This is a genomic window from Pseudanabaena sp. lw0831 (assembly GCF_016584665.1).
GTDB lineage: Bacteria > Cyanobacteriota > Cyanobacteriia > Pseudanabaenales > Pseudanabaenaceae > Pseudanabaena.
Genome location: NZ_BBJB01000090.1, coordinates 1 through 56,041 on the forward strand (window position 1 = coordinate 1; position 56,041 = coordinate 56,041).

The window sequence follows — 56,041 nt, forward strand, 5'->3', positions numbered from 1 at the left end:
CCGCAACTCCCTGTTGGTTTTTGGTTTTGCCCTAACTTTTCTAGCTACCAAATCGCCTTAACCTATTTTTTAACAAATAATCTCGCTAAGGGAGGCTATTTATTTAATCTGGAGAATAGGCAAGTAATGTGCCATTTTGTCCAATTACAAAACCGCGATCGCTCGAAAAGAAATAAATCTGATAGAGATTAGCGCCGACGTTCGCCGCAGACATATCACGTTTCCAAGTTTTGCCACCATCTTCACTATGGAGCAATCTTGAACTACCACCTGAGATCCAGATGTTATTTTCATCTTGATAAACAAGATCCAGCAGCCCAAATCCACCCCCTTCTCTAGGAGTTTGCTTTTTCTCCCATGTATCAAATTCACCAACTTCACTAAACTGGACTTGTCCGCCACGATTCAGCATCCAGAGGCGATTATCAGGGGTATACCCCATATTCTGCACGCGGCGAGAGCTATTACGATTGTGTTGAATCCAAGTCATATCACCTGGTTGCCATGTGGAATAAAAGTTGCCATTTGCCGAGATCGCCACATAACGACCATCTTCACTACGGTTGAGGTTGCGAGCATTGCCAACGGCTTGGGTAACTAAGGCTTTCCAATTTTGTCCAGCATCTTCGGTTGCATAGATCGCACCCAAGTCTGTGACCATTTCCGCAGAGTTTCGACCCGAAGCTACGATCGCAAAGGGATCGCCAGGGAGTTTAGAGCTAAGCCCAATCCGTGACCAAGATTTGCCGCTATCAGTGGTATGCAGCAATAGTGCAGGTTGCCCTGTAATCCAGCCTTCAGACCCTGAGAAGCTAACCGATGAAAAGCGATAAATGCTATCACCAAGATCGAGTTTGCGCTCTTCCCAAGTGTTGCCGCCATCGGTGGATTCGAGCAAAGTTGCATCAGTACCAACAAGCCAGCCATGATTAGGCTCAGACTTGTCAAACCATACATCAAGGGGGGTAATTGCAACTGGCAGATCGACTTTGTGCCAACTACCGCTACTTGCAAAGGCAGTAGGCATATTGCCAAATAATGTTAAGCAAATAAGCAATAAACAAATCGAAAAGGAGCTAAGAAAGCGGTTTATGCTTTTTTTCATAAAAATTGGTAAAAATAATGATGGTTGTAATGCTAATTAAAATTGCTAATGAATAGACTAGAAGAACCAATTTTTTTGTGGCGCGGCTTTGCCGCGCCACAAAAAAATTAGTTTTTTATTTTAATGCTAGTCCCTAATCCAAGGCATATAAACTGATAAAGAATGCTACTGCTAAGGCTAAAGAGCCGAATATAAGTATATTTTTTTGACCTGGCGTGAGAACGTTAACACCAAATCCATAGCCGAGGTTTTCGGTAAAGCCTGAGGGCTTGGAGGCAATACCAATATCTGCGAAGGCTTTTTTCTTGGTGTTGCAGACGGGGCAACGCCAATCTTCACTTATGGCTTCAAAGGCTGTGCCAGCAGAGATATTGCGTTTAGGATCGCCGATGGATGGTTCATATATATAGCCACATACCCCACATTCATGGCGGTGTAATTCTTCCTCTATGACTGGGGCAATTACTTCCGCGTTGATTGTTTCTATGTTTTCGGTTTCCGTAGTTATTTCGGGTTCCATAAATTTGAGCGAGTTGATTGGTATATATGCGATCGCTTGTTAATTCTGTTACAAATTATTACATCTTTTTGACAGGCTTGCCTAGTTGCGAAAATCACACAGGTTGCCATAGCGATCGCCCAAAGCTAGCCCAAAGCTATTAGGGGATGTGGCATAATCGCTCTGGCGGGAATTTACAGGTTTCATGGATTTAAGCGCACAAAAAGAGAAATTTAGCGAGGCTTATGTCCTAGCCGTAGCCGCAACCGCAGGTTATGGCACTTATAAACCCAGTCCCGATGACGATAGTGTTGATTTTGGGATCGCGGCGCGGACTCGTCCTCAGCCTAATGGTGTTGTAACAATGCGATCGCCCAGATTGGAACTGCAACTAAAATGCACCGCAGCCCCAACGCCGCTTGGTGATAGCCTCTCATTTCCGCTAAAACTTAAAAATTACGAAGAGCTGCGAGCCGATAATTTTGTCATTCCGCGCATTCTCGTCGTCGTTCTCGTCCCCGATCTTGCTGATGACTGGCTGAAGCATTCTGAAACCGAGCTTTGTATGCGGCGTTGCGGCTATTGGGTATCATTGCGGGGCAAACCCGCGACAAGCAATACAAAAAGCGTTAAAATATCCATACCTCGTCAAAACCAGTTTACCGTTCAAGCTCTACAAGCAATAATGCAGAGACTCGCGAAGGGAGAATTGCCGTGATCCTACAAACTCCAAAAGCGAATACGTTAGAATCCATCCGTCCTGAAACCCTCAGTCAATATCTCAGGGCTAGGGGTTGGCAAGAGTCTGGAGATTTTTTGGGGAATGCTTCTGTGTGGCATCGCGGCGAAGAATTAGAAGTACTGTTGCCCAAAAGCGATCGCCTTCGCGATTATAAAACTAGGGTTCGCGAAATAATCGATGTTTTAGAAATTTCCGAACATCGCGATCGCCAACAAATTTTGAACGATCTCCTCTTACAACCAACTGACCTAATTAAAATCCGTATCGACAGTCCAGATATTATTGGCGGCACGATTCCGATTGATGAAGCCGTACGGCTATATGAAGCAACTTCTAAAATCATGAAGTTTGTCGCTTCTGCAACTATCGAGCCGCGTTCCGTTTATCGCGGCGGCATGTTTGCCGAAGTAAGAGAATATCTGCACGAACTCCGCGTGGGCGAAACACAACAGGGTAGTTATATTATCAACGTTCTATCGCCAATCATGCGAGAGCATGAGAACTTCGGGCGCAAGGTTAATCTCTCTCTAAATAGAGCTTTAACTGCAATTAACTCGACTACCAAAGATGTCTTGGCGGGAAGTAATATCGATATTTTTGAGCAGTCTGTCGAATCTGGGGTTAGTTCCAATTTGTGCGATGCTCTTTTGGAGGTTGGCAATTATACCGATCTACAAGATCTCAGCTTTCGCTGGCAATGGTCGCCGATGTGGGATGCGCCTGCGATCGCTAAGGAAAAGTTGGCTCTCTCTAAGCAAACTTTTCCTGTTCTCAAGGAGGCTAGCAAGCTTCTCAAAAGCAAAGATATCATTCGCAAACGTTCCGAAACTAAAATTCAATCACAGAGTAGCGATCGCCTTACTCCGATCTCAGGTAAGGTGATTGGTTTGACGCGCCGTGATGATGCGACGGTGGCTAGCGTGACGATTTTGGCAAAAATAGAAGGAAGCGATCGCGAGTTGCAATTGGAACTGAGTGAAAGTTTTTACGCAAAAGCTGTTCACGCCCATTTAGCCCGACGCAAAATCTCTTTCTATGGTGAAGTTGTAATAAACGGCGAGGCGATCGCAGTTCGTAACGTTCGAGATTTGCGTGTAGTGTAGCTATAGATTTTTTGCTATTTAAAATCTATACAGATCTAGCGGGGTGATACAAAAGATCGCTTAAAGTAAGGCATGTCAAATTTATCCGCCTATCATGCCAACTGTAGATCAAGCGATCGCCTGTGTTAGAGTTTGCCAAATGCTCTCAAACGGCTATCAACCGATACATATATTTCGCTATAATACTAATACTAGTACAATTTTCATTTTGGCTGGCGTAACCGAAAGTCTAGAAGTTTTAATTTTTTCTGATGGTCAATGGAGGTTTAATGATGATGAAGCCTGACTTTAGTAAGATGACTCGTCAAGAATTACGAGCTTATATTTTGGCTAATCGCGAAGATGATGAGGCGATCGCGGCTTTAATTCAACGCGGAAATCCCAATAGTCCCAAATTCCCTTTCCCAAAAAACGACGTAGATTTAAAAGAAATGCAAGAAATTCTTAGAGATAAATTGAGTCACAGATAAGTGTTTTGGAGGATAACAAAATAGCGGTCGTTTTGCACTAAAATCCTGTTGATATTTCTCAGTACGTCTTCTTTAACTAATTGATTAAGCTCTCGCCTCAAGCGTGTAAAATCAAAATCTAGCGCTTTAGTAATTGAGAGCAGTAAATTATGGCAAATGATGACGATCTGACTCAGACTATTCCTGTACAACTGGAAGATGGAACGACAATTCTGGTTGAGGTAACGCATACTGGACGGCAAGATGTGGCAAATGAAGCCAGTAAGTTTAAAGCGGTAACTGATGCGCTCGGCGGAATTGTCCAAGCGATCGCTGAGCCGATTAACCGCGCAAAACCGTCTAAGGCGACGGTGAAGTTTGGCATGGAGTTAGCGGTTGAGGTTGGTCAATTAACAGCCGTACTGGTCAAAGGCAGTGGTAAGGCAAATCTAGAAATTTCGCTGGAATGGACAAAGGAAGCAGGGACGGTGAAAACCATTGGCTAGTCTCAATCCAGATAATCTCAAGACTTGTACTGTAAAGCTAAGTATTGATAATACTCACGGTACAGGTTTCTTTGTGGCGGCGGGGCTAATTTTGACCTGTCATCATGTGGTTAAAAATGCTGGCGATCGCCCGATTAAGGTGAGATGGCAAAACCAAGAGGATTTTGCAGTGGCGAAGGTTTTGCAGTCCTTTCCCGATCCTGTCGATCTGGCTTTGTTGCAATTTGAGACGGTGGAAGCTTTAGCTTGTGTGGAGTTGGATGGGGCGATCGCAGCTTTTGACGATCTTTTTGCCTATGGCTATCCTGATGTTGATCCAAATGGTGCGGGTGTGGTGTTGCGGTGCGATGGGCTGAATGGTGATCAGCCGCCGAAGATCAAGTTTAGTGATGGCAGAGTGCGCTCGGGGTTAAGTGGTGCGCCGTTGCTCAATCCTGCTACGGGTATGGTTTGCGGTGTTGTTAAGTATACAGAAGATCGCAGTTTGCCTTTGGGTGGTGGTGGGATTCCGATCGCGACAGTTTTTGAATATTTTCCCTATCTTGCTAATCTCAATCGTCAGTTTCACCAGCCGCAATGGGGAGATGTTAATCCTTATAAGGGGCTTGCCTATTTTGAAGATGACGATGCGCGGTTCTTTTTTGGGCGGACAGCACTAACGGATTCATTACTGGATCACCTTGAGCAAAATAATTTTCTAGCCTTGTTGGGAGCTTCGGGTAGTGGCAAATCTTCGGTATTACGAGCAGGATTGCTGAACCAATTACGACAGGGGCAAATATCGGGCAGCGATCGCTGGGAATTGCAGGTGATGTTACCGACCGAGCGTCCACTCAACAGTTTGGCTAATACATTTGTCAGTCCAGAGTTAGAGCGTGAAGATCGTGCCATTAGCTTAAACAAGATAGAAGAACTAATTGCAAAACAAGGTGATAAAAAAGATGGGTTGCGGCAATTGGTACAAACATCAGCAGCGCCCCGTGTGATCTTGGTTATCGATCAATTTGAGGAGTGCTTTACTCTGTGTCAAGATTTACAGGAGAGAGAACATTTCTTTGGTCTGCTATGGAAAGCTCTAGAACTTCCAAAGGATAAATTTTGTCTAGCGATCGCTATGCGTGCAGATTTCTTTGGGAAATGTGTGGAACGGGAATATGGAGGACTATCGAAACGGATTGCGGAGCATTTAGTACCAGTGACTCCGATGAATGATGATGAGTTGCGAGAGGCGATCGATGAACCTGCGAAGACTGTCGGTTGCGAAGTGGAGCCAATTTTGAGAGAGGAGATCGTGCGTGATGTGGCGGGTGCGCCTGCGAATTTGCCTTTGATGCAGTTTGCGCTTTCGGAGCTGTGGCAGTCACGAGATGTCAATCGCTTGACTTTGCAAGCCTATAAGCAGAAGTTAGGAGGGATTGCAGGGGCATTAGAGAAGAGGGCAAATGCGGTTTATGCTCAGTTTACGGATGAGTTAGACCAGAGGGCAGTGAAACATATCTTTTTGTCGCTGACGCAGTTGGGTGAGGGTACGGAAGATACGCGCCGCCGTGCGGTTTTAAGAAATTTACCAACGGAAATGCTTCCTTTAGAGGTAATTGAGAAGGCTGTCAAAAAACTTGCCGATGAGAAACTGGTGGTAACGACTACGCTGACTGAGAAAGATGGAAAACCACAAAAAGATGCGATCGTGGATGTAGCGCATGAGACGCTAATCCGTCGATGGACGCAGTTGCGAATGTGGCTAGATGAAAATCGGCAATCTTTGCGACAACAGAGGAAGCTTGAGGAGCGGGCTGAAGAATGGCAGCAACTAGGTAAACCCAAAGACTATTTGATTCAGGGCTTGCCTTTGCGAAATGCTATTCAATTTAGTCGAGAAACCACGTTGTCAAGCTTGTTACAAGAATTTATTAATCAAGGTCAACGGAAACAGATAATATCTCGTATCCTAACGATTGGTCTGTTAGGAGTTCCATCTATTATGCTTTTTATACTTTTACCCTTCTGGGTTGTCATTCAATCATCTTCTTTCATTACATCAAAAAGCTGTATTTCTAATCCTAATGCAAGAATTTACCTTCAGATTTTGATGTTAACTGGTTTTAAAAAACAACTAAAAGGGGCAAACATTTGTAATCAAACATTATTTGGTATCAATCTAAGTGGCGCTAGATTAGAAGGAGCAAATCTTGATGAATCAAACTTTTCTGGTGCTAATTTTAGAGGAGTTAGCTTGGAGGATGCTAGGCTTAGAAGAGCATATATTACAAAAGCTAATTTGGAAGGATCTTTTCTAGTAAGAGTAAATTTTGAAGGTACAGATCTCGAAGGTTCTTCTTTAGCAGGATCACACTTAGGGAAATCAAGTTTTAAAAATACCAATCTTAACAATGTCAATCTTAAAGGTGCAATTCTTATGCAGACTGATCTCAAAAATGCTCTTAACCTAACTACAGAGCAAGTTAATCAAGCTGTACTTTGTCAAACTCAAATTCCAAGTTACATTAAGATAACTGACACAGACAGGGATTGTAATACTAAGGATTTTAAGAATTTTCGCTTGTTAGAGTGAGTCAAGTTAATCTCTTGAAAATCACTTAATAATTGCTTTTTCCCAATCAGGTAAGATGTTGTTTGTCTTAATCCCACATTCCGCTTTTGAAAATATGACAAAAAAATAATTGAAATTTAAAACGCAGATATAGTAATAATTTCATTATTTTATCTTCTCAAAATATAAATTATTTATTATACTTTGCACGGGCTTAACTTATACTTTTGCTGTCTATGTATAATTGTATGTAATCACCTAAAAAAGCTCAGGCTTTACCCGTGCGAAGTATAGCGATAAGAACAGACTATTGCTAATAATATGATCTAAGGTCGCTGAAATCCTTATTATTTCGTTGTACTTTGAGATTCCATTACTAGCGGAATGCAGGTTAATTAAAACTCAAATGTACAGTTGCCATATTCGTCACATCCGAACAAATTAAAATTCTTACCTTCTACTTTTCTACTAAATTCGCCCAGTGCTTCGATCGCTTGTTCTGCAATATCTTCATCAGTGCTACTCATTGCAATAATCAAGACTTTTGTAGCTAGTTCTTGCTGCTTTTGAATCTTGAGTAGACTTTTTGCTGCAAAAATATGTTTCTTAGTGATTTCTGAAATTTCTTCTTCTGCTACTTTGGCAGTAACCTTTGCAGTTTTCCTTTTAACAGCTTTTAAGCTCTTTAGAGAATTGGCAAGGGCTAAAATGGCATCTGTCTGTGGCGATCGTTCTACAAAGTTAGCCGTAGTAATTCTCAATTCAACAGCTTCTACTAGATCATTATCAATAAACTCCGATTTAAGAACTGCATCAAATCTTGCTTGAATCTCATCAAGTTTAGCTTGAAGTTTTGGGAATTGATTAGACATGGGTTTACTCTTTTTTATTTTTGAAGTTGTATTGGAAAAACTTGGATTTTGGGATGCACAGCGATCGCAGCATTGACCAGTATCCAAAACTTTTGCTGCCCTCACTGCTGCCTCTGCATCCGCCAAACCGTAACCTGTCGCTAGATCCACTCCCACACGGGCAGATAAACCACCACTAGCAGGATTACTCGTACCATCAACAACATCATTAGCAGTTTGTTGCAAAACTTGCTTTACTTGTGCTGGTGATAAGTTTGGTGCAACCTGTTTGATTAAAGCGCAAATACCAGCTAACTGCGGTGCAGCAGCAGAAGTACCGCTAAACGCTGCCCATCCGTCTGTGGAATGCGTACCATCCTTAACATTAGCAAGATCCCGATCAATTAAACTATTAGGAGGAACAGGCAACATAATATAAGTGCCGTATGGCAGTTGACCGACCAAACCGCAAACATCGGGAACACGACGACCCGCATAAATTGGACTGACAAACCCACTAGCATAGTTGCTTGCTTCCAATCTTCCCTTTAATGCACCATCTAAATGCTTATATGCACCTCCTGCGGCAATTACATCTGGATGCTGTGCAGGAAACCCCCAATGTCCATTCCCTGCCGAAAAAATGACAATGATTCCCTGCTTAACTGCATCTGCGATCGCGGCGGCTAGAGCTTGATGAGAAGCAAGCAATTGCGAATTTCTTAGATCCAATCCCCAACTACAGGAAATAATATCTGGTTGCAGAGCCACAGCTTTTTTAAAAGCAGCGATCGAGTTGATACCTTTAGGTTCACCATCAATTATTACGTCAGCTTTAACCATCGTTAGCTCAACCTCAGGCGCTAATGCAAATATATTTGCAGATTCACCAGTGCCATGACCACGATCATCTTGAAAAGGTTCATCTGAACCAAAAACAGGGATAACATTCACTTTGTAATTATTCTGTCTGAAAAACGGATGGGGATACCAACCCGTGTCAACCATTGCAACTTTTACACCCTTACCTTTGATACCAGATCGATGGACTAAAGTTGCATTTAATTCTTGCGCGATCCCATCTGGGACAGATAAGTATTTTTTGCTTATCGGTGGTGGCAATGGGGAAGGAACACTATGAGAAAAATAGTATGTAGGTGAGTTGATAGCAATACCGTCTAAAAACTCGTCCCATCTCGTAGTAGAGGTATCAATCTCGCCAAAGGGCTTGTCATCAAATGAATTAATAAAGGTCGCTGTTGATCGCAGTCCTAACTCTTTGATCACGTTACACTCAACTGTCTCAAGTGTAGTCTGTAGTGATCGTTCATAGACCTCAGGCGCAGCCACAATACTGATCGAGGTTTTATCAATGGCTAAAACTTCAAATCCTGCATCCTGTAAACGTCTAGCTGCCGCAATCAGTAAGTTTGGCTCTGCATAAAATTGACTAACATTGGCACTAGTGACAAGATGAGACTGGGATAGTAGGCGTGCACCACTGCGCGATCGCACGATCGCCTCGGCATAGATTTTTGCAGGTAAGTTTGATGAAATTCTCTCAGTCATATCAATGCCAAGGTTTTCATCATTATTGTGGTTACCTAATAATAAACTACTTGAAGTAACCTCAATTATTTATTGAATTGAAATGGAAATACCATTGCATTCAGTGCCATATTCCCATGGACAAAAATTTCTCTCTGCCCAGATCGCCGACTTTTTCTTTGAGTTGCAGATCAATTTTGTAAGGTGTAGAAAAAGTCGGCGATCTCAATCTCTGCATCCTCGACCATCTGTTTCTGACTATGGCAAAATATGAAGTAGCGATCAATTTAGTTGATAAGTGAATATATGGTGATATTTTTTCGGGACAACGTAACAGAAAGCTCGAAAATATGAGGGCTTTTAACTTGTGAAGATGCGTGATGTATTAAAAACGTTAGAAGCAGATGATTGGGTTATTGTCAGAGCAAAAGGAAGCCATCGACAACTAAACATTTAACAAAATCAGGTACAGCAACAGTTGCTGGTAAACCCAGCGTCGATGTACCAATTGGAACTTTAAAAAGTATTTGGAAACAAGCACAAATTGAGGAATAGATTATGAAATATGCAGTAGTAATTGAAACTGGTGAAACTAGCTATGGGGCTTATGTTCCCGATTTACCTGGTTGTGTAGCTGTCGCTGAAACCGTCGATGAAGTCAGAACTCTGATCCAAGAAGCGATCGCTTTTCATTTAGAGTCTCTCGCTGAAGATGGGATGCTAATCCCAAAGCCAAAAACGCTATGCGAATATGTCGATCTTGACCTATTGATTGCTTAAAAAAAGCACAGTAAAACTCATGACTAAACCACCACTCCCCCAACCCCAACTCGATCGCACCCCAATCACCTCCGATCAGTACTTTGAATACACACCCGAAAAGCTAGAACTATGGGACGGCTTCTATGAATATGGAGGTCAAGACTTCACAGGCTTTTATCTTGGCATCTTGGCAAATATGGGACTACGCGAAGCCGTGCGTCATGTGCCGATGTCCAAATGGCTAGAAGCAATTCAAGAAGTTGCCTTACAAAACCCTAAACTCGATGAAGCAATGCGCGATCGCCTCAACCGAGGCTTAGCAGATTTGCAGGCAGTTGCAGAGCATTTACAGGAAGGGTAAAAGACAAAATCAAATACCCGATTTTTATCAAGACATCTTATTCAATACTTCGGACATTTTTTGAAAAGTAGACAAAAAAGCTATTCATCTCTATAAACCATTGCCGATCGCTAAAAATGCTGACCAATAATTGGGGTGGTCATACTCTTTAGAGCGGATTTGTGAAATTTGGGCTTTGCGTAATGCTTCTGTAATGGTTACATCTCCTTTTAGAAGCTCTCTATAAAAGGCAGTCATTAGAGCTTGTGTCCCCTGATCCTTCACGCTCCAGAGAGAGGCGATCGCATTTTTTGCACCTGCTTTTTGAACTTGGTAGCCAAAGCCCAAAATCTCCACTCCATCTCCAAGTTTGCCAACTCCAGTTTGACAAGCACTCAACACAATTAAATCTAGATTTGGAATTTGCCAATTGGTGATTTCATTGAGGCTGATTTTGTCGCCATTACCAAAAATGATGTAGGAATTTTCTGGTGTACCAGTATTAAACTCAGCATGGGTCGCAAGGTGGAGAATATTGTGATTTTTGAATTTTGATTCGATGGCTTGGCGGCTAAAGTTTTCTTCAGTTAAAGTAATAGAATTTTTAAAGGGATCAATGATTGATTGGACTTCTTTAATCGTTGCTGGCAGAGCAATTTGCCCAAATTTTCGCTCACCTGTTTTACCGCCAAATGCTCCTGCAAGGATGCTAGGCTGAGATTTGGATCGCGGCGAAAAATCGGACAGAATATAGGCAATGAGATTACTGATGCGATATTTTTCAATTAGCCACTGTTTGCCATCATACAGCGCCGCCAAAGGAACATAGCGTAGTCGTCCATCGGGGGCATAGAGGATTGTTTCGGCTTTTGCTTGGGTGAGTTCTGTCTCAATAGGTTTAATCAGCAAATTGTAGAGTTCTTTAGCAGGTTCCGTGACATCTTCAGAGCCAGCATCAAGGAGTCCACTTCTGAAATCAACAATTAGTCTTTCTAGCTTTTCTTGAGAGATTTTCACAGTGCGACTAATCGGTATAGTATTCGCAGAAAAGAGCACTAACTCTAAGCGATCGCTAAGAATTAGAGGATAGAGTAAGACAGTACCTTGAGGGATTTGTTTAAGATAATCGGGAACTTTATTAATCTCTGATTTAGGAAGTTGTTGAATCTGATTGGCAAGTTGGCGATTGAGTTCGGGGATTTGCTCTTTGCTAATGCCTGAGAGCTGAGCGCTAATCGTCTTTTCTGGCTCCAGCATCCTTATCCCTTGCGCGGTTTGATCGTTCCCTTTAATGTTTTTGAGATAGTCTTCCAGCTCTTGGACTTTGAGCAAGTCTAGAACTTGGATCGCCTCGATCACACGTCCTTGATTGAGCAGGAGAGCCGCGAGACTGCGATAGCGATCGCCTACTGTCTGCAAATAGGATTGACGTTCTTCTTTAGCTAAACCGCGAATATCTTTGCGAATTGCTTCCGTAATACTAATGGAAGACTTATAGAAAGCGATCGCTAAGCTAGACTGATTTAGATTAGTTAGGGCAGCAGCAATCTCTGCGTTTGCCTGTGCTTCACCTTTGCGTTCGCCAATTTGGCGGACAACTACGAGATGTTGCTGATATAAATCTAATGCTTTTTCGTATTGTTTAAGCGAATAGTAAGCATTACCAAGATTCCCTAATGTTGCGCCTTCCCCTTGACGGTCTTTAATGGTTTGCACAATCTCTAAGGTCTGCTGCAAATAATCAATGGCTTTTTGATGTTGCCCGATCGCATTGAAAGCATTGCCAAGATTCCCTAATGCCGTGGCTTCTCCATTGCGATCGCCGATTTGCTTATAGATTACTAGAGCCTGTTGATAAACCTCAATCGCTTGCTGGTATTTGCTTAAGTATGTATAAGTATTACCTAAATTCTCTAGGGCTTTACCTTCACCGCGCCGATCGGCGATCGCTCTTACAAGAGTTAAGCTCTGCTGGAGCCAGTCTACAGCTTTTTGATATTGACCTAAATAGGCATAGGTATTACCAATGTTTCCAAGTGCATAAGCTTCTCCTTGACTATCTCTTATATTTTTTGTAGCTGCTAAGTATTGCTGATAGAAGTCTAGAGCCTTTTGATACTGCCCCAGAGCTACGTAGTCATTCCCTAAAAGACCAAGAATGAGGCTTTCACCTTGGCGATCGCTGATTTCGCGAGCAATTGCTAGTCCCCGTTGATGGCTATCAATTGCTTTTTGATATTGTCCTAAAGCAAAATAAGCTGCTCCTAGATTGTTGAGTAATTTAACTTCTAAAAGCGGAATGCCCAATTGCTTTGCAATTTCAAGGCTTTTACCAAAAGTATTAATGGCATTATCAAATTGACCAAAAATCAAGTAGATATTCCCTATCAATAGTTGAGCATTGGCTTGACTGGGATAGTCGTTGATTTCTTGATAAATCTGTAATGCTTGTTCTGCGGATTGCAAGGCTTCACGAAATTGGCTCACCTGAGCTTGTTGAAGTCCTTGATTGAATAACCGATCTGCTTCAATTTTGCGCGATTGAATAGGCTGAGCTTGCACAGTCATGGGCGACAGATCGGATGACCAACCCAAAGTCCCAGTTAAGGCAAAAATTGCGATCGCGTATAACCTAGAAGCCATAACATCACCTTTATTCCTATAAAGAATTCTATCGCTGCTCCAGTAAATATGCGTGTAGATACAAGATTATTGTTTTTCATGAAGTATATTGGCTAATGAAACCTCAAAAAAAGCAAAGCGTCTGCGTAGCAGCGCTTTGCTTTTTTTTGAGGTTTGCCAAGTTACTTACTGATGTTACGCAGAACGCAGATGATGAATCTCTTGCTGCTAGCGAGGCAGGGCAACCACGGGGGGATTGCCCCTACCTAAAAAATTCGTGTTCTGTAGGGGCTGTGCCCCCGTGCCAGCCCTAAACCTCTGCTATCGCAGGAATTCAATCTGCGTAAGGTGAGTTACTTACTCATGTAGGATTGCTGTAACCCTAAAATATAGTTAACGAGCGTGCAATCTTCTCATCCTATTGCGATCGCATCAGATCATCTATCCGTAGCCGATCGCATCGAATCTTTTAAAGCAGGTTTTCTCGGTGCGATCGCTAGTGTGTTCGCATTTTTTGCGATCTCGACACTACATTACGTTTTGCATCATTTTTTGCAGAATTTTTTGACTGTGCAACTAATCAGCAGTTTTGAGCTTGGCAATCCTTTCATTTTGCTAATTAAGCTAGGTATGATTGGTTTTTCAGGTTTTTTGTTTGCAGTCACCTATCGCTACATTGTGCGGCGCGATCGCAACTCCCATCTCAAATCGGGGGCGATTTTAGCTTTTGCCTGTATCCGTGGTTTTGCCACAATTGATCGCGATCTCCCTGCACTAACGCTGTTGCCCTTAGTCCAAATGGCTTTAGCGATCGCGATCTTGTTACTCGAAAATATCTTCTGGCTTGCGATCGTGCAAAGTATTCTCGAAACTGCAATTCAGCACAAATGGATCGCTGCTTTTGGTTCAGCAAAAGATTGATTTACCGATATGCTAGTTCTCGAAAGTGTAAAATCAAAATCTAGCGCTTTAGTAATCGAGAGCAGTAAATTATGTCAAATGATAGCGATCGCATTCAGACTATCCCCGTACAACTGGAAGATGGAACAACAATTCTGGTTGAAGTAACGCAAACTGGGCGTGAAGATGTGGCAAACGAAGCCAGTAAGTTTAAAGCGGTAACTGATGCGCTCGGCGGAATTGTGCAGGCAATCGCTGAGCCGATTAACCGTGCAAGACCGACAAAGGCGACTGTCAAGTTTGGCATGGAGCTAGCCTTGGAATCGGGCAAGTTAACAGCAATACTGGTGAAAGGTACGGGAAAAGCTAATCTGGAAATCACGCTGGAATGGAGTAAAGATACGTCGAGTCCCAAGTCGTCCAGTGAAACGCCTACAACTACTGGGGAAATAAAGCCAAGTGTTTAGCCAGAGAGCCGATGAAAGATTGCAAGCCTGTACTGTAAAGCTAAGCGTAAATGGCAGTCATGGTTCGGGCTTTTTTGTCGCGCCAAGATTGATTCTTACCTGTCATCATGTGGTGAAAAATGCAGGCAATCAACCGATCGCAGTACGGTGGCAAGATCGAGATGACTTTACAACAGCAGATATTTTGTACGCTCATCCCGATCCTATCGATCTTGCTTTGCTGCAATTCCAGACTGAAGAATTGCATCCTTGTGTTGAGTTCGATGAGAATATTGAACCGTTTGACGATCTCCATATTTACGGCTATCCCAATGACTATCCTAATGGTGCACCTGTTGGACTGAGGTGTGATGGGTTTACGGGAGATTCACCACGTAAAGTTATTTTTAGCGGAGACAGAGTAGTTCGCCCCGGACTCAGTGGCTCACCGTTAATGAATTGGCGAACAGGGAAAGTTTGCGGTGTTGTTAAATATACAGAAGATCGTAGTTTGCCTTTGGGTGGTGGTGGAATTCCCATCAAGACAGTTTTGGAATATTTTCCCGATCTTGCGACTCTAAATCGTGAGTTTCACCAGCAGCAACGGGGTGATGTCAATCCGTTTCAGTATGGTGCGCCTGTGTCGCCCGATCGCTTTTATGGTCGGGTGAGTGCGATCGCGGATGTCAAAAATCGGATTGGGGCAATTTCGGCGCAATGTGTGAATATTGTCGGGTTGCGACGTAGTGGGAAGAGTTCGTTTTTGCGTTATATCAAGGAGCGTCCGCAGGTTTTCTTTCAGGATTCGCAACAGCCGTTAATTGTGTTGTTGGATTTGCAAGATGCTAGGTTTCATGAGCCATCAGGGATGATGGAGGGTTTGCGGCAAAACCTACGAAGACAGATGGGAATGGAGCCTTGGACAAAGGCTGATAATGACGATCCCTATGCGATCGAGGATGCTTTGTTGGCATTAAAAGAGCGCGGGTATCGGTTGATTGTGATGTTGGATGAGTTGGAGCGGATTGGGGTGCGGTTGGATAGGTTTCAAGATTGGGGTGAGGATTGGCGCTCAAAGGCTTCGGCAGGTTTGTTTGCTCTGGTGGTAGCGAGTCGGCATCCACTTAGTGAGATTTATGGCAATTTGGGGTTAACTTCGCCATTTGGGAATATTTTTAGTACGACGGTGTTGGGGGCGTTGGAGGTTGAGGTATGGGAGAAGTTATTGCGGGATGGGTTTTCTAGTTATGGGGCAGATATGCTGAGGTTGATTGATGATTTGGCGGGGCGGTTGCCTTTTTATACGCAGATGGCGGCGGCGTTAATTTGGCAGCATGGTGATGTGGAATTGGTAAAAAGAGAGTTTTTGTTTCAGGTGGCTCCGCGTTGGGGGGAGCTTTGGGATGAACTGTCTGATTTGGAACGTCATGCTTTGAGAGTGGTGGTGGGGAAATCAGGAAGTGCGGCGGCTCCTGTGACGCGGGATTGGTTGCAACGGTATGGGTTATTGGGAACTAATGGGGAGTTGTTTAGTGATGTGTTTGCGGAGTTTGTGCGAGGTTTGCGATGAGTGATGCTCTGAAGTTGTGGCTGAGGGAGAGTTGGGAGTTATGGTATTGGGCGATGTTTTGTCCTTCTCGGTTGCAGGAGAGGATGAATGAGTGGAGTCCTGCTAAGGAGCGTGATGGTGTTCGACCAGATACAACTTTCCGAAATATTCTCTGGAATAGAATCAATTGGCGCTTTTCATTGCAATTTATCCAAGTTTCTTGCTGGTTCAGTTTGCCTCTTGTTGCCTTAATTCTCATCTATAGCCGATTTTGGGATTTGTTACTATTACCTATCATTTTTTTAACAGCTTATTGTAGTGGAGGGCTTTTGAATTTTCTCATTGGTTTAAATGTTCCATTAATTTTTATTCTAATTTATTTTTCAAAGCCTACTTTTTTTGTTACTGGACTGACTAAAGCTATGACAACTTTGCCACCATTACCACAGATTGGCATAGGGCTATTAGTTGTCACTCTAGGACTAGTTATCACCAATTTTTTAGTGCCTTTGAGTTTAACCCGTAATCTAATTTTAGCCAGAAGTTTATTGGTATTTGGATCTACCCTAAGTGTTTTCAGTGGTAGTTGGATCAGTAGTCAAAACTTGCTGTTTACTTCAGCAACTGCTGGTTTCGTAGGTTTATTTCTGTTTTTTATACGAGATAATATTGATATTAATATTAATTCAAAAAATGATGCTTTCGTCGTTCCTTTCGTCGGTGCGGTAGGCGTTGCTTTCGGCGTTGCTTTCGCAGTTGCTTACGGCGTTGCTTTCGGCGTTGCTGTCGACATTGCTGTCCTCGTTGGGGGTAAAGTTGACGACGTTGCTTTCGTCGCTGCTTTCGGCGTTGCTGTCCTCGTTGTGAGCGGCGTTGCTTTCGTCGTTGCTTTCGTCGTTGTGGGCGGCGTTGCTTTCGTCGTTGCGGTCATTGTGTTCAATGTCGGTGCGGGCGTTGTGAGCGTTATTTTTGGCGTTGGTCTCGTCGTTGTTTTCGTCGTTGCGGGCAGCGTTGCGGGCAGTGTTGCGGGCGGCGTTGCCAGTATAAGTACTATAGTTTTACCTATATTTTTATGCCTCTGCTGGCTAGTTGGGGCGAGTCTTTCTCCCAATAGACAAAGATGGTTAGGATTAATTGCTGCTGCTATGATGTGTGCTTTGAGAATAGAATATCAAGGTGGGGAAGCATTGTTATCCATCCCAATTACATTAATCGGTTACTATAGGTTCTTTCCCGACTTTAGCCTCTTTACAGCCTTGACCCTACCAACAATTTCTATCTTTCGCCGCATCAAACCTAATCCATTTCAACTTTTACGCCTATTACCCCCATTCACCAGCGAATTACTCTGGCTCCCCTTACCCAATCACGATCGCCTCATCATCACCGCCTTTCGTCAAAATCCCCTAGAAGCAATCCCAATTTTTCAATCCATCCAAAAACAACCCCTCTATGGATTTCAACAAACAATTAAAAATGCCTTACCACAACTAATCGCCGATCAATTAATCACCGTTCAAACCATTTCCGAACTCATCACCACAGCCACACCAAACCACGCCATCTTACCCCTACTCGTTCCATCCCTATACCAAACCGAATTAGTAGATCCCCAATCCCTCAATGTTGAACTTCTCCCCACCTTCCAAAAATATGCTCAAAATACCGATGCAGCCCTCCAAGCAGGAAGTATTGCCCTCCGCGAACGCGGCTTAGAACGCATCCTTGACCAACTATCCACATTAAATTCCCAACTCTCAGGACTAGTCAAAAGCAAATCCATCCCACGCTGGCAAAACGTAATCAAACAATGGCAAACCATCATCCAGCAAGAACTAGAACAACTCCAACGCCAATCCCAAGGCGAAATCCTTAACCCCTTTCAGTATGGCAATCCCCTCACCCGCGACAGAGCGCAACTATTTAAAGGACGTTCCGCCTTTGCCGATCAAATCGTCCGCCAAATCCTCGATCGCAACCGTCCCACCATTATCCTGCATGGTCCCCGACGCTGTGGCAAAAGCTCCTTCCTGCTCAACCTACCGCGCCTCCTAACCAGTGACGTTTTGCCCGTATACATCGACCTCCAAAGCCAATCCGCCAGCCAAAGCGAAGCCGACTTCTGCTTCACCATCGTTCGCGCCATCCACCGCGATGCCCGTAGCCAACAGGTACTCCTACCCGCCCCACCCAAACGCGAAGAATTTCGCCTCAGCCCCTACACCCAACTCGAAGACTGGCTCGACACCGCCCTAACCCAATTAGGCGACAGACGTATCCTCCTGAATATCGATGAATTTGAAGCGATCGGCACAGCAATGGAACAGGGACGCATTAGCACCAATCTCTTTGATGAACTCCGCAGCCTCATCCAACATTGGGATCGCCTCAGTTTCCTCTTCTCTGGAGTCCAAACCCTAGACGAACTCGGAACCAATTGGAGCAGCTACTTCATTAGCGCCATGCCCATCGAGATGACCTACCTCAACCCCAACGAAGCCAGAGAACTGCTCCTAAATCCCGATCCCGAATTCACCCTCGCATACGACACAGGCATCGTTGACCAAATCCTCACCCTCACTCGTTGCCATCCCTACCTCCTCCAACTCCTCGGCTGGGTACTCGTGCAACTAGCCAACACCACCCACACCCAACTCGTCACCCCCACCCTCCTCCAATCCGCCATTCCCGAAGCCTACATCAACGGCATCGGCTACTTCACCAACGTCTGGGAACAGTTCACAGGCACAACCCCCACCGAAATCACCGCAGGTCAACAACAACTCCTAGCCCTAGCCCAAGGACAACAACCCCACCCCACCAACGAGTCAGCCCAAAAATCCCTACAAAGAATGCTTCGCTATCACATCATCGAAAAAATCAATAACCAGTACAAATTTGAAGTCCCCTTAATCGAACGCTGGGTCAGAGAGAAGTCAATCTGAATATTTGCTAGCCTATGGCAAAATGTGAAAGTAGCGATCGCCGTTGCAATATTCCATTCTCAGATTTATGCCTAATCAAATTGTCCCCGCAGACTACGAGCAACTATTGCGAGAACTAAAAAATCGCATCCGTTCAGCACAAATTAAAGCAGCCTTAGCCGTAAACCGAGAATTGGTATTACTCTATTGGCAAATAGGGCGCGAAATTTTGCAGCGACAGGGGCAAGAAGGATGGGGAAGCAAGGTAATCGATCGCCTAGCCAAAGATCTCAAACAAGAATTTCCCGAGATGAAGGGCTTTTCTCGTACAAACTTGCTTTATATGAGAGCTTTTGCTGAAGCTTGGGTAGACGAGCAAATAGTCCAACAGGTTGTTGGACAAATTCCTTGGGGACACAATCTACGGTTGTTGGACAAAGCAACTGGTTACAAAGAAAGGCTTTGGTATGCTCAACAGGCGATCGCCAATGGTTGGAGTCGTGCCGTATTAGAACACCAGATTGAAACAAAACTCTATCAAAGACAAGGTAAAGCAATTACCAATTTTGATTTAACCTTGCCCCAGCCACAATCCGATTTAGCACAACAACTGATTAAAGATCCCTACACATTTGATTTCTTAACTTTGGCGCAAAATGCTCAGGAGCGAGATCTAGAGAAAGCTTTACTTGAGCGCATTCGTAGTTTTCTATTGGAACTTGGGACAGGATTTGCTTTTGTTGGTAGTCAGTACCATTTGGAAGTAGGCGGCGATGATTTTTATATTGACCTGTTGTTTTACCATCTGAAACTGCGCTGCTACATTGTCATTGACCTAAAGACGACAAATTTCAAACCTGAATATTCAGGCAAAATGAGCTTCTATGTATCTGTAGTCGATGATTTGCTGCGGCATCCTGACGATAAACCGACAATTGGCATCATCTTGTGCAAGTCACGAAATCAAACAGTCGCGGAATACGCGCTACGAGATGTAAACAAACCCATTGCAGTTTCTCAATACAAGCACGAGTTACCAGCATCTTTGCAGAATGTCTTACCAAGCATCGAACAATTAGAAGCAGAGTTAGCAACGATTGAAATGATAGAAAGCGATCGCCTATGACAAAATTGACATAGCGACTTATATCTCACTCAATAATTAGCTTTGATATTTACACAAACACTCGCGCTACTATTTGCTCAACTTCCGATCTGGCAATGGATCGCTGAGCCGCTTGCGCTAGAATTTATGCGAAATGCCTTAATTGCAGGTGGCTTAGCAGGAATTATTTGTCCAGCGATCGGCTGCTTTTTGATCGTGCAGCGGATGGCCTTACTAGGCGATGTGATGACCCATACAGTCATGCCAGGGATGGCGATCGCCTTTTTTTATAAAATTGATGTGGCGATTGGCGCGTTTATATCGGGGATTGGTAGTGCATTTTTGATTGCATGGTTGCGATCGCAGACTCGCGTTAAGGTTGATGCGGCGATGGCGCTGACTTCTTCAAGCTTTTTTGCGATCGGGATCTTATTGATTTCATTGCTCAAAATCAAGATTGATTTGCATGGCTTTTTGTTTGGCGATATTCTCAGCGTTTCCCAGACTGATACGATTCGCGCAGGAATTATTACGGCGATTGTTTTGGTTGCGATCGCGATGTTTTATAAGCAATTATTGTTTTATACCTTTGATCGGATTGGGGCACAGGCTTTGGGACTGCCAGTTAATCTGATCTATTTGGGATTGATGGCAGGGGTAACTTTGACGATTATTGCCAGTATGCAAACGATGGGCGTGGTGTTGGTGGTGTCACTATTAGTTGGCCCAGCGATTACCGCCTATTTATTAGTTAAGGAATTGCATCAGATGATTTTTGTGGGGTCAGGTTTAGGTGTTACGGCAAGTGCTATCGGTTTATACGCTAGTTACTATTTGAATTTGCCTTCGGGCCCAGCGATCGTTTTAGCAGTGCTGCTCTTATTTTTACTGACTTTAGTTTTTAGTCCCAGCCAAGGCTTACTCACAGGCAAATAAAAAGCGGCGCATCGCGCCGCTTTTTATTTATCTATAAAAGCTAGCGCGACGCGCTGCCTTTTATAGTTTTGATTTATGCTTCGGTTGTTTCTTCAGGTGCGCTTTCTTCAGACGCTTCAGCTACTTCAGCAATGACTTCTTCCACGACTGGTTGTGGTTTGGTTGGCTTAGGACCTCTAACCAAAGCGAGATTTACGGGAGCTTTGACTTCTTCATCCCTTCCGCCTCTTTTATCTCTCTTGCCTTTACCACCATCACGACCATCACGGCCAGAAGAACGCCTTTTGTCGGAGTCGTCAGACTGTCTAACGCTAGGAGTGGTTTCGTTGGTTTCGGGGTTTAGCTGACGATCTGCTTTTTTGATAGGACGTTCTACCATTGTTAAATTCCTGATTAACTTGATGTATTTGTATCCTAGCCTGTTTGGGCATACTCTCACGAACAAAACTAGAAAGGGCGCAAAGCGCCCCTATAAAACCCTAAAAGTAGAGGCGGCGCGAAGTGCCACCTCTACTTTTAGTTAGAAGTTTAATTTGCGATCGCTTTAAAATTATGGATCTATCTTCTATCACTAACGTTATCGATAGACTTAGAGATTCCGTAGTTAGGAATACAAAATCACAGTTTGACTAGCACTTAATCTCAAATCATTCTAAGCAATGATTAAGAAGTTAGCCAATGACAAATCACTATCCCGTTGTAATTGTTGGTGGTGGTCAGGCGGGTCTATCCATGAGCTATTGCTTAAAGGAAAGAGACTTAGACCATATAGTTTTTGAGAAGAATCAGATTGCGAATGCATGGCGATCGCAGCGTTGGGATTCCTTTTGTTTGGTAACTCCAAATTGGCAATGTCAGCTTCCCGGATATCCCTATAAAGGTAAGGAGCCAGAAGGTTTTATCAAAAGAGATGAAATCGTTGCCTATATTGAAAATTATGCGCGCTCCTTTAATCCGCCGATTCAGGAAGGCGTAGAAGTGCTAAATTTGCGACGAGGCGATCGCGGTATTTTTGAAGTGACGACGAGTATTGGTGATTACACCGCCGATCAGGTCGTAGTAGCGGCAGGAGCCTACCATCATCCGAAGATTCCCAAAATTGCCGAGCGATTACCAGAACATATTTTGCAGGTGCATTCCTCGAAGTACAAAAATCCTGAGTCTCTTCCCGATGGCGCTGTTTTGGTGATTGGTACTGGTCAATCGGGCTGTCAAATTGCTGAAGATTTACATCTGGCTGGGCGAAAAGTGCATCTATGTGTCGGTAGTGCGCCGCGATCGCCCCGTCGTTATCGCGGTAAGGATGCAGTGGAATGGCTAGATCTAATGGGATATTATGACCTATCGATCGATCAACATCCACAAAAAGAGAAGGTGCGCGGAAAAGCGAATCACTATCTCACAGGACGTGATGGTGGACGAGAAATTGATTTGCGGCGCTTTGCCTTAGAAGGAATGCAACTCCACGGCAGATTGAAAAATATCTCCAGTAGTAAGTTAGAGTTTTTCAGCGATCTTAAGCAAAATCTTGATGGTGCTGATGCAGTTTCCGAGAGTATTAAGAAAACGATTGATAATTTTATTGCTAAAAATAATCTTGATGCACCCCTTGAGCCTCCCTATCAACCCGTCTGGCAACCAGCAATGGATATTCCCGATCTAGATTTGGCTGAGGCGAATATTACAACCGTGATCTGGTGTACAGGCTTTCAGTCTGACTTTAGCTGGATCGAGATTCCTGTATTTGATGGCAAGGGCTACCCCTGTCACGATCGCGGTGTCACGGATATCAAAGGGCTGTACTTTTTAGGATTACCTTGGCTCTATACATGGGGTTCGGGTAGATTCTCTGGAGTTGCTAGAGATGCTACTTATCTTGCTGATTACATCATGGCGCGACGCAAGGTTTCCCATGTGAGCGATTGGACTGTAGTTAACGAGTTTCTTCTGGGTTCGTAGAAATATTACAAAAGTGCGAAGCGCTTTTGTAATATTTCTACGAACCTATCGATTTAGATAGGTAAGCGATCGCATTTTGATAATTTCATAAAGAAAGCGATCGCCTTCCTATCGATAAAGATAGAGTTCTCTTTTTCGTAACCAGAGATACAAAATAGAACCTTGTCTAACAACTAATCTGGCTTCAAGTTCAGCTTTTAGCTTTTTGAGATTTTCTAATTTAAATATTACGTTGAGGAACAATAATGCCTGAAGTAACTACTCCTGCCCATCAGACTGGCGATTTCTTTGTGAACTATGAAGAGAAAGTATTTGAAGATGTCAAAGCTGAACCAGGGGAGAAAGCCCTAGTAACATTCCATACAGTAGCTTTTGAAGGTTCAATCGGTTTTGTGAACCTCTTGCAAGCAACACGCTTACTTCGCAAAGGTTTTGAAACTTCGATTTTGCTTTATGGCCCTGGGGTGACTCTTGGCGTACAGCGCGGCTTCCCAAAACTAGGCGACGCAGCTTTCCCAGGACATCAGAATTTCAATGATCAAATCACTAAGTTCATGTCTGAAGGTGGCAAAGTCTACGCTTGTCGCTTTGCATTGCAAGCTCTCTATGGACATGGAGAACCTTCGCTGATTCCTGGTATTCGTCCGATTAGTCCTCTGGATGTATTGGATATCATTCTTTTACATCGTAAAGATAACGCCTTCATTCTTGATACTTGGACTCTCTAGGAACTAGATAAATCGTGGATTACTCACGCAAAGTTAGAGCTGCCGCTGTCCAAATCAGTCCTGTGCTGTTTAGTCGTGATGGCACGACTGAGAAGGTCTTGCAAGCGATCGCAAACGCCGCTAAAGAAGGCGCTCAGATCGTCGTCTTCCCTGAGACCTTCGTTCCCTACTATCCCTACTTTTCCTTCGTACAGCCACCAGTAATGATGGGAAAAGAACATATGCGACTTTACGACGAAGCTGTGGTGGTTCCTAGTCCTGTGACGGATGCGGTTAGCCAAGCAGCGCGATCGCATGGCATCGTTGTCGTATTGGGTGTAAATGAGCGGGACGGAGGTTCTCTCTATAACGCACAATTGATTTTCGATGCTGATGGTTCTTTGTTACTGAAGCGACGTAAAATCACGCCGACCTATCATGAGCGGATGCTATGGGGACAGGGCGATGGCGCAGGTTTGAAGGTGGTAGATACTGCGGTTGGGAAAGTGGGCGCTCTTGCTTGTTGGGAACATTACAATCCTTTGGCGAGATTTGCGTTGATGTCTCAGCATGAGCAGATCCACTGCGCTCAGTTCCCAGGATCATTGGTTGGACAAATATTTGCTGACCAAATTGAAGTCACGATTCGCCATCACGCGCTGGAGTCTGGATGCTTTGTGATAAATGCTACTGGTTGGCTTTCGCCAGATCAAGTTGCGCAAATCACAACTGATGAGAAACTCCAAAAAGCTCTCAGTGGTGGTTGCAACACGGCACTCATTGGGCCAGAGGGCAATCATCTCTGTCCACCAATTACGGAAGGCGAAGGTATGGCGATCGCAGATCTAGATTTCTCGCTGATCACAAAGCGGAAACGCATGATGGACTCAGTTGGACATTATGCGCGTCCAGACCTGCTCCAAGCTCATTTAAATGCTGAACCATATTCAGGATTTCAGATCGCAAATTTTGATGAGAGCGTCACCCTTAATGAATAAGCAACAACTGATTACCGAACTACAAACTAAGGGTTTGCAACTAGTCGATCGCCAAAATGATCGCGAAAGCGATCGCCAGATGGGAGCGAATGGTCGCAAAGGTGGTGCTGGCCCGTCAGATCACAAGGCGATCTCGATTGATGGTACGACGGTGATGGTTCCAGTTTTCAACAGTTCGGCAGCAAGCTCTCCTTACACTGTGGAAATCAATGCCGAAACTAATGAGATGATCTTGGAATCGGGCAAAACTGCGATCGCGCCCATTTCTTTTCCGAAATCACCTAGTTTCTATAACCTCACCACCAGCGATGGGATTCCCTATTGGAAAATCGCCCTCTTACATAGCCATGATGTACTAGCTACAACGGTTTTGCAAACCTGTATGCGCTATAACAATACCGATACTTCCTGCCAATTCTGTGCGATCGGGCAATCTCTTGAAGCAGGGCGTACCATATCTCGGAAAACTCCTGCTCAACTCGCGGAAGTTGCGGAAGCTGCTGTGCGGCTGGATGGTGTCAAAAATATGGTGATGACCACAGGCACACCAAATACTAGCGATCGCGGTGCTGCTTATTTAACGGAATGCGCAAAAGCGATTAAGGCAAAAGTGGTTATTCCGATTCAAGCCCAATGCGAACCTCCCGATGATTTCATCTGGTTTGAACGCATGAAAGCCGCTGGTATTGATACGTTAGGAATGCATCTGGAAGCTGCTGACCCAAAAGTTCGCGCCAAAATCATGGCTGGAAAAGCTAGCGTTCCTCTTGAATATTATTTTGAAGCTTTCGAGGCTGCTATGAAAGTATTTGGCTGGGGACAGGTCAGCACCTATCTCTTAGCTGGTCTAGGCGATAGTTTAGAAACTCTGGTGGAAACCTGCGATCGCCTAATTAACATCGGCGTTTATCCCTTTGTAGTTCCCTTTGTCCCAATTAGTGGCACACCCTTAGCTAATCATCCTGCACCAACAACCGAATTTATGTTTGCTGTTTACGAGCAGGTAGGTGCATTGCTAAGGCGATCGCATATGTCCTCTGCGGACATCAAAGCAGGATGCGCGAAATGTGGCGCTTGTTCAGCACTTTCTCTTTTTGAATAAGAATAAGCCCCTTGCCCCTCTCCCAGAGGGCTACTGTATACACAAGTCTTAAAAACCCCCTTTAATTCCCCCTTGCAAAGGGGGAAGACTAGAAATCTTGTTCCCTCCCCTTGCAAAGGGGAGGGCTAGGGAGGGGTTATAGCTCCCGCAGGAGAAGGGGAACGAGAATTTAACTCACTCCCCTTCTCCTGCGGGAGAAGGGTTTGGGGGGATGAGGGCAGAATATTAAATTTAGGGATAATTATCATGACTTCCGATTACATCTTCAAACTCGCATCTACACCACAAGAAATCGACGCATACTTTGAACTTCGCAAAGCAATCTTTGTCGAAGAACAATATGTATTTGAAGAGAATGATGTTGATGATATCGATGCGATCGCCTATCCGATTGTTGCCATTAACCCTGAGAATAATCAAGTTGTGGGCGTTGTCCGCATCTATGAAACCGAAAAAGGCATCTGGTATGGTGGCAGACTAGGTACTCACAAAGATTATCGACGGGGTTGGCAAATTGGCAAAGGCCTAATTTACAAAGCAGTGACTACTGCGAACACATGGGGCTGCGATCGCTTTTCCGCCACAGTCCAAATTCAGAATGTGCGCTTCTTCCAACGTCTACATTGGGAATCGCTTGAGGAAATGACGATCTGCGATCGCCCTCATCACTTTATGGAAGCTGACCTTAACTTCTATCCTCCAAGCGATGAAATCCGTCCTGCATTTCCATCCCAAATCCGTGAGGCTTCATAGATGCTAGCGGAACTCGCTGCTAAACTCAGGCAATCTATGGGTATCTTGCATAAACAGGATATTCAGATTACGGCAAGAGGTTTAGGTGAGCAATGGAATGAAGCAATTCTATTAGGCGATGACTGTGCGGCGATTCCAGATCGTGATGGCTATTTGTTACTGGCTGCCGAGGGCATGTTACCGCAATTAATCGAGACCGATCCTTGGTTTGCGGGTTGGTGTGCTGTGATGGTCAATGTCAGTGACATTTACTCAATGGGGGGTGAGCCGATCGCCGTTGTTGATACTCTGTGGAGTCAATCGACCGACTCTATTTCAGAATTATTAGCAGGAATGAAAGCGGCAGCTATTGCCTATCAAGTACCAATTGTCGGCGGCCATACTAATTGCCGTAGTCCCTATAATGCTTTGTCAGTAGCGATTCTGGGACGTGCTCAGAAGTTACTCACCAGTTTTAACGCCCAGCCTGATGATGTCTTGTTAGCTGCGATCGATATGCGCGGTCAATTCCATCCTGACTATCCATTTTGGAATGCGGCAACTAAAGCCGATCCGCAGCAACTACGCAAGAACCTCTCAATTTTGCCTTGTTTAGCCAAATCAGAATTATGTGACACCGCTAAAGATATCAGTATGGGCGGTATTATCGGCACTTTGCTAATGCTCACAGAAACTTCTAATTGTGGTGCAATTCTGGAGCTTGATCAGATTCCTTGTCCTGAGAATGTGCCTTTTGAGCGTTGGCTGATTTCGTTCCCTAGCTATGGATTTTTATTGAGCGTGCGTCCTGAGAATGTAGAAGCAGTTCAATTCCTTTTTCATGCTCAAGATTTGGTTTGTGCTGTGGTCGGGGAGATTCAAGCTAATACTGAAGTGATCTTGCGATCGCAAGGTGAGTCAACTCTATTCTGGGACTTCTCTCAGCAATCTCTAACGGGGTTTAGCGATTCCTTTCAGGATGCGTCCCGCCGCAAAGACAAATAATTGTTAAGCGATCACTAAACCCCCACTTTTTTCTGTATAACACCCCAAATTGGGTGTGTTATACGGAAAAATTCTGGATAGTACGCCAAATAGTTGTATTATCCAGAATTTTTCTGTATGGTTAACTAATCAAGGTGATTTAGCAGGATTTTTCAGTATAATTAGGAAGCTTATGGCAGCAGTGGCACCGACCCATAGCATTACGGATGGTCAATTGCACAGAAGAGTGCGCGGACTGGACGCAATCCGTTTCTTTCTCGCTTTATGGGTTGTTTTTGGTCATCTCGGTTTCGTACCGCTGGAGCTAGATAAAAGCAACATTGTGGGGAAGATAATTGCTGGTATCTACGGCAACTCCTTCTCTGGCCCCACCGCAGTCATTGTATTTTTCGTTGTTTCAGGATTTTGTATTCATTATCCATTTCGGCACAACAAGCGGTTGTTTTTAATTCCGTATTTTTCTCGGCGACACCTGAGAATTTGGATACCAATCATCATTGCAGTTCTTGCTGGAAATCCACTCGGTGTCAAACTCACCTTGTTGCAAGACTCGATCTTATGGAGCTTACTGGCTGAGGAAATTTACTACCTAATTTATCCCAGCTTATTATTTTTGAGAAGGAGAATTGGATGGCAAAAAATTCTCTTTGCTGCCTATATTAGTGCTGTTTTAGTCATCTTGTCCAATCCAACGGCAGGTAATTATCCATCATATGGCCCATACCTAAATTGGCTATTGGGATTACCTTGCTGGTTGTTGGGTTGTTGTTTGGCAGAGAAAACAGATTACCTCTACGCTTCTGCTACGAATATCAATGTCCATATCTGGCGTTGGCGCTTTGCCGCTTGGCTTTTAAGTTTGATTTGCAGTGCGTTAAGGTTTCACTCGCCCATCAAATATCCTTGGACTCTTACTGTCTTTGCTATTTTTGCTTTCTTTTGGTTGGGGAAAGAGATTTTGCATTACCAAAACCATATTCCTTGGCCCATATTTGAGAATGCTGGGAAAGGTAGTTATTCTATTTATCTTGTTCATGTGCTTGGTCCTGCTCTTTACAAATTTTTGTCACTTCCAACATTTACTCCAGTAATGCACTGGTTTGTTAATATTGTATTTACTTTTTTCCTTTGCTACATTTTTTACTTATTGGTAGAAAAGCCTTCTCACTCTCTGGCAAGGAAAGTAGCAGAAAAGCTTTCTCACAAAACAACTGTGCCACAAGCAGGGTAAGTTAAAAGGCTTACAGAAAACATTATTACGTCAAATAGCAAGGGAACAGAGGTGTACGCTATCGGTTATGATACAAACATTATCGCCGTCCGATGAAGCGCAAACCGTTACGCAAAAACGATACCCCCGTTAAGATTGACTGTTTCTAGCCGAGATTGGGCAAGCAAAGATACTCAACTTCGCTGTTGAGTTCGGAGAAGTTAATTGCGATTCCTTTCTGGATGCATCCTGCCGCAAAGACAAATAATTATTAAGCGATTATCATGTAATAAATCTCTGGAGCAGATAAAAAGCTACGATTTTGGTCAAGCTAAAGATATCCAATTCAGCAGAGGGAAGAGAGCTTAACGAGCTTCTATACTTATGTATTTCGACTTTCTTATTTCTAAGCGTTCAGTATCCTTGCAAACAAGAAAAACCTCAAATTTACAAGCATGGAAACAATATCTAAACCCTTGAAGGACTACTTATGACTGTTAATTCTCAATTAACTGAAAAAGGTTTAGGCGCTAAAATTGCAGAAAAGTATAGATTGCAGGGGTTTGAAGTTGTAATCAAGCCTTCTAAATCCTTGATTCCCTTTGACTTAGGAAATTATCATCCAGATCTTATTGCTAGAAAGTCATCAGATGAAGGCTACATAATCGAACTCAAAAATTCAACTTCTAGAATCTCAGTTGATCGCTATCGAGAAATTGCGGAAATAGTTGCTCAGCATCATGGTTGGCGATTTTTACTGATAACTGGGGATGATATTTCTCTAGAGGATGCGAAAGGCAATGACGAATTATTGACTTGGGAACAAATGTTACAACGAAAAGAACAGGCTCAAAGATTTTTAGCGATCGGCGAAGTGGAAGTAGCATTTTTGTACCTATGGGGAATTTTAGAAGCTGCCATACGTCAACAAGCTAAGCAAGTTGCAATTCCGATAGAACGATTTCCTGCAAACTCATTAATTAATCATCTATATTCTCAAGGCGAACTTTCGATGGAGCAGTTTGATCAAGCAAGGGGAATTCAAACTGTTCGCGATCGCATTGCCCATGGCTATCAGTCTTCCGATTTGACAGAACCAACAAAGCAACTTCTAGAGCTTATAACTGAATTAATCACAATGTGGAAACTATAAATGTTATGACCACCACAAGATTAAGCAAGCAGCAATGGGCTAACTTAATTTTTGAGTTCGGAGAAGTTATTGAAAATTCCTTTTAGGATACGTCCCGCCGCAAAGACAAATAATTGTTAAGAGATCGGGGCATAACACAATAATTAAAGCTTTTTTAAGAATAACTTTGTTAAGCTTCGTTATTACTATGAGATCGCCCAGAAAAAACTGATATTGCTAGATTTATGCTGTTAGCTATTTGTTTGTCGGTTTAGTAGTCTTAATTCATCTTTACAAATACTCTCTTAGCGAGATTAATTATGGAACTTGGCTTATTGATTCTTGCCTACTTTATATGCTCGATACCAACAGGTTATCTGGTGGGTCAAAGTGCAGGTATTGACATTAGAGAACATGGTTCTGGTTCAACGGGAGCTGCAAATGTCTGGCGCACAATTGGCAAAGATAAAGGGCTTTTTGTGTTTGGGGTTGATTTAATCAAAGGCACAACAACTATCTTATTAATACAATCTGTTAGTGAACTCAAAAACACTTCAAACTCATTGTTTTTCAACAGCTTCGAGACGAATATTCAGCCTCTAAATGAATGGTTTGTAGTATGCGCGGCATTACTAGTGATTTTGGGACATAGTTACTCATGTTGGATTAATTTTAAGGGAGGTAAATCTGTAGCTACAGGTTTGGGAATTCTATTGGCTATTAATTGGATCGTAGGATTAGGAGCATTTAGTCTTTGGTTGGCGACAGTCGCTATATGGCGAACGACATCGATTGGTTCTATATTGGCAGCGATCGCAGCTTCAAGTCTGATGCTTTGCACTCACTCACCCTTTGCCTATAAATTGATGGTTTGTGTCGGCTGTCTCCTCGTAATTTATCGACATCATAGCAACCTCGATCGCCTATGGCATGGTAAAGAGCTAAAAATCAACTTTTTTGAGAGCGATCGCCATGAAAGTATATCCACGGATTGAGTTAGATATCACGATTAAGGATTTAAGTGTAAGCCTGATTTCTTCCTTCGCAAGGTCTGAGAGAGCAAAAATAATTACGCAGATTCAATCCTATTGGCATACACCAAAAGAAGTTCTAGTTACACTCTGCGTTAGAACTTCTTTTGATCTACTACTACAAGCATTATGCTTACCTGCTGGCTCTGAAATTATGATGAGCGCAGTGAACATAGCTCACATGGAAGAGATTGTCAAAAAGCATCATTGTATTCCTGTTCCCATAGATATTGACTTAGAGACACTAGCGCCCTCTTTAGAATTGCTCAAAAACTCTATTTCCCATCAAAGCCGCATATTTGTTGTAGCGCATCTGTTTGGCGCGATCGCACCCCTCGATCCTTATGTAGAGATATGCAAAAGCCATAATATCTTACTTGTAGAAGACTGCGCTCAAGCCTTCGATGGTCTGCGTTATCTTGGACATCCTCATGCTGATATCAGTCTTTTTAGTTTTGGTCCAATCAAATCCTGTACAGCTTTAGGGGGTTCTGTAACCATAGTTCAAGATCCAAATTTAGCCCAGAAAATGCGAGATGTCGAGCAAACCTATCTTGTCAAGACTGATTTTTGGTTCTTTAAAAGATTACTCAAATATCTCTGTCTTAAAGTTCTTTCTACCCCTACGATCTTTGGGGTTCTTATCGCTTGTTTAAATTTACTAAAATTAGATGCAAATAATTTTATTAGTATGCTAACCCGTGGTTTTGGGAAAGGAGACATCCAGACTCAATTGCGATATTGTCCTCCTAATGGAATGCTTAGGCTTTTGCTCCATAGACTAGAACATCTTGATGCGACCTATTACGATCGCCGAAAGCAGGCAGCCATTGTCTTTTTTGATTTATTGAAGAAGCCAGACTATCACCTTGGAAATGGTGCAATACTTCATTCGTACTGGGTAGTTCCTTTGATGACAGAAAATCCAGAGATGCTCATGCAGAAGTTGAGGAAGGCAGGATTTGACTCGACCACAGGAACAACTAGTTTGAAATCACTGGCAGAGGAATCATCATTTGCAACTAAGTTAATGCGTAGCGTACTTTACTTACCGATATATCCTACTGTCCCTTTGGAAGAAGTGACTCGCCTTGCCCAATTAATCAATCTGACTACCTATAGCAATTTCCGATCAAACGAACCACAATAAATCCCCTAAAAGTGTTGCTTTGCAACACTTTTAGGGGATTTATTGCTTCGTAGAAAGCTGTCCAACCATCTCAGTCCGAGATTAGACCTCAAGCTTAAAGAACATTCGCTTCAAAGCTTGCTTTACCGAATTTTCTGTAATCCAAAACTCAATCCCAATTTGGACATTTGTTCGACCAAGAGCAACCAGTTCTGCAATTTGGAACTCGCGAGGCATTAAGCGATCGCTAGTGTAGGTCTGAAAATTTGCAAGTAATCCTCAAGGATTATCAGCCCATATCCCTGCCAAGGTGCGTTGTTTTATCGAATATTTCACAAATGGATTCAAGCTTAATCCTTGGGCATCAGACTATGGCGTTAAGTAGTGCATCTAACGGCTTTGTCATGAAATTTAGTGTTAGGAGTATGCGATCAATCGCTTCTGCTCATGTGTGCCTTTTAGCTATCGAGATAGATTTGGTGTCACAACGGCAGGAAAATTCTCAAAATTTCTTTTCACCCAATCCATTCCCACTTCATTATTGAGCCTAATTTTCTGTGGCGAATTGGGATAAATTTTGCCGAGAATATCTGCATCTTGATCAACTACAACTTTGGCGAAATTCAAAAAAATACTACCAAATATTTTAAAGATTGGATGCTTGGGTTGATAAAAAAATATAACATAGGTTCGAGTAATATTTTCAGCTTCGGGCACAAAAAAATGACATTGAGCGGCTTTGCCGACGGAAGTCTCTCCATGAAAAATGATAAAAAATGGAAAGTGATTCTCTAGATGAGCATTAAATTTGGTGGGTAGAAGCAATAAATCTGGCTTTTTAATTTTTTCGATCAAACTATAGGGAGCCGTAGGCATCTCATAGAAAGCATGAGAGACATGACCTTCGTCAACAAATTGCTGAAACTGTACTTCTGTAATCCGAAACAATTCTCGATGAGTTCCATTTTGATGATTGTAGTCATGCATATTCAACAACATCGTCAATAAGTCAGTCTCGACACTGCGATCGGCTGTATGACCGACAAATTGACAGGTTTGAGCAATCTCATTCAAGATAGATGGGATTTCTATTTTCGGCTCATAGCCTCCATACGTCCAGATAAATTTATCCTGAACGATTAGCTCTAATGGTTTTAAGAGAGAGATATTTTTTTTGTTTGCCCCAGGTAGAACCGTACAGCCTGATGCATCAAACTGCAAAGCATGAAACGGACAAGAAATCGCGCTTTCACCATTACTCGACACCTCACACCATCCCTCTGACAACATCGCTCCCATATGAGGACAAGCATTCGGCAAAGCATGAATACTGCCCTGAACATCTTTCCATATTACATAATCATTACCATACAGAGAAATCTTGCGTGGCTGATTGATTGGTAGCATAGAACTATGTGCTAATAACCAAGGCGCACCCTGAAGCATAGATGTCATAATGCCGTCCTTTTGATATAATTAAATTTTTATAAAATCATGAAAAAATTGTCGCTTTTAAATATATGACGAATGATTCGTATTTGTCAACCCATCAATCTAATGATGGTTTACGCCGTCAACCCAGCCAAAAACGAGGTAAAGATCGCGTTGAAAAAATTTTAGAAGCCGCCGCCGCTGTATTTGATGAGGTGGGTTATGAGGCGGCGACAACACATCAGATTGCAACAAAAGCTGGGACAGCGATCGGTTCGCTCTACCAATTCTTTCCCGATAAGGCAAGTATTTTCAACACTATGGAATTACGTCATGCCGAGAGTGTAAAGGCTATGTATGCCCAATCAAATACACCTGAAATCATTTTGTTACCACTTCGACAGATGATACATTTGCTTGTGTCAGCTATTACGCAACTATTTGAACATCCTGTATCGAGAGTGATGTTCGTGCAGTTTTATACTAACCGTCAAGTTTTTCAGTCGATTGATGAAAGTATGACTCAGGAGGCGATTAATTTTCTGGCTGGTATTTTGAAGCAAAGGAACCCGTTGTTAAATGACTTGCAGTTAAGTTTGTTAGCTGAGGTTTGTGTGCATAGTAGCAATGCCGTAATTTTGTCCGCACTTCGCAACCCAGATTTACAACGCCGACAAATGCTAACTCAGGAAATTGAAGATTTGCTAGTGGCTTATTTAGAGCTTTATGTCGGCGATACAGTTGGGGATAAACTGCATAATGTAATGAAGGTAATGATATGCCCTCATTGTTACTCTAAGCAGGTGTCAAAAAATGGACATCGCAGAGGCAGTCAATGTTATCTATGCAAAGATTGTAGAAAACAATTTATAAAAAGTGATGATTAGGCTCAAGCCTAATTTTTTCTGCAAATTAGCGATCACATTAACAATCCATCTCAATAAAGGTGATCGCTATTACTGTGAGTCGCGCTTTCTAGGCGATCTCATTGCAACGATGTCTTCTTAATGACCCTCGCTCATTTATCAGCATGTACACCTAGTAGCAGAACCTTGGCATTGCCATTTGCCTTATATGTCGCGAACAACAAATAAGGACATCCGAACATAAAACCCAATAACAAGAACAGAAAGCCGAATAGAAATCCCTTAGTGGTAAAGCCCTCTCGCCACATCACCCAAATCAAGAATAGACATAGAGCAATCAAAAGATCTGTGTTGAACTGCGATCGCCAATTAAGTTCTAATAAATCACCAAAATAGACTGCTGGCCAATTGATACCCATGCTCACGATGACATAAATTGATACGGAAAAAATTAGCACTGTTGCAGCAATTAAAAAAGCACGTAGTAAGGTCATGTTGTTGCTCCTGTTAGCCGAATAGAGGGCTGACTTCGGGATGTCATTGCGATTATCATGTCAAAGAGAGATAATCAAAGCAATTACCTCACAGGTAATCAAACTCATTTTCCCGAAAGATTTACCATGCAGCAGCGAGCGATCTCGTATCAACCAAATTCTTTTGGAACCATACTGAAGCTATGGCGCGATCGCCGTAACCTCAGTCAGCTTGAACTCGCACTGAGTAGTCAAGTTTCTCAACGTCACATCAGTTTTCTAGAATCGGGACGAGCAAAACCAAGTCAGGAGATGGTATTGCAATTGGCAATGGTTTTAGAAATTCCGCTCAGACAACAAAATCTAATGCTTAGTTCTGCTGGCTTTGCGCCAATTCATGCAGAAACTGATTTGTCGGCTCCTGAGATGGCCCCAGTTTGCAAAGCGATCGATTTTATGTTGCGTCAGCAAGATCCATATCCAGCGATCGTCATCGATCGCTACTGGAATTTACTCCTCACCAATCAAGGGGCTGCCAGACTGCTTAATACCTTCATCGATCCTAACAAGTTGCAAGCTCTTTTTTGTGTTGATGGGAAAATCAATTTGATGCGAGTTGTTTTCGATCCACTGGGTCTACGTCCCTTTATTGCTAATTGGGAAGAAGTGGCTGGACATTTACTTCAGCGAACACACCGCGAGGCTAATTCATCAATTGAGAGCGAACAGTCTGCTTTGTTGTTTAACGAACTCATGAATTATCCTGATGTTTCCGAATTGTGGAATAACTCAAGTCATTCTGCGCAACATACTTTGCTGCTTACTATGCACTTAAGGAAAAGCAATCTAAATTGGCAGTTTTTCTCAACGATCGCAACTCTTGGCACTCCCTACGACATCACTCTTCAGGAAATTAGAATTGAATGTTTCTTTCCAGCAGATGCGGAGACTGAAAACTACTGGAGAAAGGAAAACCCAACGCAGGTGGGACTGTAGGCGATCTCAATTATTGTGAGGCGTGATTTCTAGGCGATCACATTAACTTTTATTTCAAGAATTACGTCCCGCCATAACTCCACCATCAACATCCCATACCGCACCTGTGACCCAAGATGTTTGATTAGAGAGTAGAAATACCACGGTTTCAGCGACATCAATTGGTAGACCCACTCGACCAATGGGATGAAAACCATTGAAGCCTTGTAAAGTTGAATGAATCTCGTCAGGCTTAATAAATGCGCCATAGATAGGCGTTTCCACCACGGCAGGGGCGACAGCATTTACGCGGATATTATATTGAGCTAGTTCCATTGCTAAATGTTGCGTAAGAGAATGTAGCCCCGCCTTCGCCATCGAATAAGCCGAAGATGGAGTAGCGGCGATCGCCTGATGTGCCCACATCGATCCAATATTGACAATAGCTCCACCCCCAGATTTAGTCGTATTTCCCGCCACTTTCTGCGTTGCAAAAAATGTACCGCGATTTAGATCTAGATAGCGATCGTAATCTTCACCACCATGATCTAAGAATGATTTTGGTGAAAACACTCCTGCCGAATTGACGAGATAGCGAACTTCAGGCAATTTGTCAGCAATGCGATCTGCAAGTTGATTAACCTGATGGCGATCGCTAAGATCGGATTGCCAAGTTTTAATATCCCCAAATTGGCTAAGAAAAGATGACGCTTCTTCAAGCTTAGAAACATTGCGTCCCACGATGGTTACGATTGCCCCTTGATTGAGAAGGATTTTGGTAACTTCTAGACCGATGCCGCTATTTCCACCGATTACTAATGCTTGCTGATTCTTAAATTCCGAATACATAATAATTTCCGTTTGAGTTAATGAGAGCATAATAGAGATAATCAATAAAGATGAAAAGTAAGCACTTTCGGGAAAGGTACGTACTTTTTGGTGCAAATTGAGTAGCAGCATTACTAATTTTTTTTTACCACGATTGATATGCCAACCACTCAAACTTCAGTTTCGGAAATGCTCGAATATATTGTTGGCTGCAAGTGGTCAATGCGGATACTAGGCTTAATTCAAGAAGGTGTCGATCGCCCTGGTGCTATTACGCGATCGCTAGATGGACTCACCACTAAGGTATTGAATGCTTGTTTACACAAAATGGTGGATTTTGACATTCTAGAGCGCATAGCATTCCCAGAAGTGCCACCAAGAGTAGAGTACAAATTTACGCAGTTTGGATTACTATTCCTTGAAATCTTGGATAAAGTAAGAGAACTCGAAAAAAAACGACATATATCTTCATAAAAGCGATCGCAATTATTGTGAGTCATAATTTCTAGGTGATCGCTTAGCTATTATTTGTCTTTGCGGCGAGACGTATCTTGAAAGGAATCGCCGATAAACTCTCTAAACTCAACAACGAAGTGAACCATTTTTGAGAGCCTAATCTTGGATCGAAACAGACAACCTCAATAAGCGCATCGCTAAGGTTAGGCTGCTCCAAGACTGCTGCCACCATCTACAAATAAGGTTTGCCCAGTAATATACGATGTATCTTCCGAAGCAAAGAACGCGATCGCCGCTGCAATCTCATCGGGTTGGGCAAGGCGTTGCATGGGTACTCGTTGGAGAAACTGCTGTTCGGATGCACTGCCGACTGGGCTGTTGGCTCGAAAGAGTTCTGTCTCAGTAGGTCCTGGGGCGATCGCATTCACTGTAATGCCAGTAGTTGCCAATTCACTAGCCCAAGTTCGGGTCATGCTGATCAGTCCGGCTTTTGCGGCGGCATAACTGGTGCGAAGTGGTAGCCCCACAACCACCAAGCTGGAAATATTAATGATGCGACCATAATGACGTGCTTTCATAGCAGGCAGAAAAGCTTGAGTGAGTTGAATCGCAGGGCGCAGATTTAGGTCAATGATGGAGGCAAATTGAGTGATATCAACGTCCTCTAAAGATTCTGATCGACTGATCCCAACATTGTTAATCAGATGACTGACTGAATATTGACAGGCAACAATATCTGCAACTTGTTTTGTTGCTTCAGAATCTGCTAAATCTACTTCAAAAAACTCACCAGGAAACAGTTGATCGGGTTTACGCCGTGCGAGACCGATTACCTCATGCCCCATTGCCTTCAGGCGCTTTGCTGTAGCAAAACCAATTCCCTTTGAGGCTCCAGTAATTACGGTTGTGTAGGTTTGTGACATTATTAATCTCCATTAATCTTCTAATGTGTTTGGTTGTTTATTGAGTGGCAAGCACTACTCCAATGAGCAGTAAGATTGCACCGAATACTTTTTTTAGGGTGATGGGATCTTGAGGCGAGTCCAGAAGTCCAAAATGGCTAACTGCTAGTGCCATCAGAATTTGTCCTGCCACAAATAGAACGAAAAACCGTCCAGCGCCTAACCGAGGAATCAAAAATGTAGACCCAAAGACGAGAAAGGCACTGATAAAGCCACTCAGGTAAAGATAGCTAGGAACCTCTCGAAACCGAGAAACAGCGCTAAAATTGCCCGTGAGTGAATAGAGTAAAAGCGTGGTAATTGCACCCAGCAGATAAAACGGAATATTTGCTAACAGGGCCGAGCCAACATATCTGGCGACAACTCCATTCATCGGCAAATAGACTGACGTAATCACACCCATGACGAAGGCGATTAGCCAAAACAGAAGGGATTGCATTGACATTGAGATACCCTCATAGAATTAGGGACGAGCAAATAAATAAAGTACCATTCCAGATTTTAGAGAATTGTTGGGCGGCTTCGCCGCCCCAACAATTCTGGTTTTATATTTGGTGCTTTATTAAATCGCACAGCCCTTACCATGCTCTTTGATATTGTTTAGGATACTGGTGATGATCGACCTGTAATTCCTTAGCAGCGCGATGGGGCCAGTATGGATCGCGCAACAGCTCACGAGCCAGCAGCACGATATCGGCTTGACCGCTACGGATTATCTGATCGGCTTGTATGGGAGTGGTAATCATCCCCACAGCAGCAGTTGCGATCCCTGTTTTCTGCCGAATGCGATCGCTAAACGGAACTTGATAACCCGATCCAGTCGGAATTTTAACGCTAGGAATCAGACCTCCCGTCGAACAATCCACCAGATCAACGCCAGCATTTTTAAGAATTTGGCTCAGGGCAATACTTTGCTCTAAATCCCATCCCCCTTCTGCCCAGTCTGTGGCTGAAATTCTGACCCAGAGAGGTAGTTGGTCGGGAAGGATAGCTCGCACTGCTTGGACAATTTCGGTCAGCAGGCGAATGCGCCCTTCAAAACTATCGCCATAGCGGTCTGTGCGGTGGTTACTCAATGGCGACAGAAATTCGTGCAATAGATAACCGTGGGCAGCATGAATTTCGATCGCCTGAAAGCCTGCTTCAATACTTCTTTGCGCCGCTTGGATAAAGGATTGCTTAATTGATTCAATCCCTTCAAGTGTGAGCACGGTTGGGACTGGACTCTCGTCATTAAAGGCGATCGCACTTGGGGCTAAGGGTTGCCATCCTCCTTCAGCTTTGGTGAGCGGACTACCTCCAGCCCAAGGAGTAGCACTACTGGCTTTTCGCCCCGCATGAGCCAGTTGTATCCCTGCAACCGCACCTGCTTCCTGAATCAGCTTGGCAATTTTGGCGAGCATCGGAATCTGTTCATCAGCCCAGATGCCCAAATCGCCAAGGGAGATTCTGCCCAGAGGCTCAACTGCTGCCGCTTCTGTAAAGACTAGCCCTGCGCCTCCCACAGCACGACTGACTAAATGAACTAAATGCCAGTCACTCGCCAATCCATCTTGGCTAGAGTATTGACACATGGGGGAGACCCCAATGCGATTGCGAAAGGTCACGCCTCGTTGTTGAAAAGAATCGAATAGAGCGTTCATAACTAAATTCTCTCCAAAAGGAATATTCATGGTCAGGGAAACTTTAAATCAATAACTCAACGCTAGTGTTTTAGCGACGATCGCTGTCAAGGCTTCACTCGGCTCTAGACGTTTGCGATAATCAGTATCAATGTGAGCAAGCAAAATCTCACCATTGGGAGCGATCGCAAATGTAGCAGGAATTGGTAGTTGCCAGTCTTCAGTGTCATTGATATGAGGTAAAGCATGACCGAATTGGCTATAGATACGCTTTAGTTCAACTGGCAATTGGAAGGCAATTTTGTAAGCTTGAGCAACTTTCGATTCCCGATCGCTCAGGACATCAAAGTCCAGTTGATTTTTCTCAGCGGTACTCAGAGATGCATCTGGAGTTTGGGGGGAGATGGCGATCAGACTGGCTCCGACAGCTTGGATTTGGGGCAGAATTCGCTGATAGGCCCGCAGTTCCAGATTGCAGTAAGGACACCATCCACCCCGATAAAAGGTCAGAATCACAGCACCTTGTTGGAGGCGATCGCTCAGTCGAATATTTTTTCCAAGGGCATTCGGCAACTCAAAATCAGGGGCGAGATCGCCAATTTGTAGGAGCGGCTTGGAGGCATAGTCTTGGGTGAGTTGTAAGGTTGCTTGTTCCATCGCTGTAGCAATCTCTGCGGGAACCTTGGTTAAAAATTCAGCGCGGAACTCATCAAGAGCAGTTTTAAGGGGCACAGCGTTAATTCCTTTGAGAGAGATGGGTGAGATTGAGGGAAGTGATTTCCCTCAATCTAGAAATAATGGCGGGTAAAAAAGCATTCATTAATGTCTTATTGAGGCATCCAACCCGCAAACATTTTTTCAACGGCTTTCAATGGTTCGGCGATCGCCGAAAATGCACTCTGAGAAACTGGATCGGGATAGACATCCTCAAGCCCTGCTTCAACTGCTTGTAAGGTTGTCTTCGCAACTGCGATCGGTGTAGCTTTATCGATCGACATCCCTTCAGTCATGGCAGTATCTACGGGACCTGGAAAGACCCCCACCACCTGTGTACCTTGATTTGCCAATTCAGCCCGAATGTCTTGGGTTAAAGAATTAAGGGCAGCTTTAGAAGCACTGTAGGAACCAAAAACAGGGGCACTTGCAATGGATACCACGGACAGCATATTGACGATCGCTCCGCCACTATGACGTTGCAAAATCGGAGCAAAAGCCCGCACCATCGAAAGCGTACCAAAGTAGTTTGTATTCATCTCCCACTGAGCCGTTTCCACGCTGTTAGGGGCAAATAACCCGCCAGAGCCAATGACACCCGCGTTGTTAATAAGCAATGTGACATCTTGGGCAGTTTGGGCAGCCGCATTCACTTGTTCAATATTGGTCACATCCAAAGCGATGGGGATAATGAGATCGGGTGCGATCGCAACGACTTCATTCAACGTATCAAGGCTTCGAGCCGCAGCATAAATGCGGCGAACCCCAGCTTGAACTAGTGCTTCCACAAAAGCTTTGCCAATACCGCGATTAGCACCTGTAACAAAAGCAACGGATTCTTGAATGTTCATAACAATCTCCTGAGTTAACAATGAAAACTTGTAACGAAAAGCCTTGAGCCGTTTAAAGTTTGACTGATTTGCTTTCCATGTCTCTTATCATGACTTATTTCAATCTGTTTGAGAAGACGACAAAATGGAATATGATTTATTCGTATTTAGAATAAATTTAACTATGGATCGCCTCGACTGCATACAAAGTTTTGTTCGGGTCGTTGAAACAGGAAGCTTTTCTGCTGTCGCCCGCGAACGTGACACCACCCAGCCCACCATCAGTAAGCAAATTGCCGCACTGGAAGACTACTTGGATGTGCAGCTATTAACCCGCTCTACCCGTAAGCTACAGTTGACGCAAGAGGGAGAACGATTTTTTGAGCATTGCCAAGGAGTATTGGAGGCAGCTGCCGAAGCCGAAGCCAGTGTTGGGCAACGTCAAAAACCCATCGGAACCTTGCGGGTAAGCTGCCCTGTGGCGTTTGGACAGATTCAGGTGATGCCCTATGTGAAAGGTTTTCTAGCGCGTTACCCGAATATTCGGTTAGATCTGAGCCTGAGCGATCGCTTTGTTGATCTTGTCGAAGATGGAACAGATATTGCCATTAGGATCGGGCAGGTGAACGATCCAGCACTAATCGTCCACCGCATTGGACTCACCCGCCGAGTCACGGTGGCGGCGAAATCCTATTTCTGCGATCGTTCAGAACCACAAACTCCAGACGAATTAGTTGAGCATAACTGTATTGTGTATACTCGCTTGGCAACCGGCAACGAGTGGCACTTTCAATGTCCGACAGGTGGCACAACTCAGGTCGTTGTCAGAGGCAATCTACAGGTTGATAATTCTTCAGCCATTCGGGAAGCCGTACTGTCGGGTGTAGGGATTGCAGTTTGCCCCGTTTGGCTATTTGGTGAACTGCTCACATCTAACTGTCTCAGCGTGATTCTCAAGGATTACCAACCCATCCCGTTGCCGATTCATGCAGTCTATCGTCGCGGGAGATTTATTCCCGCAAAAGTGCGTTGTTTTATCGAATATCTCACAAATGAATTCAAGCTCGATCCGTGGGTATCAGACTATGGCATTAAACAGTCAGCCTAACGGCACAGTTGAGCTGACGCAGATAATACCCCAATACTAACCGATAATCTTTCGCGTTCGTCTCCAACGCAGTGTTCTGCTGCTGGCAACTACGATCCTTATCTATTCTTCATTCCTAATCGGATTTTTTAAACAGTTTGGATGCAACGCCTTTCAAGATATGCGGCAATAATTTTGGACCAGGCAAGAAAATAACTCCAAGCTGCTGCATCAATCCAAGAGCATCGCCCTGCCCCCAATGCTCTACAATTTTTCCGTCCTCAATGCGATCAATATGCATGATCGATAAGCTGATTTGCTTGCCCGTTGGTGGAAGACCTTGAAATTCTCCAAGATGCGTCGCTGTGAATGTTCCGCACGTTACAACCCTATCGCCTGAAACAATGACCTCATCAAAATTGTGTTGCCCCTGACTGAAGGCTAAATAAAACGCCATCCCAAACTGCTTGAACTCTTCTCCATCCAATGCCTTTGGCATCCCTGCCATATGAGCAATAAAATTTGGAGCCAAAAGATCTAAAGCCCGATCTATCTGGCGATCATCAAAGGCTTTGTAGAACTGGAGAACGAGAGCTTTGTTTTGTTCAGTCAGCATACAGAATTTCGTTAAAAGCTAAATTGTATCGTGGTGGCTGGGAGGAGATGACCGATAAGGTTTCAACTATGCCCACGACCTATAACCGAAGCGGCATAACTATGTATTAGACGGAAACATTCATGTATTATTTAGTTATATAAACCTCATCCACTTAGGGACTTCCAAGGAATTAATCGTCCCAACCTCAAACCTAAATGCGTGTCCTTGCTTGGAGCTTCAACATATTGGGACGATTTAAAGATTGGAAATCCCTTATACAAAAATAAGCAAGTTGAGCCAGAACCTCGCAAATTTTTAGATCTGATCCCAGACTTAGCTAGAGGGATTATTTTACTCTTGGGCTTTGTTTGCGATCGCATTAACAATCTATCTCCTAAAGCCGATCGCTATTACTGTGAGGCGTGATTTCTAGGCGATCGCGTCAACAATCCGTTTCGTAAAGACGAACATCAATCTCTACAACTGGCGATCGCCTCAATCCTATTCCATCAAACACAATAAATATAATTATCGTTTAATTTGCTTCGGGAAATCAGGAACTAACAAAGATTGCTCTAATTCCCCTTGCTCATTATAAAATCTTATTTCACCTTTTTCATTACATAGCCATACCTCAAGAGCTTGGGCTTCAAAATACAACTTTTTCTTGAATTCCATTTCACTCAAAGTATTCCCAATAGATTTAACTTCTATACAAATTTCTGGAGCAATAGATGCTGATACTTCATCCTGAATTTTGTCAAATCTTTCCGCAGAACACCAGACAACATCAGCAACTTTAACACCATCTGCTGTGTCGATCGCACATTCTGGCATCACTTCCCCATTACTCAACAAAGACTCCAATAAACGTTGGAGTCTTCCTTGGTGAAAAGAATGTTTGATTTTGACTGGACTCATTATGATTTGCCCCCACTTATTTAATTCAATTTTGAAGGGTAAATCTTGTAGCTGTTTATTCTCACAAACTTCTTCCCATTTCATAATCAATTACCTAAAGCAATCAATATGATAATAACTCACTTGTCAATACTAGGCTTGATCGCGATCGCCTCAACCTAACCTTAAAAACCCGCGATCGCTAGTATTGTAAGCCCTGATTTATAGGCGATCGCATTAACAATCTATCTCCTAAAGGCGATCGCTACTACTATGAGTCGTGATTTTTAGGCGATCAAACTCAAAAAATCTCAACTTAGGAACTTTTTTGTTTAACCTTTAACCTTTAACCTATTACTCATTCCTTATTCCCCACAAATTCTTTAATAATTTTTTCGATCGCATTATTCTCTATATCTGATGTGTCGGATTTAGAATAAATCGTCACCAAAACCACACTGGTTTCAGTTTTCACATAATAAATAACCCGATAACCCGCACTTTTCCCCTTTTGAATATTGCTGTTTTTGAGACGAACCTTAAATACTTGATTATTCAAACCAGAAATTTGATCGCCTAGAACTTCTCCTGATTTTAGTTGCTCAACCAGAGGTTCTAGATCCTTACGAATTGAACGATAACGTTTAGCTAATTGACTAAGATCTTTTTTAAAACGGGAAGTCAAAAAAATTTCGATGGAATTACTCGACATCAATCCCCTCCCACATCTGAGATAGAGGAATAGTTTGACCACTCATCGCCTCTTTGAGTCCTTGTCTAATACCCTCGACAACAATATCATCAGGGGTATCATCAAGATCCTCACGGGTTTTTTCGACTAAGTATTCTAAAACTTCTTGTTGTTCATTAAGTGAAAGTTGATCGATCAAAGTAAAAACCTGATCTTTTGTAATCTGCAAAGTTAGCATAAGTGTCAATTTCCTTAAGTGTTATTCATAAATTTAGCAAAATATTATTTTCTATTGCCTAAATTATAACGGCACATCAATCCCCAACTCTTCACAAATCCTCCGAATCAGGCGATCTCATCAACAATCTATCTTCTCAAGGCGATCGCTAATACTGTGAGGCGTGATTTATAGGCGATCGCCTCTCAATCATCTATCTGCTAGAGGGTTTGCTGAAGGCGATTGCTGGGGTTTTAGACCAATTTATAAGATGCCATCTCGAATCAAGCGAACCTCAACTTCTCGTTCGACATACTCCCACTCTTTGCTTGCGCGCATCCGTAGCAGTAATTCATCAAAATCCTTGGTGTGCTCAGGCGCAAATTCAAACCAAGTGAGAAAATCAAATGGTTCTCCGAGATCGCGACAATGAAGCAGCCGCCGTGCAACCCCTGGAAGATACTCCAAGCCAACAGTCGTATGATGCGACTCTTCCTCAAAAATTGCCCGCCGCTCATCTTGTGCCATTTCCCACCACTGGACAGTTTTTTTAATCGGAATCAGCACCGCAGAAATGGCTTCCGAGCGATTCAGTACAGGTTGCACTGCCCGAAGAGCAGTAACTTCATCACGCATAGCATAGCGAATATTGCTGGTAAAACTTTGTAAAACCCATGAACTATCCAATGGCAATTCCGCGACAGCATCATTTACTACATTTACTCTTTTAACGAGTTCTAAAGAAGATCCAGCAATGCCCCGCACATCTATTACCTGCCATAGACCTTCCTTGCCGCCAACAAACGAGTATCTATTATCCATCATATCCTCTTATAATTTTGTTCTTGACTAGCAAGTTCTTCTAGATGAAGAACTTGCTAGTCAGTTTAAACTGCCAAAATGAGTTGCGGCTGAAAAATTTTATCAAATACGATGAATTGCGGCTGAAAAATTCTATCTGTCTGGAGTTTATGACGTAACTGCGGTTTGGTTTCGATATTTAAGTACAAATTAACGCATATCCTATTTTTAGATCACCTCAATTACCCATCAGCTAAAGGTTTGCTGATGGAGATCGCTAACATGTCTAGTAAGATCTTTTAAAAGACAAAATGGCTACGCCATTTTGTCTTTTAGTGTAATTCAAAATCTAGAACACGATCGCAGTTTTATTGAGGCATCCAACCAGCAAACTGCTTCTCGACTGCCTTGAGAGGAGCCTGAATCTCAGAAAATACTCCTTGAGAAACAGGATCGGGATAGACATCTTCAATGCCCTGCTCGACTGCTTGCAAAATCAAATTAGCAACTTCGAGCGGAGAAACCTTATCCATGGGAATTGCTTCAGCCATATCTGTATCCACTGGACCAGGGAATACACCAATCACTTGCGTTCCTTGTGAAGCAAGTTCGGCGCGAATGCCTTGAGTCAAAGAATTGAGGGCAGCTTTAGAAGCGCTATAGGAGCTAAATACAGGGGCATTCGCAACAGATACCACCGATAGAATGTTGACGATCGCACCGCCACCATTACTTTTCAAAATTGGCGCGAAAGCACGAACCATTGAGAGAGTGCCGAAGTAATTGGTATTCATCTCCCACTGAGCTGTTTCTACACTGCTATCAACGAACAAGCCTCCAGCACCCAATACACCAGCATTGTTAATCAAGAGGGTGACATCTTGAGCCTTTTGAGCCGCTTCTATCACTTGTTCGGGATTGGTAATGTCCAAGGCAATGGGAATAATTCGATCTGGAGCGATCGCGACGATATCCTTGAGCGATTCAATCGAACGGGCTGTAGCGTAAATGCGGCCTGCACCTGCTTTGACTAAAGCTTCGACATCAGCTTTGCCAATGCCTCGATTTGCGCCTGTCACAAATGCGATCGATCCTTGAATGTTCATAATAATCTCCAGTTTTGTATGGTTTGGGTTTGGTCTGTTTGGGTTTGGTCTGTTTGGGTTTGCTTAATTTGAATAAAGCAATTTGCTTTTTGGGCGTTCTTAGCTGGTGTTTGACTCACCCGCTTTCTATGTCTCTAATATTGACCTATTCTAATTCGTTTGATAAGACAGTAAAATGGAATATGATTTATCCTTATTTGGCATAGATCAACCTATGGATCGCCTCGACTGCATTAAAAGCTTTGTGCGTGTTGTGGAAACTGGTAGCTTTTCAGCAGTGGCAAAGGAACTCGACACCACTCAACCTGCGATTAGCAAACAAATTGCTGCCCTAGAAGAGTATTTGGACGTGCAGCTCCTAACCCGTTCGACGCGCAAGCTCCAGCTAACGCAGGAGGGAGAGCGCTTCTTAGAGCATTGCCAATTGCTTTTGGATGCTGCTGCGGAGGCGATCGCTAGTGTAGGTAAGCGCCAAAACCTAGTTGGCAAGTTGCGCGTAAATTGCTCCGTTGCCTTTGGACAGTACCAAATCATTCCTTATCTAAAGGGATTTCTCAGTCGCTATCCCGATCTGCAACTAGATTTATCAATGAGCGATCGCTTTGTCGATTTTCTCGAAGAGGGCATCGATCTTGCCATTCGAGTCGGAGAAGTACGCGATCCGAGCTTAATCGTGCATCGGATTGGTGTCACGCGGCGAGTGACGGTTGCTTCTGTTGATTATTTTCGCGAGCGCGAAGTGCCGAAAACACCTGCCGATTTGGTCAATTACAACTGCATCGTCTATTCCAATCTGACAACAGGCAATAATTGGCACTTTCAACTTCCATCGGGTGGGACGACCCAAGTCCTTGTGAAGGGGAATCTGCAAGTGGATAGTTCTAATGGGATTCGGGAGGCGATTTTATCAGGTTTAGGAATTGCGGTTTGCCCTGTTTGGGTACTGGGCGATCTGATCCATTCTGAAGATTTGCAAGTAATCCTGAAGGATTATCAGCCCATATCTCTGCCAATTTATGCTGTCTATCGCCGAGGTCGATTTATTCCTGCCAAGGTGCGTTGTTTCATCGAGTACTTCACCAATGAATTCACGCTTAATCCTTGGGTGTCGGACTCAATAATTAGTAGTGGCAATTCATGAATTGCCACTACATTAGATTCTTTTGTGTAAGCCCTAATTTCAATTTACTGAAATGCGATATTAGCTGGAAGGAAGCGACGGATATGGGATGCGATCGCTTCTCCTTCTTCATCTAGGGCAAAATGTCCTGTATCGAGAAGATGCACTTCGGCATTCTTTAGATCCCGTTTAAAAGCATTTGCTCCCTCTGGACCAAAAAACGGATCGTTCTTACCCCAAACAATCAAAGTTGGTGGTTGATGGGTGCGGAAATATTCATGCCATTGAGGATAGCGATCCAAGTTGGCGCGATAGTTGTAAAACAATTCCATTTGTGCAGCCGCATTTTCTGGGCGATCTAAAAAGGATTGGTCGAGATTCCAGTTGTCAGGGTTGATATTCTGAGCAGATTTAGTGCCAGCGGTATAGAAGAAAACGGTTGTATCTCTTGTCAGGAATCCCCGCACTGGGGCTTCAGTTGCTTCGCTGCGATCGCTCCACAAATCACGAAAAGCTTGCCAAGCTGGAGTCAAACCTTCTTCGTAGGCATTGCCATTCTGGACGATCAAGGCTTGAATCCAATCGGGATGTTGAGATGCAATTCTAAAGCCGACGGGCGCACCGTAATCTTGCACGTACAGGCTAAAGCGATTCAATCCCAATGCTTGAAGAAAGTGCTCAGTAATTTCGGCGAGGCGATCGAAGCTGTATTCAAATTTGTCGATCGCTGGCGTTTCGCTATTGCCAAATCCAGGGTAGTCGGGGGCAATCAAATGAAATTGGTCGGACAACTCGTTCATCAAATCCCGATACATATGAGAAGAAGCGGGATATCCATGCAGTAAAACGATTGTAGGCTTATCCTTTGCCCCTGCTTCACGATAAAAGATATTCAAACCGTCAATGGAGATGTTGTTGTAAGTAGTCATGGAAGTAATCCTTTAATTTGTTTTGTGTACTGAACGTTCGATATATTTATCATATCGAACGATCGGTTTATTGTCAACACCTTTTTTGATTTTTTGTTTGGGCTTGAATCGATGCATACAGCCTAAGTAGGTAGGCTAAAAACCCAAAGAAGCTGATTCGCCCGCTTTGCGGGCGAATCAGCTTCTTTGGGTTTTGATTTTTATTAAGCTAAAGTACTTATTCAACCTTTAAGTAGTACAGAGAAGTTCATGAAAGCACCGCAAAGCGGTGCTTTCATGAACTTCTCTAGGTTTTAAATTAACGCAAGGTGCTGTATGCACCGAACATTTGGTATAATATTAAAATGTGTTACTAAGTTTGTAGCTAAAATTAGATAAAAGACTATCCTGCGGGGGTGTTTTTTAATTTGAATAACAAAAGAACTTGCCTTGTAACACTTACGCAGAGGTAATTAAATGTCTAAAGATACTATCGTTGCTAAATTAAGTGACGTGTTCCGCCAACATGGATATGAAGGCGCATCCCTTTCTAAAATTTCGGAAGCAACTGGGCTGGGTAGGGCTAGCTTGTACCATTACTTCCCTAAAGGAAAAGAGGAGATGGCGGCGACCGTACTCGATCGTCTACATGCAAATTTAGAAGTAAATTTATTGAAACCACTACAAGGGAAGGGCAAACCCTTAGATCGGATTCGTGCTATGGGTAAAACCATCGATCTGTTTTACGACAGCGGTAACGCATCTTGTTTTATAGAGCTTCTATCAATTGGGGAGTCACAACCTTTATTTCAGTCTCCGATTCAACAAACTCTATCTATATGGATCGATGCCGTAGCTGATGTTCTAGTTGAGGCAGGGCAGGATACAAAAGTTGCTCATTATAATTCTGAAGATGCGATCGCCCAGATTGAGGGATCATTGATTTTATCTAGATGTTTGGGTAATAACGAGCCATTTAAACGAGCGATCGCTAACTTGCCAAAGATTTTAGGACTTTGATTATGAGTCGTGATTTCTAGGCGATCGCATCAATAATCTATCGGCTAAAGGTTTGCTGAAGGCGATCGCTATTACTGTGAGGCGTGATTTCTAGGCGATCGCTTGCTCTTGTATGACTTTTGCTTGCATTGCTGGCAATTATGATGGGTTTCAAGCTGAATCGATTCATGGGATGTACGTAATTCGTAGGAAACAAGCACAATGCCCGCAAACAAAATCCCAATCCCAATTAGGAAAACCCCCAATACAAGTTGAGATAACCAGCCAACATCTGTTGTAACTGCGATTGCAATCACAAGCATATCCAATATTTGTGTCAGAATAGCAAGATAAACCAATCCCAAAACGTCATGCAGTATGTGATGACGATGGAATAAATGTGGTAAGAGATGGTGCTCTAGATGATGTAAGCGATCGGCTTTAAGCGCTAGTTGAGAATCTAAATTTTCAGGAAGTTCAGTTTTAATGCTATTTTGGCTCAAATCTGTTTCTAATAAACTGATAATCTTGTGATTCACCTGGCGTATACGTTCCTCTAGGGAATTATAGTGAGCAATTAATCCATTCTGCATAATGCTACAAGCTGTAATCATTACAACAGGGGCAATAATCAGTCCTATAGTTTTAACAACTGCTTCGCTTGGCATGGTTTGAACTTTCAATCGAGATTAATATTTGGCTAAGATTTTAGCGTGGGTGGAACAAATTTCATTTAATTGAGCCAATGTCAACCGAAAAGCTCATAGCGTTTACATCACTTGATAGTTCTAAGAGAGCAAACACATTTAGTCAAAAAAGCCCTGCTGAGCAAGGCTTTGGTTTTCTGGCTTCAAAATCCAAAAATGGGTTAAACCTTTTTTCAGCAAGCGTTTTAAAAATAAGATGTGGTTACCCTGTTGTATATGTCACCACCTATTCTTGTAATTAGATCTTGAAGTTTAACGATTTCCCACTCTTGAAATTCGAGGATCGGTGACGAGGATCAGAAGCAGCACGATCGCACCGTTAACAAAGTAAAACCAACGAATTAATCCCTCAAACCCAAACAAAAATGGTGCAACGAGAAAATCAAACCCAGCAACTGCATCTAGGATTAAATGAATGTTAAAAGGAATCCACTTCACAAGACTCAGACCATAATCTGTAATAAGACTGTAGGTGACTAGTAGGATTCCAGCCGCAACTGATAACCAAAAAGCCAGTGGTGATGTTGTTTGGAAGTTAAGCGCTAATGGGACTGCAATTAGAACAATGGCAGCAGCTTAGTCTAAAATTCCGTGAAAAGAACCGAGGATGAAACGAATGGTATCCATAATAAATCCTCCAGAATTCTGGTTTGCCATAAAGTTAAAGAAATAAAAGCTGGGTAGTGTCCTAGAAAAATGTGGAGAACCCCGTAGCGATCGCAGCTATTCCACAATTCACGCAAATGATAAGAAGGGGAAGTTTTCCTCCCCTTTCCATATTGATCGATTACCACTCAGTTCCACGGAATGGATAGTCATGGTGAACGATGTAGTCCAATCCTCGTAAGAGAATACTCAAATCAGGACGAGCAAAAGGATGCGTGCCAATATTGGCATAGTAAAGACGACCGTCAGGCTTGATGATGAAAGTGGCAGGTTCGCTGAAGATCGCTGGCTCGTTCTCAAAGTGTCCCTTACTGATATAGAGACCCCAGCGGTGCATATCATCTTGAGTCAGCCCATAACCGATCGCCAGATTCTCGATTTTTGTGACGGCTTTGAATTCCTGCGCCCGTTCTAATGTATCGCCACTGATGGCAATTACATTTACGCCAAGCTGATTGAATTCAGCCAGTTTCTTGTCTACATTAACAACATATTCTTGACAGAAAGGGCAATGAAGTCCGCGATAAAACACGATCGCAGTGTATTTGTCAGTAGGTTGTTTCGCTAAGCTCCAAACATTGTCATCAAGGGTTTTCACCTCTAGGCTAGGCGCAATATGCCCTGGGATTAGTTTGGGCGAGGTCGCTCTTTCGGTTTGTATGGTCACGATCTAATCTCCAATTGCATTTAAATAACTGTTTTTGAAGACGTGGGTTCAATAGATTTCTCATTTGCCCTAGTCAATGTATTCATACTGCGGGATGTTAAACTATTTAGCAAGGCTATATTAATGATAGAAGCTATAAAGGATGTCAATAGATGGATTTATATCAGGTACGTTACTTTTTGACGATCGCCGAGACTGGAAATTTTTCACGAGCAGCCGAGCGCCTATATTTATCCCAACCTTCTCTGTCAACGGGCATCAAGAAACTAGAGCAAGAATTAGGCGTTGCCCTCTTTGAGCGCGGTGGGCGACGCACGGTTTTAACGCAAGCAGGGCGTTCTTTCTTAGAGAAAGCGACAATTATCATGGCGCAGTATCAAGCGGCGCTACACGAGCTGAAGGGATTTCACGAACAGCCAACCTTAAGGCTCGGTGCGCTTACAACCTTACGTGTGGCAGAGTTAGCCGATTTAGTCAGCCGATTTCAGCAAGATTCCCCTAGCGTAACTATTGAATTACGGGATGGGACGCAAGAAAAATTGCGGGACTGGTTAGAAGAAGGAGAAGTTGATGTGGCGATAACGGTTTTGGGCGATCGCGAAGAATCGCAATCCTCGCTCGCGCTTTTTAGTCAACCTTTACTGTTAGCAGTACCGCTTAATCATCCCTTTGCCCAACGTACATCTGTCCGCTTGATGGAATTGGACGGATACCCATTTATCGATCGCATCAATTGCGAATTTGCCGAAAGGGAATGCGATATTCTGGAAGCGAAGAATATTCATCCCAAGGTAATATATCGCGCTAGTCGAGAGGAGTGGGTAATCTCTTGGATAAAGGCGGGGCTGGGAATTAGCGTTATGCCAAAATGGCGCGGTCTAACTGGTATTGTCTATATTCCAATTGTCGATTTAGATTTTCAACGAACCATTGGTATCAAGTGGCGACAGCAGCAAAGTTCGGAAATTGTGGAGCGGTTTTGTCATTATGCAGCAAGTCATAATTGGGAGGTGGATTAGGTGCGATCACCCCAATTATCTATCTACTAAAGGGGTTGTGAAGGTGATCGTTATTATTGTGAGTCGTGAGTTTTAGGCGATCGCCTAAACAATCTATCTGTTAAAGGTTTGCTGAAGGCGATCGCGTCTTAACATTACGAGATTTCACCCAACCATCACCACTTGGAGAGCCTAAAGCGATCGCTAGGCGATCGCGCCAAGATGCATTCATCTGCATATCGCGAAACATTCTTGCCCACTCATGTAGCGCAATTATAATTGGATTATGCGAACGAACTGGCTTAGTTAAACCGTAGATAGGGGGATTGGCAAGATTTTCTTCAGTGAATGTGCCAAATAAGCGATCAAAGATAATTAAAACCCCGCCATAGTTGCGATCGATATAGGCTCGATTAGAAGCATGATGGACGCGATGGTGTGATGGAGTATTCAATATCCATTCTAAAATGCCGAGTTTTGGTATCAATTCGCTGTGAATCCAAAATTGATAAAGCAGATTTAGTGATAGACCAACCCCGACTGCGATCGGATGAAATCCTAACCAAACAGGGGGTAAAAAGAATAGGAAATTCCCTGATATCCAGCCAGTCCATGCCAAGCGATAAGCCGCCGAAAGGTTGAGATGATTAACTGAGTGATGCACAGCATGGCTTGCCCAAATCCAACGAATGCGATGGGAAGCGCGATGTTGCCAGTAATAAAAAAACTCGATCGCTAAAAACAACAAAAAGATTCCCCACCAAGTATCAAGCGGGACGGTCAGTAATCTATGTTCCCAAATCCATATCGACAAACCGACTAGAAATATTTTGGAAATGCTTCCTGATGCGACATAGCCAAGAAATACGCCAAGCGAGGCGAGGCTTTCTTTCCAAGAATAATATCGAGGCAATTTGTGATACCAGAATAGAAAAGTTAACTCGATCGCGATCGCTGCTGCTATAAATGGGGCAACCTTGAGAATGAATAGGTCTTGCATAGAAGTTTATCCAAATGAAATAACGAACCAGAATGAAATCTTCAAAAGTGTTGCCAAGCAACACTTTTGAAGATTTATTTGGGCTAAAGCTAATTAGCGGCGACGAGTGAACGTTTTGCTGGTTGTTGGAGTAGTAACTGTAGTTGAACCGTCTTGAGTAGAAGTTGAATAAGTACTGTCGTTGACTGTGGTGGTGTTATTGCCGCTATATCCAGTAGTGGAGTTATAGCTGGAGGTTCCAGTGGTTGTACCTGTGTAGGTGTTACCATCCTTGGTGGTTACTGAGCCGCTACCTGTATAATTAGCAGTTCCATTGCCATCGGTTGTCACTTTCCCTTTTCTGTTCGCAGTAGTACCATTAACTCCATTAACATTACCTTCGGCGGTTCCAGTATATCCACCTTGACGGTTGGGAACAACTACACCGCTAGCAGTTGCTGTAGAACCTTTGATACCTGTAACTGTTTTTGCATTGGCAGGAGTAGATATCCCCATCGTGGCAAGCCCTAAGGCTAATGTGAAGCTCAATATTAATTTCTGTGGTTTCTGCATGACTAACTCCAGATAGTTGTGATTGGAAGTAACCTGTTTTCAAGTAGCAAGTGTTTGTTGCTTTCTTTGATGCTTTACAATCTATGTCAAACACCAGTAGTTATGCCAGTGATGTTTGTCCCGATCTGTTCGGGACATTTGTCCCAATTCGTCAAGCGGAAAAATGCTGTATGCAAATTCGGATAAAAACGCGATTAAATACGCGATCGCCTTTATTGCAGCTTTTACTAATCCTAGAATGGATTTTGCTTGGTCTAGTCGCGATTACGCAAATTCTCGTCGCGAATAAATTCAACTCTCCAACTGATGTTATTTCTAACGAAATTGGAATATTGATATTTGCAGTCCTTGGAGTCGCATTTCCGCAGACTCCATTACATAAATTGTTTTATATCATTGCTGAATTCGCTTTGATTTTTTGGTTGACGCTCAAGGGCAATATTTCACTTTTTCAATTACTATTCATTGTGTTAGTGATTCGCAATTGCGTGATGCTAGAAGGGCGATCGCGATCGAGTGTGACTGGACTTGCCCTATTCTCAGTACTGATCTGCATTACAGATCGGATGAGAAGTCAGAGCCTATTGGTGCAAATTGATCCCGATCGCACCCTACTCTATTGGGTTGGATTTTTGATTATGCTGGGATTAGTATTTCTGTTTTTACAACTATTGGTTGAGTCAGCTTTATCCGAACGCAAAAGTCGAGAAGAACTGTTAATTGCGAACAAGAGATTGAGAGAATATGCGATTCAGATAGAAGAACTTGCCACTGTGCAGGAGCGTAACCGCATAGCCCGTGAGATCCATGACTCTTTGGGACATTCGCTCACAGGCTTTAATTTGCATCTAGAAGCAGCTTTGCGATTATTGCAATCCGATCCTGATGAAGCAAAACAACTTTTATTGGAAGCAAAACAACTTGGATCAACTGCATTAAAAGAGGTTCGAGTATCAGTGAGCGCGTTACGAGGTGAGCCATTAGAGGGGGCGATCGCTTAAATCAGCAATTCAATCGCTAGTTGAAGAGTTTCAGCGATCGACGGGGATTGCTTCTCAGACTGACATAGACGATTTCATCGATAGCGATCGCCAAATTTCACCACAACTAAAAACCATCGTTTATCGCATTGTTCAAGAATCACTGACGAATATTAGCAAGCATTCTGAAGCAAGCTTTGTAAATATCTCCTGTCATGCAAAAAATCAAGAGCTAGAAATAGCGATCGAAGATAATGGCAAAGGATTCGATATTACTCAAAATGCATCAGGATTTGGACTGCAAGGGATGCAGGAACGAGTAATGGCAGTATCTGGCAACTTAGAAATTAAGACATCACAGGGTAATGGTTGTAAAATCATTGCTAGGTTCAGAAATATATAGCAGGTTTCATTTTGCCCACAAATGAAAATTATAATTTGCGATGATACAGATTCTTTTAATTGACGATCAAGACTTAATTCGGCGCGGCATGAAAGCGCTATTGAAGTCTGATGCAGAGTTACAAGTAGTTGGTGAAGGTAAAAATGGGATTGAGGCGATCGCTCTAGTTAAAACGCTACAACCTGATGTCGTATTGATGGATGTGCGAATGCCTGAAATGGATGGTGTCGCCGCAACAAAAGAGATTTGTCAGCTTTTTCCACAGGTTAAAGTGCTGATTATGACAACCTTTGACGATCGCGAATATATCACTCAAGCTTTGCGCTTCGATGCGGCTGGATATTTGCTCAAAGATACTCCCTTTGAGGAACTCACCCAAGCAATTCGCTTAGTACATAAAGGCTATATGCAGCTATCACCAGGATTAGCGACTAAGTTGCTTGCTCCTGAACCTCCCAGCCAAGTTCCATCGGAATTTGCAAAATTAACACCTAGAGAACAGGAAATTTTGAGGCTAATTGCCAAAGGTGCTAATAATCGT

Annotated in this window: 62 protein-coding genes and 2 pseudogenes (1 of these 64 cut by a window edge); 38 read left to right on the forward strand and 26 right to left on the reverse strand. The window is 43.3% G+C overall.

Features of this window, described 5'->3' with window-relative positions:
* Window positions 1-103: 103 nt before the first annotated feature.
* Together APA_RS19090 and APA_RS19095 are read right to left on the reverse strand one after the other, a co-directional pair.
* The gene (locus APA_RS19090) at window positions 104-1,105 is read right to left on the reverse strand and encodes a photosynthesis system II assembly factor Ycf48 (RefSeq protein WP_201323834.1); all 1,002 of its coding nucleotides are present in this window, start codon (window positions 1,103-1,105) and stop codon (window positions 104-106) included.
* 133 nt (window positions 1,106-1,238) lie between these two features.
* Window positions 1,239-1,625: a rubredoxin gene (locus APA_RS19095; RefSeq protein ID WP_201323835.1), complete on the reverse strand. Its 387-nt coding sequence runs from the start codon at window positions 1,623-1,625 to the stop codon at window positions 1,239-1,241.
* A gap of 184 nt (window positions 1,626-1,809) precedes the next feature.
* Here APA_RS19095 and APA_RS19100 point away from each other — a divergent pair, with 184 nt between their 5' ends.
* From APA_RS19100 to APA_RS19125, 6 genes are all read left to right on the forward strand, one after another.
* The gene (locus APA_RS19100) at window positions 1,810-2,322 is read left to right on the forward strand and encodes a DUF4365 domain-containing protein (protein WP_201323836.1); all 513 of its coding nucleotides are present in this window, start codon (window positions 1,810-1,812) and stop codon (window positions 2,320-2,322) included.
* Window positions 2,319-3,449 (forward strand): hypothetical protein, encoded by a 1,131-nt coding sequence (locus tag APA_RS19105; RefSeq protein WP_201323837.1) that lies wholly within the window; start codon window positions 2,319-2,321, stop codon window positions 3,447-3,449. The genes APA_RS19100 and APA_RS19105 overlap by 4 nt, the downstream gene beginning before the upstream one ends.
* Window positions 3,450-3,543: 94 nt before the next feature.
* Entirely contained in the window at window positions 3,544-3,735 is a 192-nt protein-coding gene (locus APA_RS19110) for a hypothetical protein (protein WP_201323838.1), read from the forward strand.
* Window positions 3,722-3,919 carry a hypothetical protein gene (locus tag APA_RS19115; RefSeq protein ID WP_236579865.1) on the forward strand — a complete coding sequence of 66 codons (198 nt, stop codon included), beginning with the start codon at window positions 3,722-3,724 and terminating at the stop codon, window positions 3,917-3,919. The genes APA_RS19110 and APA_RS19115 overlap by 14 nt, the downstream gene beginning before the upstream one ends.
* Before the next feature lie 149 nt (window positions 3,920-4,068).
* Window positions 4,069-4,404: a CU044_2847 family protein gene (locus APA_RS19120; protein WP_201323840.1), complete on the forward strand. Its 336-nt coding sequence runs from the start codon at window positions 4,069-4,071 to the stop codon at window positions 4,402-4,404.
* Window positions 4,397-6,976 carry a pentapeptide repeat-containing protein gene (locus APA_RS19125; RefSeq protein ID WP_201323841.1) on the forward strand — a complete coding sequence of 860 codons (2,580 nt, stop codon included), beginning with the start codon at window positions 4,397-4,399 and terminating at the stop codon, window positions 6,974-6,976. The genes APA_RS19120 and APA_RS19125 overlap by 8 nt, the downstream gene beginning before the upstream one ends.
* A 374-nt stretch (window positions 6,977-7,350) precedes the next feature.
* Here the strand turns inward: APA_RS19125 and APA_RS19130 are convergent, their stop codons facing one another.
* The gene (locus APA_RS19130; protein WP_201323842.1) at window positions 7,351-9,375 is read right to left on the reverse strand and encodes a S8 family serine peptidase; all 2,025 of its coding nucleotides are present in this window, start codon (window positions 9,373-9,375) and stop codon (window positions 7,351-7,353) included.
* A gap of 82 nt (window positions 9,376-9,457) precedes the next feature.
* Here APA_RS19130 and APA_RS19135 point away from each other — a divergent pair, with 82 nt between their 5' ends.
* The 4 genes and pseudogenes from APA_RS19135 to APA_RS19145 all read left to right on the forward strand — a co-directional run bounded on the left by APA_RS19135 (window position 9,458) and on the right by APA_RS19145 (window position 10,477).
* Window positions 9,458-9,628 carry a hypothetical protein gene (locus APA_RS19135; protein WP_201323843.1) on the forward strand — a complete coding sequence of 57 codons (171 nt, stop codon included), beginning with the start codon at window positions 9,458-9,460 and terminating at the stop codon, window positions 9,626-9,628.
* A gap of 93 nt (window positions 9,629-9,721) precedes the next feature.
* Window positions 9,722-9,909 (forward strand): annotated as a pseudogene (locus APA_RS25855) (type II toxin-antitoxin system HicA family toxin).
* 3 nt (window positions 9,910-9,912) lie between these two features.
* The gene (locus APA_RS25285) at window positions 9,913-10,134 is read left to right on the forward strand and encodes a type II toxin-antitoxin system HicB family antitoxin (protein ID WP_236579868.1); all 222 of its coding nucleotides are present in this window, start codon (window positions 9,913-9,915) and stop codon (window positions 10,132-10,134) included.
* Window positions 10,135-10,153: 19 nt separating this feature from the next.
* Window positions 10,154-10,477 (forward strand): hypothetical protein, encoded by a 324-nt coding sequence (locus tag APA_RS19145; RefSeq protein WP_201323844.1) that lies wholly within the window; start codon window positions 10,154-10,156, stop codon window positions 10,475-10,477.
* Between the two features lie 90 nt (window positions 10,478-10,567).
* Here APA_RS19145 and APA_RS19150 read toward each other — a convergent pair whose 3' ends face one another.
* Window positions 10,568-13,099, reverse strand: a complete 2,532-nt coding sequence (locus tag APA_RS19150; protein WP_201323845.1) for a CHAT domain-containing protein — start codon at window positions 13,097-13,099, stop codon at window positions 10,568-10,570.
* 381 nt (window positions 13,100-13,480) lie between these two features.
* Here APA_RS19150 and APA_RS19155 point away from each other — a divergent pair, with 381 nt between their 5' ends.
* The 6 genes from APA_RS19155 to APA_RS19180 all read left to right on the forward strand — a co-directional run bounded on the left by APA_RS19155 (window position 13,481) and on the right by APA_RS19180 (window position 20,938).
* Complete coding sequence (locus APA_RS19155) at window positions 13,481-13,999, forward strand: hypothetical protein (RefSeq protein ID WP_201323846.1); 519 nt, start codon at window positions 13,481-13,483, stop codon at window positions 13,997-13,999.
* A 71-nt stretch (window positions 14,000-14,070) separates the two neighbouring features.
* Complete coding sequence (locus APA_RS19160; protein ID WP_201323847.1) at window positions 14,071-14,445, forward strand: CU044_2847 family protein; 375 nt, start codon at window positions 14,071-14,073, stop codon at window positions 14,443-14,445.
* Window positions 14,438-15,994, forward strand: a complete 1,557-nt coding sequence (locus APA_RS19165; protein ID WP_201323848.1) for a trypsin-like peptidase domain-containing protein — start codon at window positions 14,438-14,440, stop codon at window positions 15,992-15,994. Before APA_RS19160 ends, APA_RS19165 begins: the two co-directional genes overlap by 8 nt.
* Window positions 15,991-18,918 (forward strand): AAA family ATPase, encoded by a 2,928-nt coding sequence (locus APA_RS19170; RefSeq protein WP_201323849.1) that lies wholly within the window; start codon window positions 15,991-15,993, stop codon window positions 18,916-18,918. Before APA_RS19165 ends, APA_RS19170 begins: the two co-directional genes overlap by 4 nt.
* Before the next feature lie 67 nt (window positions 18,919-18,985).
* The gene (locus tag APA_RS19175; RefSeq protein ID WP_201323850.1) at window positions 18,986-20,023 is read left to right on the forward strand and encodes a YhcG family protein; all 1,038 of its coding nucleotides are present in this window, start codon (window positions 18,986-18,988) and stop codon (window positions 20,021-20,023) included.
* An 87-nt stretch (window positions 20,024-20,110) separates the two neighbouring features.
* Window positions 20,111-20,938: a metal ABC transporter permease gene (locus APA_RS19180; RefSeq protein ID WP_374101375.1), complete on the forward strand. Its 828-nt coding sequence runs from the start codon at window positions 20,111-20,113 to the stop codon at window positions 20,936-20,938.
* Between the two features lie 73 nt (window positions 20,939-21,011).
* Here APA_RS19180 and APA_RS19185 read toward each other — a convergent pair whose 3' ends face one another.
* Window positions 21,012-21,317, reverse strand: a complete 306-nt coding sequence (locus APA_RS19185; protein WP_201323851.1) for a hypothetical protein — start codon at window positions 21,315-21,317, stop codon at window positions 21,012-21,014.
* A 299-nt stretch (window positions 21,318-21,616) separates the two neighbouring features.
* Between APA_RS19185 and APA_RS19190 the strand changes: the two genes are divergently transcribed.
* The 10 genes from APA_RS19190 to APA_RS19235 all read left to right on the forward strand — a co-directional run bounded on the left by APA_RS19190 (window position 21,617) and on the right by APA_RS19235 (window position 31,964).
* The gene (locus tag APA_RS19190; protein WP_201323852.1) at window positions 21,617-22,897 is read left to right on the forward strand and encodes an MSMEG_0569 family flavin-dependent oxidoreductase; all 1,281 of its coding nucleotides are present in this window, start codon (window positions 21,617-21,619) and stop codon (window positions 22,895-22,897) included.
* 245 nt (window positions 22,898-23,142) lie between these two features.
* The gene (locus APA_RS19195) at window positions 23,143-23,625 is read left to right on the forward strand and encodes an MSMEG_0572/Sll0783 family nitrogen starvation response protein (RefSeq protein ID WP_103668100.1); all 483 of its coding nucleotides are present in this window, start codon (window positions 23,143-23,145) and stop codon (window positions 23,623-23,625) included.
* A 14-nt stretch (window positions 23,626-23,639) separates the two neighbouring features.
* The gene (locus tag APA_RS19200; RefSeq protein ID WP_201323853.1) at window positions 23,640-24,602 is read left to right on the forward strand and encodes a Nit6803 family nitrilase; all 963 of its coding nucleotides are present in this window, start codon (window positions 23,640-23,642) and stop codon (window positions 24,600-24,602) included.
* Window positions 24,595-25,704, forward strand: coding sequence for an MSMEG_0568 family radical SAM protein (locus APA_RS19205; RefSeq protein WP_201323854.1), 1,110 nt, complete (start codon window positions 24,595-24,597; stop codon window positions 25,702-25,704). Before APA_RS19200 ends, APA_RS19205 begins: the two co-directional genes overlap by 8 nt.
* A gap of 246 nt (window positions 25,705-25,950) precedes the next feature.
* Window positions 25,951-26,457, forward strand: a complete 507-nt coding sequence (locus tag APA_RS19210) for an MSMEG_0567/Sll0786 family nitrogen starvation N-acetyltransferase (protein ID WP_201323855.1) — start codon at window positions 25,951-25,953, stop codon at window positions 26,455-26,457.
* Complete coding sequence (locus tag APA_RS19215) at window positions 26,458-27,441, forward strand: sll0787 family AIR synthase-like protein (protein WP_201323856.1); 984 nt, start codon at window positions 26,458-26,460, stop codon at window positions 27,439-27,441.
* A 172-nt stretch (window positions 27,442-27,613) separates the two neighbouring features.
* The gene (locus APA_RS19220) at window positions 27,614-28,672 is read left to right on the forward strand and encodes an acyltransferase (RefSeq protein ID WP_201323857.1); all 1,059 of its coding nucleotides are present in this window, start codon (window positions 27,614-27,616) and stop codon (window positions 28,670-28,672) included.
* A gap of 469 nt (window positions 28,673-29,141) precedes the next feature.
* Window positions 29,142-29,804: a hypothetical protein gene (locus tag APA_RS19225; RefSeq protein ID WP_201323858.1), complete on the forward strand. Its 663-nt coding sequence runs from the start codon at window positions 29,142-29,144 to the stop codon at window positions 29,802-29,804.
* A gap of 299 nt (window positions 29,805-30,103) precedes the next feature.
* On the forward strand, window positions 30,104-30,778 hold the full coding sequence (gene plsY, locus APA_RS19230) for a glycerol-3-phosphate 1-O-acyltransferase PlsY (RefSeq protein WP_236579870.1): 675 nt from the start codon (window positions 30,104-30,106) through the stop codon (window positions 30,776-30,778).
* Complete coding sequence (locus APA_RS19235; protein WP_201323859.1) at window positions 30,756-31,964, forward strand: DegT/DnrJ/EryC1/StrS family aminotransferase; 1,209 nt, start codon at window positions 30,756-30,758, stop codon at window positions 31,962-31,964. The genes plsY and APA_RS19235 overlap by 23 nt, the downstream gene beginning before the upstream one ends.
* Window positions 31,965-32,045: 81 nt before the next feature.
* Here the strand turns inward: APA_RS19235 and APA_RS19240 are convergent.
* Both APA_RS19240 and APA_RS19245 read right to left on the reverse strand, forming a co-directional pair.
* Window positions 32,046-32,186 (reverse strand): annotated as a pseudogene (locus tag APA_RS19240) (LuxR C-terminal-related transcriptional regulator); the annotation flags it as partial.
* Between the two features lie 219 nt (window positions 32,187-32,405).
* Entirely contained in the window at window positions 32,406-33,398 is a 993-nt protein-coding gene (locus APA_RS19245) for a Rieske 2Fe-2S domain-containing protein (protein ID WP_236579872.1), read from the reverse strand.
* Window positions 33,399-33,463: 65 nt separating this feature from the next.
* Between APA_RS19245 and APA_RS19250 the strand changes: the two genes are divergently transcribed.
* Window positions 33,464-34,261, forward strand: a complete 798-nt coding sequence (locus APA_RS19250) for a TetR/AcrR family transcriptional regulator (RefSeq protein ID WP_201323860.1) — start codon at window positions 33,464-33,466, stop codon at window positions 34,259-34,261.
* A 131-nt stretch (window positions 34,262-34,392) separates the two neighbouring features.
* Here the strand turns inward: APA_RS19250 and APA_RS19255 are convergent, their stop codons facing one another.
* A complete protein-coding gene (locus APA_RS19255) occupies window positions 34,393-34,734 on the reverse strand; it encodes a hypothetical protein (RefSeq protein ID WP_201323861.1) in 342 nt (113 codons plus the stop codon).
* Window positions 34,735-34,791: 57 nt separating this feature from the next.
* Between APA_RS19255 and APA_RS19260 the strand changes: the two genes are divergently transcribed.
* The gene (locus APA_RS19260) at window positions 34,792-35,709 is read left to right on the forward strand and encodes a helix-turn-helix domain-containing protein (RefSeq protein WP_236579874.1); all 918 of its coding nucleotides are present in this window, start codon (window positions 34,792-34,794) and stop codon (window positions 35,707-35,709) included.
* Between the two features lie 54 nt (window positions 35,710-35,763).
* Here APA_RS19260 and APA_RS19265 read toward each other — a convergent pair whose 3' ends face one another.
* Complete coding sequence (locus APA_RS19265) at window positions 35,764-36,537, reverse strand: SDR family NAD(P)-dependent oxidoreductase (protein WP_201323862.1); 774 nt, start codon at window positions 36,535-36,537, stop codon at window positions 35,764-35,766.
* A gap of 138 nt (window positions 36,538-36,675) precedes the next feature.
* On the opposite strand from APA_RS19265, the gene APA_RS19270 reads away from it, so the two are divergent.
* Window positions 36,676-36,990: a helix-turn-helix domain-containing protein gene (locus APA_RS19270; protein ID WP_055076107.1), complete on the forward strand. Its 315-nt coding sequence runs from the start codon at window positions 36,676-36,678 to the stop codon at window positions 36,988-36,990.
* A gap of 185 nt (window positions 36,991-37,175) precedes the next feature.
* Here APA_RS19270 and APA_RS19275 read toward each other — a convergent pair whose 3' ends face one another.
* From APA_RS19275 to APA_RS19295, 5 genes are all read right to left on the reverse strand, one after another.
* Window positions 37,176-37,895, reverse strand: a complete 720-nt coding sequence (locus tag APA_RS19275) for an SDR family oxidoreductase (protein WP_201323863.1) — start codon at window positions 37,893-37,895, stop codon at window positions 37,176-37,178.
* Between the two features lie 37 nt (window positions 37,896-37,932).
* Window positions 37,933-38,379: a DMT family transporter gene (locus APA_RS19280; RefSeq protein ID WP_201323864.1), complete on the reverse strand. Its 447-nt coding sequence runs from the start codon at window positions 38,377-38,379 to the stop codon at window positions 37,933-37,935.
* Between the two features lie 133 nt (window positions 38,380-38,512).
* Window positions 38,513-39,577 carry an NADH:flavin oxidoreductase/NADH oxidase gene (locus APA_RS19285; RefSeq protein ID WP_201323865.1) on the reverse strand — a complete coding sequence of 355 codons (1,065 nt, stop codon included), beginning with the start codon at window positions 39,575-39,577 and terminating at the stop codon, window positions 38,513-38,515.
* Window positions 39,578-39,625: 48 nt separating this feature from the next.
* Window positions 39,626-40,288: a peroxiredoxin-like family protein gene (locus APA_RS19290; RefSeq protein WP_236579876.1), complete on the reverse strand. Its 663-nt coding sequence runs from the start codon at window positions 40,286-40,288 to the stop codon at window positions 39,626-39,628.
* A 95-nt stretch (window positions 40,289-40,383) separates the two neighbouring features.
* On the reverse strand, window positions 40,384-41,121 hold the full coding sequence (locus tag APA_RS19295; RefSeq protein WP_201323866.1) for an SDR family oxidoreductase: 738 nt from the start codon (window positions 41,119-41,121) through the stop codon (window positions 40,384-40,386).
* Between the two features lie 163 nt (window positions 41,122-41,284).
* Here APA_RS19295 and APA_RS19300 point away from each other — a divergent pair, with 163 nt between their 5' ends.
* A complete protein-coding gene (locus tag APA_RS19300) occupies window positions 41,285-42,208 on the forward strand; it encodes a LysR family transcriptional regulator (RefSeq protein ID WP_201323867.1) in 924 nt (307 codons plus the stop codon).
* Window positions 42,209-42,323: 115 nt separating this feature from the next.
* Here the strand turns inward: APA_RS19300 and APA_RS19305 are convergent, their stop codons facing one another.
* Window positions 42,324-42,803, reverse strand: a complete 480-nt coding sequence (locus tag APA_RS19305; protein WP_201323868.1) for an ester cyclase — start codon at window positions 42,801-42,803, stop codon at window positions 42,324-42,326.
* 201 nt (window positions 42,804-43,004) lie between these two features.
* Here APA_RS19305 and APA_RS19310 point away from each other — a divergent pair, with 201 nt between their 5' ends.
* A complete protein-coding gene (locus APA_RS19310) occupies window positions 43,005-43,211 on the forward strand; it encodes a hypothetical protein (protein ID WP_201323869.1) in 207 nt (68 codons plus the stop codon).
* Window positions 43,212-43,313: 102 nt separating this feature from the next.
* Here the strand turns inward: APA_RS19310 and APA_RS19315 are convergent, their stop codons facing one another.
* The 5 genes from APA_RS19315 to APA_RS19335 form a co-directional block, all read right to left on the reverse strand.
* Window positions 43,314-43,790: a Uma2 family endonuclease gene (locus APA_RS19315; RefSeq protein WP_201323870.1), complete on the reverse strand. Its 477-nt coding sequence runs from the start codon at window positions 43,788-43,790 to the stop codon at window positions 43,314-43,316.
* A gap of 253 nt (window positions 43,791-44,043) precedes the next feature.
* Window positions 44,044-44,397, reverse strand: coding sequence for a type II toxin-antitoxin system RelE/ParE family toxin (locus APA_RS19320; RefSeq protein ID WP_201323871.1), 354 nt, complete (start codon window positions 44,395-44,397; stop codon window positions 44,044-44,046).
* Window positions 44,387-44,614, reverse strand: a complete 228-nt coding sequence (locus APA_RS19325; RefSeq protein WP_201323872.1) for a hypothetical protein — start codon at window positions 44,612-44,614, stop codon at window positions 44,387-44,389. The genes APA_RS19320 and APA_RS19325 overlap by 11 nt, the downstream gene beginning before the upstream one ends.
* Window positions 44,615-44,857: 243 nt before the next feature.
* On the reverse strand, window positions 44,858-45,415 hold the full coding sequence (locus APA_RS19330; RefSeq protein WP_201323873.1) for a chlorite dismutase family protein: 558 nt from the start codon (window positions 45,413-45,415) through the stop codon (window positions 44,858-44,860).
* Window positions 45,416-45,762: 347 nt separating this feature from the next.
* Window positions 45,763-46,500 carry an SDR family oxidoreductase gene (locus APA_RS19335; RefSeq protein WP_201323874.1) on the reverse strand — a complete coding sequence of 246 codons (738 nt, stop codon included), beginning with the start codon at window positions 46,498-46,500 and terminating at the stop codon, window positions 45,763-45,765.
* A 214-nt stretch (window positions 46,501-46,714) separates the two neighbouring features.
* On the opposite strand from APA_RS19335, the gene APA_RS19340 reads away from it, so the two are divergent.
* Window positions 46,715-47,641, forward strand: coding sequence for a LysR family transcriptional regulator (locus APA_RS19340; RefSeq protein WP_201323899.1), 927 nt, complete (start codon window positions 46,715-46,717; stop codon window positions 47,639-47,641).
* Window positions 47,642-47,685: 44 nt separating this feature from the next.
* Here APA_RS19340 and APA_RS19345 read toward each other — a convergent pair whose 3' ends face one another.
* Complete coding sequence (locus APA_RS19345; protein ID WP_201323875.1) at window positions 47,686-48,549, reverse strand: alpha/beta fold hydrolase; 864 nt, start codon at window positions 48,547-48,549, stop codon at window positions 47,686-47,688.
* Between the two features lie 456 nt (window positions 48,550-49,005).
* On the opposite strand from APA_RS19345, the gene APA_RS19350 reads away from it, so the two are divergent.
* Complete coding sequence (locus APA_RS19350; RefSeq protein ID WP_201323876.1) at window positions 49,006-49,548, forward strand: TetR/AcrR family transcriptional regulator; 543 nt, start codon at window positions 49,006-49,008, stop codon at window positions 49,546-49,548.
* A 71-nt stretch (window positions 49,549-49,619) separates the two neighbouring features.
* Here APA_RS19350 and APA_RS19355 read toward each other — a convergent pair whose 3' ends face one another.
* Window positions 49,620-50,195 carry a DUF2721 domain-containing protein gene (locus APA_RS19355; protein ID WP_201323877.1) on the reverse strand — a complete coding sequence of 192 codons (576 nt, stop codon included), beginning with the start codon at window positions 50,193-50,195 and terminating at the stop codon, window positions 49,620-49,622.
* Window positions 50,196-50,272: 77 nt separating this feature from the next.
* Between APA_RS19355 and APA_RS25290 the strand changes: the two genes are divergently transcribed.
* On the forward strand, window positions 50,273-50,476 hold the full coding sequence (locus tag APA_RS25290) for a hypothetical protein (protein WP_236579882.1): 204 nt from the start codon (window positions 50,273-50,275) through the stop codon (window positions 50,474-50,476).
* Between the two features lie 10 nt (window positions 50,477-50,486).
* Here the strand turns inward: APA_RS25290 and APA_RS19360 are convergent, their stop codons facing one another.
* Both APA_RS19360 and APA_RS19365 read right to left on the reverse strand, forming a co-directional pair.
* Window positions 50,487-50,672 (reverse strand): hypothetical protein, encoded by a 186-nt coding sequence (locus tag APA_RS19360; protein ID WP_201323878.1) that lies wholly within the window; start codon window positions 50,670-50,672, stop codon window positions 50,487-50,489.
* A gap of 349 nt (window positions 50,673-51,021) precedes the next feature.
* Window positions 51,022-51,567, reverse strand: coding sequence for a peroxiredoxin-like family protein (locus APA_RS19365; RefSeq protein ID WP_201323879.1), 546 nt, complete (start codon window positions 51,565-51,567; stop codon window positions 51,022-51,024).
* A 152-nt stretch (window positions 51,568-51,719) separates the two neighbouring features.
* Between APA_RS19365 and APA_RS19370 the strand changes: the two genes are divergently transcribed.
* Complete coding sequence (locus tag APA_RS19370) at window positions 51,720-52,586, forward strand: LysR family transcriptional regulator (RefSeq protein ID WP_201323880.1); 867 nt, start codon at window positions 51,720-51,722, stop codon at window positions 52,584-52,586.
* A 100-nt stretch (window positions 52,587-52,686) separates the two neighbouring features.
* Here the strand turns inward: APA_RS19370 and APA_RS19375 are convergent, their stop codons facing one another.
* Together APA_RS19375 and APA_RS19380 are read right to left on the reverse strand one after the other, a co-directional pair.
* Window positions 52,687-53,565 carry a sterol desaturase family protein gene (locus APA_RS19375; RefSeq protein WP_201323881.1) on the reverse strand — a complete coding sequence of 293 codons (879 nt, stop codon included), beginning with the start codon at window positions 53,563-53,565 and terminating at the stop codon, window positions 52,687-52,689.
* A gap of 93 nt (window positions 53,566-53,658) precedes the next feature.
* The gene (locus tag APA_RS19380; protein WP_201323882.1) at window positions 53,659-54,117 is read right to left on the reverse strand and encodes a hypothetical protein; all 459 of its coding nucleotides are present in this window, start codon (window positions 54,115-54,117) and stop codon (window positions 53,659-53,661) included.
* An 83-nt stretch (window positions 54,118-54,200) separates the two neighbouring features.
* Between APA_RS19380 and APA_RS19385 the strand changes: the two genes are divergently transcribed.
* The 3 genes from APA_RS19385 to APA_RS19395 all read left to right on the forward strand — a co-directional run.
* Complete coding sequence (locus tag APA_RS19385; RefSeq protein WP_201323883.1) at window positions 54,201-55,118, forward strand: sensor histidine kinase; 918 nt, start codon at window positions 54,201-54,203, stop codon at window positions 55,116-55,118.
* A gap of 151 nt (window positions 55,119-55,269) precedes the next feature.
* Window positions 55,270-55,500, forward strand: coding sequence for a sensor histidine kinase (locus APA_RS25860; protein ID WP_374101376.1), 231 nt, complete (start codon window positions 55,270-55,272; stop codon window positions 55,498-55,500).
* Between the two features lie 40 nt (window positions 55,501-55,540).
* Window positions 55,541-56,041, forward strand: partial view of a response regulator transcription factor gene (locus APA_RS19395; RefSeq protein ID WP_201323884.1) — the 5' portion only. The gene runs 132 nt beyond the window's last position; only the first 501 of its 633 coding nucleotides appear in the window; its start codon is at window positions 55,541-55,543; its stop codon lies beyond the right edge, outside the window.

Bases quoted from the DNA above. Each gene is read 5' to 3' on its own strand.
- APA_RS19090 (WP_201323834.1), bottom strand. From the start codon at position 1,105: ATGAAAAAAAGCATAAACCGCTTTCTTAGCTCCTTTTCGATTTGTTTA.
- APA_RS19095 (WP_201323835.1), bottom strand. From the start codon at position 1,625: ATGGAACCCGAAATAACTACGGAAACCGAAAACATAGAAACAATCAAC.
- APA_RS19100 (WP_201323836.1), top strand. From the start codon at position 1,810: ATGGATTTAAGCGCACAAAAAGAGAAATTTAGCGAGGCTTATGTCCTA.
- APA_RS19110 (WP_201323838.1), top strand. From the start codon at position 3,544: ATGCCAACTGTAGATCAAGCGATCGCCTGTGTTAGAGTTTGCCAAATG.
- APA_RS19115 (WP_236579865.1), top strand. From the start codon at position 3,722: ATGATGAAGCCTGACTTTAGTAAGATGACTCGTCAAGAATTACGAGCT.
- APA_RS19120 (WP_201323840.1), top strand. From the start codon at position 4,069: ATGGCAAATGATGACGATCTGACTCAGACTATTCCTGTACAACTGGAA.
- APA_RS19130 (WP_201323842.1), bottom strand. From the start codon at position 9,375: ATGACTGAGAGAATTTCATCAAACTTACCTGCAAAAATCTATGCCGAG.
- APA_RS19135 (WP_201323843.1), top strand. From the start codon at position 9,458: ATGGAAATACCATTGCATTCAGTGCCATATTCCCATGGACAAAAATTT.
- APA_RS25285 (WP_236579868.1), top strand. From the start codon at position 9,913: ATGAAATATGCAGTAGTAATTGAAACTGGTGAAACTAGCTATGGGGCT.
- APA_RS19145 (WP_201323844.1), top strand. From the start codon at position 10,154: ATGACTAAACCACCACTCCCCCAACCCCAACTCGATCGCACCCCAATC.
- APA_RS19150 (WP_201323845.1), bottom strand. From the start codon at position 13,099: ATGGCTTCTAGGTTATACGCGATCGCAATTTTTGCCTTAACTGGGACT.
- APA_RS19160 (WP_201323847.1), top strand. From the start codon at position 14,071: ATGTCAAATGATAGCGATCGCATTCAGACTATCCCCGTACAACTGGAA.
- APA_RS19170 (WP_201323849.1), top strand. From the start codon at position 15,991: ATGAGTGATGCTCTGAAGTTGTGGCTGAGGGAGAGTTGGGAGTTATGG.
- APA_RS19175 (WP_201323850.1), top strand. From the start codon at position 18,986: ATGCCTAATCAAATTGTCCCCGCAGACTACGAGCAACTATTGCGAGAA.
- APA_RS19185 (WP_201323851.1), bottom strand. From the start codon at position 21,317: ATGGTAGAACGTCCTATCAAAAAAGCAGATCGTCAGCTAAACCCCGAA.
- APA_RS19190 (WP_201323852.1), top strand. From the start codon at position 21,617: ATGACAAATCACTATCCCGTTGTAATTGTTGGTGGTGGTCAGGCGGGT.
- APA_RS19195 (WP_103668100.1), top strand. From the start codon at position 23,143: ATGCCTGAAGTAACTACTCCTGCCCATCAGACTGGCGATTTCTTTGTG.
- APA_RS19205 (WP_201323854.1), top strand. From the start codon at position 24,595: ATGAATAAGCAACAACTGATTACCGAACTACAAACTAAGGGTTTGCAA.
- APA_RS19210 (WP_201323855.1), top strand. From the start codon at position 25,951: ATGACTTCCGATTACATCTTCAAACTCGCATCTACACCACAAGAAATC.
- APA_RS19215 (WP_201323856.1), top strand. From the start codon at position 26,458: ATGCTAGCGGAACTCGCTGCTAAACTCAGGCAATCTATGGGTATCTTG.
- APA_RS19220 (WP_201323857.1), top strand. From the start codon at position 27,614: ATGGCAGCAGTGGCACCGACCCATAGCATTACGGATGGTCAATTGCAC.
- APA_RS19225 (WP_201323858.1), top strand. From the start codon at position 29,142: ATGACTGTTAATTCTCAATTAACTGAAAAAGGTTTAGGCGCTAAAATT.
- plsY (WP_236579870.1), top strand. From the start codon at position 30,104: ATGGAACTTGGCTTATTGATTCTTGCCTACTTTATATGCTCGATACCA.
- APA_RS19235 (WP_201323859.1), top strand. From the start codon at position 30,756: ATGAAAGTATATCCACGGATTGAGTTAGATATCACGATTAAGGATTTA.
- APA_RS19245 (WP_236579872.1), bottom strand. From the start codon at position 33,398: ATGACATCTATGCTTCAGGGTGCGCCTTGGTTATTAGCACATAGTTCT.
- APA_RS19250 (WP_201323860.1), top strand. From the start codon at position 33,464: ATGACGAATGATTCGTATTTGTCAACCCATCAATCTAATGATGGTTTA.
- APA_RS19255 (WP_201323861.1), bottom strand. From the start codon at position 34,734: ATGACCTTACTACGTGCTTTTTTAATTGCTGCAACAGTGCTAATTTTT.
- APA_RS19260 (WP_236579874.1), top strand. From the start codon at position 34,792: ATGTCAAAGAGAGATAATCAAAGCAATTACCTCACAGGTAATCAAACT.
- APA_RS19265 (WP_201323862.1), bottom strand. From the start codon at position 36,537: ATGTATTCGGAATTTAAGAATCAGCAAGCATTAGTAATCGGTGGAAAT.
- APA_RS19270 (WP_055076107.1), top strand. From the start codon at position 36,676: ATGCCAACCACTCAAACTTCAGTTTCGGAAATGCTCGAATATATTGTT.
- APA_RS19275 (WP_201323863.1), bottom strand. From the start codon at position 37,895: ATGTCACAAACCTACACAACCGTAATTACTGGAGCCTCAAAGGGAATT.
- APA_RS19280 (WP_201323864.1), bottom strand. From the start codon at position 38,379: ATGTCAATGCAATCCCTTCTGTTTTGGCTAATCGCCTTCGTCATGGGT.
- APA_RS19285 (WP_201323865.1), bottom strand. From the start codon at position 39,577: ATGAACGCTCTATTCGATTCTTTTCAACAACGAGGCGTGACCTTTCGC.
- APA_RS19295 (WP_201323866.1), bottom strand. From the start codon at position 41,121: ATGAACATTCAAGAATCCGTTGCTTTTGTTACAGGTGCTAATCGCGGT.
- APA_RS19300 (WP_201323867.1), top strand. From the start codon at position 41,285: ATGGATCGCCTCGACTGCATACAAAGTTTTGTTCGGGTCGTTGAAACA.
- APA_RS19305 (WP_201323868.1), bottom strand. From the start codon at position 42,803: ATGCTGACTGAACAAAACAAAGCTCTCGTTCTCCAGTTCTACAAAGCC.
- APA_RS19315 (WP_201323870.1), bottom strand. From the start codon at position 43,790: ATGAAATGGGAAGAAGTTTGTGAGAATAAACAGCTACAAGATTTACCC.
- APA_RS19320 (WP_201323871.1), bottom strand. From the start codon at position 44,397: ATGTCGAGTAATTCCATCGAAATTTTTTTGACTTCCCGTTTTAAAAAA.
- APA_RS19325 (WP_201323872.1), bottom strand. From the start codon at position 44,614: ATGCTAACTTTGCAGATTACAAAAGATCAGGTTTTTACTTTGATCGAT.
- APA_RS19330 (WP_201323873.1), bottom strand. From the start codon at position 45,415: ATGGATAATAGATACTCGTTTGTTGGCGGCAAGGAAGGTCTATGGCAG.
- APA_RS19335 (WP_201323874.1), bottom strand. From the start codon at position 46,500: ATGAACATTCAAGGATCGATCGCATTTGTGACAGGCGCAAATCGAGGC.
- APA_RS19340 (WP_201323899.1), top strand. From the start codon at position 46,715: ATGGATCGCCTCGACTGCATTAAAAGCTTTGTGCGTGTTGTGGAAACT.
- APA_RS19345 (WP_201323875.1), bottom strand. From the start codon at position 48,549: ATGACTACTTACAACAACATCTCCATTGACGGTTTGAATATCTTTTAT.
- APA_RS19350 (WP_201323876.1), top strand. From the start codon at position 49,006: ATGTCTAAAGATACTATCGTTGCTAAATTAAGTGACGTGTTCCGCCAA.
- APA_RS19355 (WP_201323877.1), bottom strand. From the start codon at position 50,195: ATGCCAAGCGAAGCAGTTGTTAAAACTATAGGACTGATTATTGCCCCT.
- APA_RS25290 (WP_236579882.1), top strand. From the start codon at position 50,273: ATGTCAACCGAAAAGCTCATAGCGTTTACATCACTTGATAGTTCTAAG.
- APA_RS19370 (WP_201323880.1), top strand. From the start codon at position 51,720: ATGGATTTATATCAGGTACGTTACTTTTTGACGATCGCCGAGACTGGA.
- APA_RS19375 (WP_201323881.1), bottom strand. From the start codon at position 53,565: ATGCAAGACCTATTCATTCTCAAGGTTGCCCCATTTATAGCAGCAGCG.
- APA_RS19380 (WP_201323882.1), bottom strand. From the start codon at position 54,117: ATGCAGAAACCACAGAAATTAATATTGAGCTTCACATTAGCCTTAGGG.
- APA_RS19385 (WP_201323883.1), top strand. From the start codon at position 54,201: ATGTCAAACACCAGTAGTTATGCCAGTGATGTTTGTCCCGATCTGTTC.